Raw genomic sequence first — 57,671 nt, 5'->3', positions numbered from 1 at the left:
AGTTCTTCAACGAGCAGACTAGATTCAGCTCTTTCCATCGCCTCCATATAGACTGTTAAACACTCGTCACAGGAGTATAAATGATTTTCATATTCTATTTTTAGATTATCAGGCATTTCATCCGCCAAATAAGCAATCCACCCTGCTTCAGAAACATGGTTCATGAAAAATCCTCCTCTTTCCAATGTTTTCTCATCCAATTCCTTGCCCGATATAGCTTTACCTCAACAGATTTGACTTGAATCTGCTGTTCCTCTGCAATTTGCTGGAATGTTTTTTCTTGTATGTAATAGCCATACACAACGTCCCGATACCCCTCCGGAAGGTCATTCAGCTTCCGTAATACTTGCTTTCGTTTTTCATTTCGAAAAAACACTGCCTCAACATCATCAGATAGGCCTAAATGAGCTTCCGAAGGCTGTACTTCATGTGATTCTTCCTTTTGCCTTTCTCGTTTTCTCTTCAAATCTATTGCATGATTGACGGCAATACGCGTAATCCATGTTTTAAAACCTTGATTTTTATATTGAGGAAGAGAAGTATAGATTTTGATAAAGACTTCCTGGGTGACATCTTCTGCATCCTTTTGATTGCGTAAAACGGAATAGACGGTTCTAAAAATCGTCTCCTTATACGTTTCTATCAATATCCGGAAAGCATGATCATTTCCACCTCTCACCTTCTCCACTAACTCATCTGTCACTTCTCTCCCCCCTTTCATTTAAGCATTCATGTAATAGACGACACAAAAAGGAGTTACCCCTACAGATAACTCCAAAAAAAATATAAAATTAATTTCTCACTTATAAGTTCCAGTATTTCCTCGTAAAACTCTTTTGATAACCATATGAAAACCGCATCACTTAGAAAGTGATACGGTCAATTATTAACGTTTATTGATTTCTTCAACCAAAATTTTATTAACAAGTTGTGGATTAGCTTGGCCTTTTGTCGCTTTCATAATTTGTCCGACAAGGAAGCCGATTGCTTTTTGTTTACCAGCTTTAAAATCTTCAATTGATTGCGGGTTATTATTCAAAGCTTCTTCAACCGCTGATCGTAATGCACCTTCGTCAGAAATTTGGACAAGTCCTTTTTCCTTAACGATCGTTTCTGCGTTACCACCGTTTTCGATCAACTCTTTGAATACCTTTTTCGCGATTTTAGAAGAAATTGTACCATCTTCAATCAGTTTGATCATTCCTGCCAATGATTCAGCAGTCAACGCCATATCATGCAGTTCTTTCCCTTCTGCGTTTAAGAAAGCAGAAACCTCACCCATGACCCAGTTCGATGCAAGTTTCGCATCCGCACCTGAAGCAACTGTTGCTTCAAAGAAATCAGCCATTTCTTTTGTTACCGTTAAAACAGCAGCATCATACTCTGGTAAACCAAATTCTTCAACGTAACGTTTTTTTCGTGCATCTGGAAGTTCTGGAATCTCCGCAGTAATGCGTGCTTTCCATTCTTCGTCGATATGGATAGTCAATAAATCTGGTTCCGGGAAATAGCGGTAATCATCAGAGCCTTCTTTAATACGCATTAGAACTGTTCTACCTGTAGCTTCATCGAAACGTCGTGTTTCCTGTTCGATTACGCCGCCTTCATTCAATACTTCTGCTTGTCGGATTTCTTCATGCTCCAACCCTTTACGAACGAAGTTGAATGAGTTCAAGTTTTTCAATTCAGTTTTCGTACCGAATTCTTTTTGCCCAACTGGTTTCAAGGAAATGTTAGCATCACAGCGAAGTGAGCCTTCTTCCATTTTACAATCGGAAACACCCGTGTATTGAATAATGGATTTCAATTTTTCCAGATAAGCATACGCTTCTTCAGGAGACGTGATATCCGGCTCGGATACGATCTCAACAAGCGGAGTACCTTGGCGGTTGTAATCACAAAGTGAATAGTTCCCTTTATGTGTCAGCTTACCAGCATCTTCTTCCATATGAATACGTGTAATGCCGATTTTCTTTTTCTTGCCACCGACTTCGATTTCAATCCAGCCATGTTCACCGATTGGCTGATCGAATTGAGAAATTTGGTAAGCTTTCGGATTGTCTGGATAAAAATAGTTTTTCCGGTCAAATTTCGTGATTTCTGCCACTTCACAATTTAGCGCGATAGCAGCTTTCATTGCAAAATCAACAGCCTTTTTATTGACGACAGGCAATACACCTGGATAGCCAAGATCGATTACAGTCGTATTGCTATTTGGAGAGGCACCGAATTGGTTCGGGCTCGATGAGAAAATTTTTGAATCTGTTTTTAATTCTACGTGTACTTCTAGACCAATTACCGTTTCAAAGTCCATTTTTTTCACCCCTTACAGCTTAGGAAATTGTTTATGAAAATCTGTTGCTTGCTCAAATGCGTGAGCAGCGCGGTAAATCGTGCTTTCATCAAAATGCTTCCCGATCATTTGCAGACCAAGCGGTAGACCATTAGCAGCGAAACCACAAGGTACGGAAATACCTGGTACGCCAGCAAGGTTGACAGGAATCGTTAAAATATCATTCGCATACATCGTTAATGGATCGGCAACTTTTTCACCGATTTTGAAAGCTGGTGTAGGTGTTGTCGGTCCAACGATTACATCATATTTTTCAAATACATCTTCAAAGTCTTTTTTGATCAATGTACGCACTTTTTGAGCCTTTTTATAATAAGCATCATAATAACCAGAGCTTAAGGAGAAAGTTCCAAGCATGATACGGCGTTTTACTTCGTCACCGAATCCTTCCGATCGAGTTTGCTTGTACATTTCAATTAAGGTTTCTGCATTATCTGTACGGTGACCGAAGCGAACGCCATCAAAACGGGAAAGGTTTGCCGATGCTTCTGATGAAGAAAGCAGATAGTAAGCAGCTAGAGCATATTTGGAATGCGGCAGGGAAACTTCTTCCCATACAGCTCCAAGTCCTTCTAATACTTTTAAAGCTTCAAGTACAGAATTACGTGCTTCTTCCCCAACACCTTCACCAAGGTATTCTTTAGGAACTGCAATTTTCAACCCTTTAACATCGCCTGTTAATGAATTCACAAAATTCGGTACGTCTAAGTTAGCAGATGTGGAATCCATTGGATCGACGCCTGAAATCGCTTCAAGAAGGTATGCATTATCTTCAACCGTTCTTGTCACCGGACCGATTTGATCTAATGAAGAAGCAAAGGCTACAAGTCCGAAACGGGAAACCCGTCCATATGTAGGCTTTAAGCCGACAACTCCGCAGTATGCAGCTGGTTGGCGAATCGATCCACCTGTGTCAGAACCTAATGAGAATAAGACTTCACCAGAAGCGACAGATGCAGCTGAACCACCTGAAGAGCCACCTGGTACATAATCCGTATTCCATGGATTGCGTGTTGCCTGATATGCTGAGTTCTCATTTGAAGAACCCATCGCAAATTCATCCATGTTCAATTTTCCAATTGTCACCGTTTCTGCCTGCTGTAACTTTTGAACAACGGTTGCATCATAGATTGGATCAAAGTTCTCCAAAATTTTGCTCGCACAAGTTGTCCGTAAATTTTTAGTAACAATATTATCCTTCACACCGATTGGCATGCCAAATAGGGCGCCTTGGCTCTCGCCTTTTACTAATTGGTCATCCAATTGTTTTGCTTGGTTGCGGGCGTTTTCTTCATCTAATGTCAAAAATGTCTTCACCTTGTCTTCTACTTGTCCGATTCGCTTATACGATTCGTTAACAAGATCAGTAACGCTGATCTCTTTATTATGTAAACGTTGATGAAGCTCGGAAACTTTTTGTTCGAACAACGACATCATTGTCCCTCCTTATTCCATAATGGCTGGTACACGGATATATCCTTCTTTGCTATCCGGTGCATTCTTAACTACTTCTTCTACTGGTAATCCTGGTTTTGCAACATCTTCGCGCATTACATTTTTCATATCCAAAACGTGAGAAGTCGGGTTTACCTGATCCGTATCAAGTTCATTCAACTGCTCCGCAAATGAAATCATTTGTTCAAGCTGATTCTGAAACTGTTCTGCTTCTTCTTCCGTAATTGCCAAACGAGCCAAATGGGCAACGTGTTTTACTTGTTCCATAGAAATTCGTGACATTCTCTTCACCTCCGAAAAAATATCCAAATCGACTAAAATAGTCGCTTTTCTCCATAAAATCATCGTTTAAATCATATCAAACTATTGCACAGTAAAGCAACAAGAGATACCATGTCGAAATTCAAATATTTCTTAAAGAAAAAGAAGTATTTTCCGGGAAATATGAGAAAGTTGCCGAAATTTCCGGGGAAATTCCAAGAAGGCGGTCAAATTAGTCAAATGTTCTCTATTCTTGAAAAAACCCTTCCTAAATAGGAAGGGATTACATTTCCATTAATATGCTTCTGAAGTCGTTTTTCCTTGCATATGAAGGATAAGATAATCGGGTCCTCCTGCTTTTGAGTCTGTACCTGACATATTAAAGCCTCCGAACGGCTGATAGCCTACAATCGCGCCCGTACATCCACGGTTGAAGTATAGATTTCCCACATGAAAATCATCACGTGCTTTTTCCATATGTTCACGATTATTTGTAATTACTGCTCCCGTCAGGCCATAATCCGTATTATTTGCAATCTCAATCGCTTCATCAAAGTCTTTTGCTTTCGAAAAAGCAACAACTGGGCCGAAAACCTCTTCTTGCATGAGCCGGGCATACGGATCAAGATCGGCAATGATCGTTGGTTCAATGAAATAACCGGTTGTATCATCACCCTTTCCACCAGCGGCTAAACGACCTTCTTGTTTCCCAATTTCAATGTATTCCATGATTTTTTTATAAGCTTGACCATCGATGACCGGCCCCATGAAGTTTGCACCATCTTCTGGATCACCAACGGACAATTCCTTTGTCAGTTCTAAAGCACGCTCTAGCACCTGATCATATACTTCAGCAACAATGACCGCCCGGGAACAGGCAGAACACTTTTGCCCGGAAAAACCGAATGCCGAATTCACGATCGATTGAGCAGCCAATTCAAGGTCCGCTTCCTTATCAACTACAATCGTATCTTTACCACCCATTTCCGCAATCACCCGCTTCAGCCAAATTTGACCTTCATTCACTTTTGCGGCACGTTCATAAATTCTCGTACCTACTTCACGAGATCCTGTAAATGAAACAAAACGGGTGCGGGGATGATCGATAAGATAATCGCCTACTTCTGAACCGCTCCCCGGGACAAAGTTCAATACCCCCTTAGGCAGACCTGCTTCCTCCATCACCTCCACAAATTTAGCCGCGATAACCGGAGTAGTCGATGCCGGTTTTAACAGAACCGTATTTCCCGTTACGATGGCCGCAACAGTCGTTCCTGCCATAATAGCAAAAGGAAAATTCCACGGGGAAATAATAATTCCCACTCCAAGTGGAATATAATCATAGCGATTATTTTCATTCGGTCTGCTCTGTACAGGAATTCCGTCTTTTAATTTGAGCATCTGCCTTGCATAAAACTCTAAGAAATCGATAGCCTCAGCCGTATCACCATCTGCCTCATTCCACGGCTTGCCAGCTTCTTTCGTCAGCAAGGCCGAAAATTCATGTTTCCTCCGTCGGACAATAGCTGCCGCTTTGAACAGTATATCTGCCCTTACTTCAGGCTTTACCTTACGCCATGTCTGAAAGGTCGCATCCGCTGCCTGAACTGCCTTCTCAGCCAACTCACGATTGGCTTTCGATACATAGCCTATCACTTCTTCTTTTTTAGCTGGATTAATAGAAATAATTTTATTTTCTGTAGAGATTTTTTCTCCACCAATGACTAAATCATAATTCTGACCTAAGTATGTTTTCACCCTGCCTAACCCCTGTTTATACGCCTCGCTATTTGCCACTTGAGAAAAATCCGTAAACGGTTCATGTTTATACAATTGCACCAAAACAATCCCTCCCTGTTTTAAATAACTTTTCAACACTATCAATCTTATTCTAACCAAAACTGTTAAACTCTTCAAATTATGTATAAATAAGATAATATCATTCAAGAATAATAGCCAGGCATAAAGCCATTTTGTTAAGGTTACTCATGGCTAGATTTGTTCCAAATAAAAAAGATGAAGCTTGTTAAGCTTCATCTTTTTTTTATTCGTATATATGCACGGTTGGTTCGTCTTGATTTGCCTCGCGAACAATAAGTGCTTCGGGTCCATTTACAGAAGTGATCGATACTTGTACTGCAATATATTTAGGGAAACGTTCCATTACAAGACCAGCCACATATTGTGTAAAGCCAATCGCTTCTGAGTTTCCATAAAATTGGATAGGGATATCGATGTTCAAGCTTTGTAATTGGTCATCCATATAAAATGCCCTGCCAATAACTCCATTAAAGTTAGGGAAATATTCTTCAACATCCTCTTTAAAATTTGTGAATGTGTTGACGTCATCCCTATATTTTTTTTCTGCACTTGCCGAAGGGAATAGGAAGTATTCTTCGTTTAAGTTTGTCCATTTTCCAATATTGTTAGAGTTTTTCCCTATATTCGTATAGGAAATAAAATTCCCAGGCACTACAGAGGATTTTTCATTTTGCTCAAACAAGGCAATGGTAATCGGAACATTTTTCAGCTTGTCCATATTACGCAATCTTTTTAAGACTTCCTCAGCAATTTTCTCCCCTTCTTGTTTTAGTTCTTTACTATCAATTTTCTTTTCATAGGTTGCCCCGTATGCTTCTTTTTGATAGTAATGGACTGAATTTAGGGCAAGGCCTATTACAACTCCACCAAGGCTAACTGTGCTATCCTTTGATTTCACCAAATAGTTATGTTCTAAAATATGAGCCAGGTAAATTGGATTTTCCGCATTCCGCTTATCAATGTCACCTGTACCTGAATCAACTGGATTTAAACCTACGTTATCACTTTCTTTCTTGTTCTTTTCTTTCAACTGGCTTTTTGTATATTTTCTGTTCAACCAGGATGATATCTTGGAACTGTCGAGCATTTGCCCCTCTTGAAATAGGTATTCTTCCGGGTCAAATTGAGTTTGTGCCAACCGCATCAGTCCATTTTCAAACTCTTCGATATCATATCGAGTATTTAAATTCGAAACGACCAAACCGCGGGCTTTTGATGGCTCAAACGGAAGAATCGTTTGATAATATTCTTCCGAAATTTTATACTTCGGAATAATTGCTGTATCCTTTTCGTTTTTGGAGTCTTGAACTACCTCTTGCTTATCCTCAAAACTAGGTGCACATCCAGCAAGAAGTAGTATAAGAATCATCCCCAAAATAGAGTGTTTCCTCATAGCTACACCTCTTATTTTTTTAGTTCCTCAATCAGTCTCTCTTCATCCCATACGAGAACGCCTAGGCTTTCTGCCTTTTCTAGTTTGGAACCAGCATCTTCGCCGGCCACGACCAAATCCGTTTTCTTGCTGACACTTCCAGCAACGTTAGCTCCTAGCGCCTCTAATTTTTCTTTCGCTTCATTACGTGTTAGCTGATGCAGTTTCCCTGTCAAAACGACTGTTTTTCCAGCGAAAATGGAATCGATTTCTTCTATAGAAACAGCTCTTGCCCCTTTATAGATAAGGTTCACACCGGCTGCTTCCAACTCATTCAACAGTGCATGCACTTCCTCCAATTCAAAATATGCCACGATGGAATCAGCCATTTTTTCTCCAATTTCATTAATTGCTGTAAGTTCTTCACGGCTCGCCTTGCTTAATGCTTCCATAGTGCCGAATTCCCTCGCAAGGGTCTTCGCTGCTTTCGAACCAACATGGCGGATACCAAGGCCGAATAGTAATTTTTCTAGCGAATTGCTTTTCGAAGCTTCGATTGCCTGAAGGAGTTTATTGACGGATTTATCTCCCATCCGTTCCAATGCTATCACTTGATCGTATGTAAGCTTATAAATATCAGCTACATCCTGTATGAGCGCTTCCTTAAATAACTGGCTAATGACTTTTTCACCTAAACTGTCGATATTCATTGCTGTCCGTGATACAAAGTGAATCAAGCCCTCTCGGATTTGTGCCGGACATTTCGGGTTGATGCATCGCAGGGCGACCTCCCCGTCCAGTCGGACAAGCTCGCTATCACATTCTGGGCACTCAGTCGGCATCTGGAACTCGACTTCTTCCCCCGTACGACGTTCTGCTAGTACATTGACGACCTCTGGAATGATATCGCCTGCTTTTTTCACGACCACTTGATCTCCAATACGGATGTCCTTTTCACGGATTAAATCTTCGTTATGCAGCGAAGCTCGTTGCACAGTCGTTCCGGCTACCCGAACAGGGTCCAAAACAGCCGTTGGTGTCAACACTCCCGTACGGCCAACATTCAGCTCGATACCTCTTAGTGTTGTGATGACTTCTTCGGCTGGAAATTTGTAGGCAATCGCCCATCGCGGACTTTTTGCCGTAAAGCCTAGTTCATCCTGCTGTTCAAGTGAATCCACTTTTACGACAATTCCATCGATATCGTAGGCCAAGTTTGGACGTTGTTCAGTCCATTCTTCAATATAGGCAAGAACTTCCTCTATATTCGTACAGGTTTTTCGTTCCTTATTTGTTTTAAACCCTAGTTCATCCAATAAATCTAGACCCTCGCTGTGAGAACGAACCCCTGTTTCACCTAAATCAGCAATCGCATAAAGGTATACATCCAAGTTCCGTTTCGCAGCAAGTTTTGGGTCAAGTTGTCTCAAAGAGCCAGCAGCTGCATTACGAGGATTTGCAAAAGGTTCTTCCCCGCGTTCTTCCTTCGCCTTATTTAGAGATTCGAATGATTTTTTTGGCATGAATGCCTCACCACGCACTTCTATGGCGATAGGCTCCCGTACCTTCAAAGGAATTGACTTGATTGTTTTCAGGTTTTCGGTAATATCTTCACCAATTGTTCCGTCTCCTCGGGTTGCTCCTCTTACGAAATATCCATTTTCATATTGAAGTGTGACGGCAAGTCCATCTATTTTCAATTCACATACATAGGAAAAATTGTCACCTACAGCCTGTCGGACCTTTCTGTCGAAATCGCGTAAGTCACTTTCATTGAAAGCATTACCTAGGCTAAGCATCGGTGTCGTATGCTCCACTTTTTCGAACATATCCAGGATGGCCCCACCGACCCGCTGTGTTGGAGAATCGGCTGTTTTCAGCTCGGGAAATTTCTCTTCATACTCAATTAATTCACGTAAAAGCCGATCATATTCAGCATCAGGTACGGATGGCTGGTCCTTCACATAATATTCATAGCTATATTGGTTCAATAAAGTTTGCAGCTCAAGAACAATCTTCTCTGCAGCTTGTATGTCCATACGTTCAATCCTTTCTAAAGAAGACTCCACCGCACTTCATCTTAGAAGAGCGGTGTCTAAGTCAGATATCCCTATTCTTCACCAGTAGACGCATATTCATAGCTTATGCTTTTTCTATTGGTGCAAATTTCGCCAATAGGCGTTTAATGCCGATTGGACTTGGGAATGCAATATCCAGTTCCTTTCCTTCGCCTTCTCCTTTTACACTCACCACGGTTCCAATCCCCCACTTTTTATGGGAAGCCTTGTCACCAACGGCCCAACCAATCTCTTCACCGCCTGTTGCAGATGGGGCAGAAACAGCTCGCCCAAAGGTAGGCATTTTTCTTGTGGAAGCCGTCGCAGTGTTCCCTGTTCTCGCCGGAGAACTGAATGGAGTCTGCTTGGATCTAGGAGCAGGTTTCGGTTTAAGATCTTCAAGAAGTTCCTCGGGTATTTCTCCGATGAACCGTGAGACTGGATTCATGCTCGTCCGTCCATACAGTGTCCGCATTTGGGCATTACTGATGAACAACTCATTTTCAGCCCTTGTAATCCCCACATAAGCAAGACGGCGTTCTTCTTCCATCTCCTCCTCATCCATGAGCGAGCGGCTATGAGGGAAAACTCCTTCTTCAAGGCCCAGTAAAAAGACTACCGGATATTCTAATCCCTTCGCCGAATGTAGTGTCATTAACGTTACCGTATTTGTTGCTTCTTCGGAGTTCTCATCTAATTGGTCAATATCAGCAACCAACGCCAGGTCAGTTAAAAAGCCAATCAATGATTTGTCCTCGCTGTTACTTTCGAATGCTTTCGTTACAGATAAAAACTCATCTATATTTTCAAGACGGCTTTGTGATTCAATTGTTTTTTCTGCTTGCAGCATCTCACGGTAACCGGTTTTTTTAATGACTTCTTCCACCAGTTCCGTCACAGATAAGTACTCCTGCTGATTTGTATAGTTAGTAATTAACGTGTGGAATTCCCTTGCTGCTTTGGTAGCCTTCCCGCTTATCCCAATCATTTCCACGGACTCAAGTGCTTTATAAATGGAAAGATCATATTGATCTGCATAATCTGCTACTTTGTCCATTGAAGTTGCACCAATACCTCGTTTCGGTACATTTATTACACGGCGAAGACTGATGTCATCATCAGGATTTGCAATAAGACGCAGATAGGCAAGTAAATCCTTAATCTCTTTACGATCATAGAACTTAGTGCCGCCGACGATTGCATAGTTAATATTGGATTTAAGCAGAACTTCCTCCATTACCCGTGATTGTGCATTTGTTCTGTAAAGGATTGCTATATCGGAATATTTTCTACTACCGTCCTTAGCTAATTCATTTATCTTTCCTGCTACAAATTGCGCTTCCCCTTGTTCATTGTCTGCACGGTAATAGAAAATCTTATTACCATCTACATTCTCAGTCCAAAGATTTTTCGGCTTCCGGTTTCGATTATTATCGATGACCTTATTCGCCGCTTCAAGAATCTTTTTCGTTGAACGATAATTCTGTTCAAGGAAAATCATATTGGCATTAGGATAATCTTTTTCAAATGAAAGGATATTCGCAATATCCGCACCGCGCCAGCGATAGATCGACTGATCTGAATCCCCTACAACACAGAGATTACGGAATCGTGAAGCTAGCAGTTTAACAAGCATATATTGAGCCCGGTTTGTATCTTGATACTCATCAACATGAATGTATTGAAACTTCCGCTGATAATATTCTAGCACTTCCGGTATAAGTTGGAACAATTGAATCGTCATCATGATCAAATCATCAAAATCGAGGGCTGAATTTTTCCGCAAACGTTTTTGGTATTCTGTATATACATCTGCCGTTACTTTAGTAAAATAATCTGACGCAGTTTTGAGGTATTCTTCTGGTCCGACCAATTCATTTTTTGCTGAACTGATACTACCTAAAATGGCCCGGTAATCATATTTCTTTGTATCCATATTACGGTCTTTCATAATTTGCTTTATGACTGATTGCTGATCCGTCGTATCTAAAATTGAGAAATTCCTATTAAATCCAATCCGATCAATATCTCTTCGCAAAATACGGACACACATAGAGTGGAACGTTGAAATCCAGATATCTTCGGACGCACCGCCCAGAATGCTACGGATTCTTTCTTTCATTTCACGTGCGGCTTTATTAGTAAATGTGATTGCAAGGATATTCCAAGGTGCTATCTCCTTTTCAACCATCAAGTAAGCAATACGGTGAGTCAGCACACGCGTCTTTCCACTTCCTGCCCCAGCCATAATTAGAAGTGGACCATCTGTTGCTTTTACTGCTTTTTGTTGCTGTTCATTCAAACCTATTAGTAATTTTTCCGCTAAATATTGCATTATCACACCACCTATACGAACATTCGTTTCTGTTTTAGTATACTACATTTTTTCCCTATTTACATTTTGGCCAAATTATCATTTAACTGCCTCAACTGTTGCAAGCGCCGTTTTCAAATCTTCATAGATCACATTACCAACAACGATTACGTCCGCAAACTCCGCCATCTCTTTGGCCTGCTCTACTGATTTAATCCCACCGCCGTAGAATAGTACAGTATTCTCCAAACTCTCTCTAGCCGCTTCCACCATCTGGACATCGCCATAAGCACCGCTGTATTCAAGATAAAAAACCGGCAGTTTGAACATCTTTTCTGCCATCATTGCATATGCACCCACATCATCCATATCTAGATCCGTATTGGCTTTCGTCAATTGAGCCGCCTTACACTCAGGATTTAAGATGCAATATCCTTCTACGAAAATTTCATCCCAATTCAAAAGGTATCCGAATTCTTTGACTGCTTGCTGATGCAGTTTCATCATCCAATCTGGATTGGTGCTATTTAGGACACTCGGAATAAAATATAAATCGAATCCCGGCGTCACTGTTTCAACCGATGAAATCTCCATCACACATGGGACTGTATATCGCCTAACTCGCGCCATCAAATGAAGTACATTCTCAAGCGTAATTCCATCGGTGCCTCCAACCATAATTGCATCTGTACCAGATTCACAGACTTTTTCTAACGCCTCATCGCTTATTTCTTTATTTGGATCGAGTTTGAAAACATGTTTCCACTCGCGAAAATCGTACATTATAATCCTCCATTCACACTTCCCATTTCACCATTATAGCATTAAGATTTTTCATTAAAAAAGAGAAGTATCGATAAAATGTTTACCAACTGGAAACCTCTGAATCTAAAATCCAATATAACACGGTTTCGACTGGACGGTAGCTGCTATAGAAAACGCTTGCTCAAAATAAAAAGCCGGGAAACGAATTCCTCGGCTTTTTCTATTTCATACAATATAAAAAAATCGAATTCATTAAGATTCCGTTGTTTCTTCAACGTTTTCCTTTATACGGTTAAGAGCCATGGTGTAGGCATCATTTCCGTAGTTTAAGCAGCGTTTAACCCTAGAAATCGTGGCCGTGCTAGCCCCTGTTTCGTTTTCGATTTTATGATAGGTTTTACCTTCTTCAAGCATACGGGCTACTTCAAGGCGCTGTGCTAATGATGAAATTTCATTGACTGTACATAAGTCATCAAAAAATCGATAGCATTCGTCTAAATCGCGCAAGGAAAGTATCGACTTAAACAGCTGATCCGTTTCTTTCCCTCTTAACTTATCAATTTGCATGTTTCTCCCCCTCAATTTTCATGGGTATCAAAATGAGACGTCTTCTACTAAACCAGGTTGATTCGGAATAATATTGACCCAAGTTTTCCCCGGTATCAACCCTACTTCTTTATCGTTTTTCACTGGTATAATTCGACCATCTTTATTAACCCATTCTACATCATTGACCTTCCCCTTTTGAAGTAAATAACCTTTTCCGCCACTTTTTAAATCAATTTTAAGGCGTCCTTTATCATCAACCACTTGATGAGTGGTCTCAATGATGAATATATTATCCAGTAAAATCGGTTTGCTTGATTTATGCTCAACTGTTTGCTCACCATTAGAATAACGTTTATATTTCTCTTCTGTTCCTTCATATTCATACTTTACATTGAACTCTGCCGATCCGTAGGATATCTCAATTTTCAAAGCCGATTCTCCTTGCAGACCAACCGCCTCTTCCTCTGTCAGGAAAGTAAATGGCTCTGGTGCACCTGTCAGCTCATATCCTTTTTCCTTCGCACCCTTTTCAATATTATCAAAAGAAGTGTAGGAATTATGCGGTGCGTTTCGATCTGTTGAGCGCTGAAACAAAGTACCATCATAATATAGGCCGTTCAAGTTATCAATATATCCTTTGTCTAGCATGGTTTTTGCCTCTGGGCTATTCCCATGACACACATAGATGCAGTCCAAACCTTTGGCCATTTCGATATAATAGTCCCTTGCACTCCGAACCGGTCCGATTTGGTTCGGCATTTCACTTTGGAAAACAGCTAAAAATCTGGTTATGTCGCCTTCCGCCAGCAATTCATAGACTATGTCCGCATCTGAGAGACCAGATTGTGGACGCGCTTTTGGATGATTATTAATCATCACCGCTACAGCCCTTTGCTCGGTATCTTCATTCGTGGCTACACCAGTAAGTGGAAACATGTTGGAAGGCTCGTTTTTAACATCTGTATTTTTAATGACAGCTGCATCTTTCGGCTTACTGTCATCTGGTACAGGTTCTTCTTTAGTCGAACAGCCTGCTAGCAGAAAAATAGCAATAATGATGAAAAGAACTCTCTTAAATTTCATCTTTCCACTCCCCTGATTTTTTAACCATTTCTTCTCTTATATTTTAACGCATTATAGTAGGAAAGAGTATAGTTTTATTCATTACATCATATACTCCTCGCTGGGTTACCCTTATATAGGGAAGATGAGTTGTTGAAAAGAATGAAAGGGTATACACCGGATCAGCAAAGCGATAACCCCTTTCACGTAGCAGCTTTTTCAACTCATTCTCTTCTTTAATTAGTTCAGGAACCTCCTTATTGGACATGACTCCTTTTAATTTTAAAGGCAGTTCATGTATCACCTGGCCTTGTTCAGTCAAAACGATACCACCGCCAATTTCCTTCAACCGGTTAAATGCTAAATGCATATCCTGTTTTCGTTTACCAATTAAGATTATGTCACCCGTATTTGTATAAGAACCTGCAAAACCACACAATTTATTGGCAAAGCCTTTTAATATCGTATTAATGCGCCATTTACCTTCACGGTCAATGAGCATGAAAAAGCATTCATCATCTTTAAAGGTCAGTTCTTCATGGCCAACGTCATTGGAAAGATAATATGGCTTCGTGATTACGTTATTGACCAGTTCAATTCCAAACGGCATAGAAAATTCAAAATCTTCCTTTAAACTAAGATCCCAATCAAGTTCAAGCGGTTTAAAATCAAAATCGCTCCAGTTGATTTCCTGAGAATCGGGAATTACTTCACCATCCCGTTTCACCCATTTCCCTTTTGCCATTACAGAAACTGGTGCCGGTTCCTTTATATCTGTCAGAAAATTAATGTTGGCAACCCTTCCAGTAGCAATATTACCATGAAGATATTCAATATTATAATAGCGGGCGATATTAATAGTTGCCATATTATAAGCATCAATGACCGGAACACCTTGCTCTATTGCTATTTTGATTAAGCTGTCTATAAAACCACCTTCATAAAAAGACGGAGGTGATCCATCTGTTGTATAAAAGAATTTGTCATAATGATCGATGCCCATATCATGTATTTCTTGTATCAACTTAGGAAGATCCGGTCGGATAGAAGAATGCCTTAGTGAAACATAATAACCCTGTAGCAGACGAGACATGACCTCATCGCCTGTCATTGCCTCATGATCACAATCAGCACCAAACAACGTCATCTTCGCCAACGTTTTCTCCGACGCACCCGGAAAGTGTCCTTCAATTTTCTTCCTCATCCGCTTTGCTTCCTGAATCCAGTGCAACATCATGTCATCCCCGTCGAGGAGCTTCGGCCATCCCGTTAGTTCGCCGCCCTGTAGTACGGCATCGTGCTCCAGCCAAGATTTAACTGCACCATGTGAAAATACCATATCCTCGTCTACTAATTCCGTTTGTCCATCAAAACGACTCCACCAATACATTGTAACAGGAATATTACGAAGTTCTTTCAAAAGAGAAAACGCTTTCTTTTTTTCTAACTGCAATAGAAATGGCAAGTTATCATTGATTAATGTCGTTGTCCCAAAATGAGATGCATAACGTGAAAAAGAAAGGGGATTATATAATTGAGAAGGATGTGAATGCGGCTCAATATATCCCGGGACCAGGTACTGATTTGTACAGTCAACCATTTCGCAGCGGTCTATATTTTCAGGAAGCTTTTCGCCAACATAGATTATGCGATCATCATAGATCCAGATATTCGCTTTCACCCATTTTCGTAAAGCCTGATTTAAATAAGTCGTATTTTTAAGCAGAATGTGTGGTGCCCTATTGCCATCCAGCACATCTATATGTTCACGTAGATGTTTATTTTTCCATCTATAGCGCTGTTCAAGCATAAACATTCCCCCATAATTTTTTTGAAACAAATGCAATAAAAAAACCATTTTAAACCCAATTTTATTTCATACTAACATACTTACCAGAATAGCACAGTAATGTTAACTGAAAAATTGTTAATTTTTTGTGAAGGGATGGACTTATTATGAAGTTTAAACAAAATATTAGTATAATAAATGCACTTATGCGGATTACCTGTGGTTTTACCTTTCTATCATGGGCAACAGCAAAAATGGTTAAAAAACCTTGGAAAAACCAATCTTACTTATTTGTCGTCATGATAGCAGCTATGAAAATTGGTGAAGGCATTCTACGCTATTGTCCAATCGTGGACGCTATGGAGAATGGACAAACATTAATGAAAAAAGAACAAAAAACGGAAAATGATTTTAATTCACCTGATTCTTATTAAATCTTTTTCTAAAGAAGAAGCTGACTCTCTTAGAGTCAGCTCAGACTGTAGACAAACTCGATGAAAATCGAGTTTGTCTACAGTTTTTTTGAGGGGTTGTAAAAATTCGACGTTGATTTCCACTCCAGGCACTCGCTTTCCGCGGGCGGTCAGGGAGCCTCCTCGGCGCCTTTGCGCCTGTGGGGTCTCCCTTGGACACGCATTTCCCGCAGGAGTCTCGCACCTTCCGTTCCAATCAACTTTGTTTTAACAATTAGATATAACCACTTTTGCCTACAGTCCTTTTTGTTTTAATATAGAAGTATTAAAACTTGAGGTGATGACGATGCTTTCGAAACATAATTCTATTCAGCGAGATCAACTTGAAATGATTACTTTGGATCAACTGGTGCCAGCGAACCATTTGGTTCGTAAAATTGAGGGAGCCATTGACTTCACTTTCATTTATGACTTGGTGAAAGATATGTATTCAGAGATAGGGCGCCCAAGTATTGATCCAGTTATTTTAGTTAAATTGACATTCATTCAATATACCTTCGGTATTCGTTCGATGCGTAAAACGATTGAAGAAGTTGAAACGAATATGGCTTACCGTTGGTTTTTAGGTTACGGTTTCCATGATAAAGTACCTCACTTCTCAACGTTCGGGAAAAATTATGAGCGTCGCTTTAAAGATACAGACCTGTTTGAACGGATTTTTTATCGTATCTTAATGACAGCTTCAGAAAGAAAGTTAATAAGTGCAGAGCACGTATTCGTTGATTCAACACATGTGAAAGCCAGTGCGAATAAGCGAAAATTCGAAAAGAAAATCGTTCGTAAGGAAACACGAGCATATCAAGGACGCCTTCAAGAAGAAATAAATCAAGATCGTGAAAACAATGGAAAGAAGCCTTTTCCACCGGATAAATTTGATAAAGAAGAAACCAAAGAAATTAAAGAAAGTACAACTGACCCTGAGAGTGGCTACTATGTAAAAGATGAACGAACAAAACAGTTTGCCTATTCATTTCATGCGGCTGCGGACCGCAACGGTTTTGTGCTGGGGACGATTGTAACACCGGGAAATACGCATGATAGTCATATCTTAGAGCCTCTTGTTGAACAAGTGATTGAGAAAGTTGGAAAACCTGAAGCTGTTGCCGCAGATGCAGCTTACAAAACACCAGCCATTACAAGCTACCTTTTTGGGAAAGAAATCACACCAGCTTTACCCTATACACGTCCACGAACAAAAGAAGGGTTCTTTCGCAAGCATGACTATGTTTACGATGAACATTTTGATTGTTATCTCTGCCCATCGGGCGAGATTTTAAAGTACTCAACAACAAATAAAGAGGGCTATCGCGAGTACAAATCACCCAAACACACTTGTGCGACATGCTCATTTTTATCACAGTGTACAGTAAGCAAAGACCATCAAAAAGTGGTGACACGCCATATCTGGCAAAATTATATGGAAGAAGCAGATCATCTGCGTCATCACAAGGATGTAAAACCTATATATGCGAAACGTAAAGAAACAATAGAGCGTGTATTCGCAGATGCAAAAGAAAAGCATGGTATGCGTTGGACTACTTTAAGGGGACTTAAAAAATTGTCGATGCAGGCGATGCTTACTTTCGCTGCCATGAATTTAAAGAAGATAGCCAATTGGACATGGAAAGGTCCAAGCATGGCTTAATAAAGTGGGCTCGTAGAGGCCCAATCTCTTAATCTTGAGCAAAATTCAAAGGGAATTTCAAAAGGGGTCCGGAATTAAAACATTCCGAACCCCTTTTGTCTACAAACTGAGCTGACTCTCTTAGAGTCAGCTTCTTTCAAATTATCATGATAAATTGTATTGAATGGCACGATAACCGATATCTGTACGCCAAAACAATCCGTCTTTTTCAACATGACTCAATTCTTTATATACTTTAGCTTGAGCAGAGGCTAAATCTTTTCCTTTTGCAGCAACCAGAAGCACACGGCCACCGTTTGAAACAAAAGATCCCTCGCTATTTTTAGCAGTTCCAGCATGATAAATATGAGCATCTGGATTAATCTTGTCCAACCCTTTAATGATTGAATTCTTTTTGTAATCTCCAGGATACCCCTCTGCTGCCACTACTACACCAAGTACTGCATCTTCATGCCATTCAAGTTGTAAATCCTTACCTAAAAGGACCGCTTCAAGCGTATCAACGAAATCCGTTTTTAGCCTCGGTAAAACAACTTGCGTTTCCGGATCTCCAAAACGAGCATTGAACTCAATGACTTTTGTACCTTTTTCCGTAGCAATTAATCCGGCATATAAAATACCGGTGAAACGACGATCTTCTGAAATCATCGCATTTACTGTCGGCTGCAAGATTGTTTCGACAGCTGTCTGAACCATTTCATCGGAAATTTGCGGCACAGGTGAATAGGCTCCCATTCCGCCTGTGTTCGGACCTTGATCTCCGTCGAAAACGCGCTTATGGTCTTGGGCGATAACCATCGGATACACTTTTTCACCATTCACGAATGCCATCAACGAAAATTCCTCACCATCGAGAAATTCCTCAATAACAACTTTGGCAGAAGCTTCTCCAAACTTAGACCCGACAAGCATATCGTGGATGGCGTCTAACGCTTCTTCCATCGTCATTGCGACTACGACACCTTTGCCTGCAGCCAAGCCATCTGCCTTAATAACGATGGGCGCTCCTATTTTTTCAATATAAGCCTTTGCAGAATCAAAATCAGTAAACGTTTCATATTCTGCTGTCGGAATGCTGTAGTTCTTCATTAAATCCTTAGCGAAAGATTTACTTCCTTCAATGACCGCAGCCCTGCTATTTGGGCCGAACACCTGTAGGCCCGCTTTAGCAAAGTCGTCAGCTAGTCCATTCAATAATGGCGTTTCTGGGCCAATTACCGTCAATGAAACTGCATTTTCTTTTGCAAAAGCAACCAAATCCTCATGATTTGTTTCTTCAATGGGCACCAGATTTGCTACATCGGTCATGCCCGGATTTCCTGGTGCTGCAAAAACTTTCTCCACCCGTTTACTTTCAAACAGTTTGCGGGCAATAGCATGCTCCCTGCCACCCCGGCCAATCACTAGTACATTCATTATCGCACCTCATCTTTGATTAATGTTTAAAGTGACGAATCCCTGTGAATACCATTGCAATTCCATATTCATCAGCTTTCTTGATTGAATCTTGGTCTTTTACAGAGCCACCCGGTTGAATGATTGCCGTAACTCCTGCTTTCGCTGCCGCTTCAACAGTATCATCCATTGGGAAGAAAGCATCCGATGCCAAAGCACTGCCTGTTGCTCTTTCACCGGCTTGTTCTAGCGCAATTTTTGCAGCTCCGACACGGTTCATTTGACCAGCGCCAACACCTAATGTCATTTGATCGTTACATACCACTATTGCATTTGATTTCACATGCTTCACGATTTTCCAGCCAAGTTCTAGGGCTTTCCACTCTTCAAGGGTAGGTTCGCGTTTTGTTGCTACTTTTACTTCTGCATCCTTCAAACTATGTGCATCACGATCTTGTATAAGTAATCCGCCTTCAATTGAAGTCAATTTACGCTCAGGTTTTTTAGCTGAGTTGAAATCAATCGTTAATAAGCGAAGGTTTTTCTTGCTAGTTAATACTTCCACTGCCTCTTCCGTAAACCCAGGAGCAATGATGATTTCAAGGAAAATTTCATGAAGCTTTTCTGCAGTTGCTTTATCTACTTCACGGTTCAGGGCAATGATTCCACCAAAGATGGAAGTAGAATCCGCCTCATATGCTTTTTCGTACGCTTCTAATATGGTCGTTCCGACACCGACGCCGCAAGGATTCATATGTTTGACAGCTACTGCTGCGGGCTCATTGAATTCTTTAACAATTTGAAGTGCAGCATCTGCATCATTAATGTTGTTGAAAGAAAGCTCTTTTCCGTGTAATTGCTTCGCTTCAGCAATTGAGAAAACAGAACCAAGCGGTTTTTTATAAAAAGCTGCCTTTTGATGCGGATTTTCCCCATAACGAAGCGACTGTTTCAATTCATAAGTAACAGTCAATGATTCTGGATTCTCTTCTTCAGCAAGCTCTGTCATGTATTCAGAAATAACAGCATCATATGCTGCTGTATGGCGGAAGACTTTTGCAGCCAGACGGCGATTCGTTGTTTTTGAAACTCCTCCGTCTTTCAGTTCAGCCAATACGGTTGGATAATCATTGGAATCAACGATAACCGTCACATACTCGTGGTTTTTTGCAGAAGAACGAAGCATTGTCGGTCCACCGATATCAATGTTTTCAATTGCATCTTCTACAGTAACATCCGGTTTAGAAATTGTAGCTTGGAATGGGTATAGGTTTACACAGACAAGTTGAATAGGCTCAATATTATGTTCTGCAAGCTGTGCCGCGTGATCTGCATCACCATGTTTTGCTAAAACTGCTCCATGGACATTCGGATGAAGCGTTTTAACGCGTCCATCTAAAATTTCCGGGAAACCAGTGACGTCACTGATTCCAATCACGTCTACACCATTATCCTGCAACGTTTTTTTCGTACCGCCGGTTGAAATAATTTCAAACCCTGCTTCTATTAATCCCTTAGCAAATTCTACAATACCTGTTTTATCCGATACACTAATTAAAGCACGTTTCTTCATGGTATGTTGGTCCCTCCATAATGTATGTTATTTCTTTTGGAATAGCTGTTGTAAAACTGATGGATACATGCCATGTTCCGTTTCCTGAATCCTTATTTGGAGAATGTCTTTCGTATCTCCTGCAAGAATCGGTACTGTCTTTTGGGCAATGATTGGGCCCGTGTCCATACCATCATCGACATAATGAATCGTGACCCCGGTTTCTTCCACTCTTGCGTCAAAAGCCTGCCCAATTGCATCCTTGCCTGGAAAATTAGGCAAAAGTGAAGGATGAATGTTAACAATTCTGTGTGAATACGCCTGTAATAATGTCGGCCCAATTAAACGCATATAACCAGCTAGAATAATAAATTCAACCTCAAGTTGACGAAGTATCTCTAAAATTTCCGTTTCAAACTCGACCTTACTTGAGTACTTTTTCGCTGAAAAAGAGAAGGTTCTAATATTCTCAAGCCTAGCTCTTTCAAGCACATAAGCATCTTCACGATCGCAAACAACAAGGCAGATTTCCGCGTTCAGAACTCCATCTTTTATTGCGTCAGCAATTGATTGGAAATTACTTCCGTTACCTGATGCAAAGACTGCGAGTCGCTTCATTGTTTAAACGACACTCCATTTCCATCCACAATTGTTCCAATAACTGAAGCCTGTTCACCGCATGACTGTAGATGAGCAACCACAGCGGCCGCATCCTCTTTTTTCACTACAGCAGTCATGCCAATCCCCATATTGAAAATATTGAACATTTCCTCTTGAACAAGGTTCCCTTTTTCTTCAAGGAACGAGAATACAGGTGGAATTGTCCAGCTTCCAAGCCCGATTTCAACACCGCAACCTTCAGGAAGAATACGTGGAATATTCTCGATGAATCCTCCACCCGTAATATGGGCAAGTCCCTTAACTTCAAACTTTTCAAGTGTGGACAAAATAGACTGGACATAGATTTTTGTCGGTTTCAATAATTCATCGCCTAACTTGCAGTCAAACTCCGGTACGAATTCATGTAGATCCATTCCTGAATCTTCAAGGAGGATTTTACGAACTAGAGAATATCCGTTACTGTGAATACCACTTGAAGCAAGCCCAATAACAACATCACCCGCCGAAATTGTCTCACCCGTAATTAAGCGTGATTTTTCAACAGCTCCAACAGTAAATCCAGCCACATCATACTCTTCCGTTTCGTACATACCTGGCATTTCCGCCGTTTCACCACCGATTAAAGCGCAGCCTGCCTGCTCGCAGCCGTCTGCAATACCTTTGACTATCATTTCAATTCGTTCAGGATCCGCTTTACCGCAGGCAATATAATCTAAAAAGTACAAAGGCGCAGCGCCTTGAACGACAACATCGTTAACACACATAGCTACACAATCTACCCCAATGGTATCATGTTTATCCATCATGAACGCGAGTAGAAGTTTTGTCCCGACTCCATCCGTTCCTGAAATTAGCACAGGCTCTTTAAGGTTCAGGGAAGACAAATCAAACATTCCTCCGAAACCGCCCAGTCCATTCATTACCTCCGGACGAAATGTGCGCTTTACATGTTTTTTCATTCGATTTACTGCTTCATAACCAGCTTCAATATCAACACCAGCCTGCTTATATGCATTAGCCATTTGAAATCCTCCTCCGAAAATCACTCTTTATTTCCGACATTATTAACATTTTGCTTTTTCTCGTTCGTAATCATAAATTTCTGTCGGATAATTTCCGGTGAAGCAAGCTAGACATGAACCGCGCGTTTCTCCAGGAAACGGACGACCAATTGCTTCGACCATACCTTCGACACTTAAAAAAGTTAATGAATCAGCACCAATGATTTCACGTATTTCCTCCACCGATTTAGAGCTCGCGATTAATTCTTCCTTTTTCGATGTATCAATACCATAGAAACATGGGTTTTTAATTGGTGGTGAGCTGATTACAACGTGAACTTCTTTTGCTCCTGCATCTTTTAGCATGCGAACAATCCTTCTGCTCGTTGTTCCACGTACGATTGAATCATCAACCATAATGACCCGTTTACCCTCTACGACCCCTCTTACCGGTGAAAGTTTCATCTTCACACCTTGTTCGCGTAGACTTTGTGACGGCTGAATAAAAGTCCGGCCAACATAACGGTTTTTAATTAAGCCCATTTCATAAGGAATACCTGCAGCTTCAGCATAGCCAATTGCCGCAGAAATGCTTGAATCAGGAACTCCTGTGACGACATCTGCTTCAATCTTAGCTTCAAGTGCCATTTGCTTACCAAGATTTTTCCGAGCGGTATGAACATTAATTCCATCAATGTTGCTATCTGGACGGGAAAAATACACATATTCCATCGTGCACATTGCATGTTGACTTGAAAGTGAAAAGTATTCGGATGTGATGCCCTCATCATTAATGACCACAAGTTCACCCGGTTCAATATCACGGACGAATTCCGCTCCTACTATATCAAGGGCGCATGTTTCAGATGCAGCGAAATACGCATCGCCTATTTTCCCTAGGGAAAGTGGGCGGAAACCATGCGGATCTCTTGCCAAGATCATTTGGTTTTCTGTCATGACGACGAATGCATAAGCACCCTTCAACATACTTAAACTGCTTTTCACTGAATCTCTCACATCGGAATAACCAGAACGTTTAATCAAATGTGCTAGAACTTCCGTATCCGATGTCGTTTGAAAGATTGAGCCCTGTCCTTCTAGCTGTGCTTTTAACTGACGAGCATTGACGATATTCCCATTATGAGCGAGAGCCAGCCCCCCTGTATGTGAATTAAACAAGAAAGGCTGAACATTTTGATACCCGCCGCCGCCTGCCGTTGTATAACGGACATGTCCGATCGCGGCTTTTCCTGAACCGGAAAGTTCCTGCATTTTTTCAGCTGTGAATATCTCAGTGACAAGACCTTCACCCTTCGAGATAGACATCTGCTCACCATCCGTAACAACGATGCCTGCTCCCTCTTGACCACGATGTTGCAAGCTATGCAACCCGTAATAAGCAAGCTGTGCTGCATCGGGATGTCCCCAGACTCCAACTACGCCACACTCTTCATTTAGGCTTCTTATTTCAGCAAGCATGGTATAGCTCCCTTCCAAGCTGTTTGTAAATCTACAACGTCTGCTACCAATATCTTGTTATCGCCGCCTGCCGTCACTACTAATTTATTATCTGCTGTTACTGAACCAATACAAACGGCATCTTCAACAAGTGCTTCAAAAGCCTTTTGATTTTCAGGACTTATAGATAGTAAAAAGCGTGATTGCGTTTCACTAAACAGTTCGGATACGAGTTCTCCAGATAAATTCACTTTTGCTCCAAGGTTACTTGCTCCGAATAGAGATTCAGATAAAGCAACAGCCAAACCACCTTCCGCGAGGTCATGAGCTGATGAAACAAGTCCTGATTGAATCGCTGAAAGAATTTGCTGCTGACGCTTTTGTTCAACAGTTAAATCAAGTTCTGGAGCACGCCCAAATATTTTTCCTTCAAGCATTTTTTGTAACTCACTGCCCCCAAATTCCACTTTCGCTTCGCCGACCACATAAATCATATCTGATTCATTTTTGAACGTTTGCGTTGTGATATGTTGAAGATCGTTCACTAGGCCAACCATCCCAACTACTGGTGTTGGATAGATCGCTTCCCCATTCGTTTCATTGTAAAGAGAGACATTTCCTCCAATTACAGGCGTACTTAAACTTCGACAAGCTTCACTCATCCCGTCTGCCGCTTTTTCCAATTGCCAAAAGATTTCAGGTTTTTCTGGATTTCCAAAATTCAAGCAATCTGTAATTGCTAGAGGTTCTGCACCCGAACAAATAATGTTACGAGCCGCTTCAGCAACTGCGATTTTACCGCCTGTTTCAGGATCCAAGTAAATATAGCGGGAGTTACAATCTGTCGTCATCGCAAGGGCCTTATTTGTGCCTCGAACACGTACAACTGCTGCATCTGATCCAGGTGAAACGACTGTATTCGTACGCACCATGTAATCATATTGGTCGTATACCCATTCTTTACTCGAAATTGTCGGTTGCTGCAATAATGCCAAAAGGGTCTCTCTGTAATCTTCAATGTCTGGTACTTCTGCCGTCATACTTTGGAAGTCACGGAAATATTGCGGTTCTGCAGATGGCTTGTGATAAATTGGTGCTTCTTCAGCCAATGCATCAACTGGAACCTCAGCAACGATTTCACCCTGATGAGAAAGTGTTAGGTTTTTATCATCCGTTACTTCACCAACAGCAACCGCTTCTAGGTCATATTTCGTAAACAAGTCAACGATTTCCTGTTCGCGTCCTTTTGTAACAACGATCAGCATCCGCTCTTGTGATTCAGAAAGCATCATTTCATATGCTGTCATTCCAGTTTCACGTTGCGGTACCAAGTCAAGGTTCATTTTTATTCCTGATCCAGCTTTACTCGCCATCTCAGCAGATGAGCTTGTAAGACCTGCTGCTCCCATATCCTGAATACCAACAAGAGCATCATTTTGAATTAATTCAAGGCATGCTTCTAAAAGAAGTTTCTCCATGAATGGATCACCTACTTGTACGGCAGGCCGTTTTTCTTCTGAAGACTCCGACAACTCTTCAGAAGCAAATGTTGCTCCATGAATACCATCACGTCCTGTTTTAGCACCCACATACATCACTGTGTTGCCTACTCCATGCGCTTGGCCTTTTTTAATGTCCTTATGATCGATCAAACCGACACACATTGCATTAACTAGAGGATTTCCTTCATAAGATGGATCAAATTGAATTTCTCCGCCTACAGTTGGAATTCCGATACAATTTCCGTATCCTGCAATCCCAGCAACCACTTCTTTAAATAAATATTTCACACGATCATTCTCAAGCTCACCGAAGCGAAGCGAGTTCAACATCGCAATGGGACGGGCACCCATGGAGAAAACATCACGGATAATACCGCCGACACCAGTAGCAGCACCTTGATAAGGTTCAATTGCCGATGGGTGATTATGACTTTCTATTTTAAAAACAACTGCCTGATTGTCACCGATATCGACAATACCTGCTCCTTCACCAGGACCTTGAAGCACTTTCTCCCCTGTAATCGGGAATTTCCTTAAGATGGGTTTTGAATTTTTGTAGGAACAATGCTCTGACCACATAACCGAAAACAATCCAGTTTCCGTATAATTCGGCAGTCTGCCTAAGATTTTCTCCACCATTGCAAATTCTTCATCGGATAGTCCCATACTTGCATATAAACGATCCAATTTAATTTTTTCCGGACTTGGTTCAAGCTGTAATAACATGTGATTCCCTCCAGTTTTTTACGATGGATTGAAAAATCTTTAAGCCGTCTTTACTGCCAAGCAGCGAATCAACAGCACGTTCGGGATGAGGCATCATTCCGAGGACATTTCCTTGTTCATTTGTAATTCCCGCTATTTGCTCCAAGCTTCCGTTTGGATTTTCACCATCATAAGTGAACAAGATGCGGTTATTTTGTTTTAATTCAGCCAATGTTTCATTATCACAGTAGTAATTTCCTTCACCATGAGCCACTGGTATCGTAATCGTTTCATGTAATGAATAGCCTGTTGTAAACATGGATTGATTATTTTCAACCTTCAATCCTACATTGCGGCAAATGAATTTCAAGCCATCATTACGGCGCATCGCTCCAGGTAAAAGGCCTGCTTCAAGTAAAATCTGAAAACCATTGCAGACGCCAAGAACAGGCTTTCCTGCTTGAGCTGCTTTTACAACTTCCGCCATTACATTGGAGAAACGGGCAATTGCACCTGTGCGTAGATAGTCTCCGTAAGAGAAACCGCCTGGAAGGAGAATCCCGTCATATTCATCTAGATTGTCTGTGGAATGCCAAACATACTCCACTTCTTCCCCGAGTGCATCTTTTATCGCATGGTACATGTCGACATCACAATTGGAACCAGGGAAAACTATGACAGCAAATTTCATTGGGTGACAACCTCCTCAACATCATAACGGTAAGATTCAATTACCGTATTGGCTAATAGTTTTTCACACATTTCCTTCACCAGCTGATCCAAATCACGGTCCGTATCTTCAATTGTGAGTTCAATGTATTTCCCCACGCGTACATCACTTACTTCGTTATAAGTTAAACTGTGAAGTGATTGCTGAACTGCTGCTCCCTGTGGATCTAATACACTTTCGCGTAATGTGATATATACCTTAACCTTATACATGTTGAATACCCTCCAACTTTGCTAGAATTTTTCCATAAGCGTCTGTTAAACTACCTAAATCACGACGGAATACGTCTTTGTCTAATTTTTCGTTCGTTGCTACATCCCATAACCGGCACGTATCGGGTGAAATCTCATCAGCCAGTAGAATGGCTCCATCCGATGTTTTACCGAACTCCAATTTAAAGTCAATCAATTTAATGTCCATTTCTTTAAACAAGGTTGTTAAAACCTTATTAATTTCTTTAGCTTTTTCTTTTAAAATGGCTACGTCTTCCTTGCTTGCAAGTTCTAATTCTTCAATATGGTCTTCTGTTAACAGAGGATCACCGAGTTCATCATCTTTATAATAAAACTCAACGAGCGTTTTCTTCAGTGGTTGTCCTTCTTCAATGCCCGTTCTTTTAGAAAAACTGCCAGCAGCTGTATTTCGAACGACCACTTCCAGAGGAATAATAGAGACCTTTTTAACTAGCTGCTCCCGGTCGGAAAGCTTTTCAATAAAATGAGATGGAATATTTTCTTGGGCGAGCTTTGAAAATAGTAAGCTAGTAATTTGATTATTTAACTTACCTTTTCCAGCAATCTCTGTCTTCTTTTCACCGTTAAACGCTGTTGCCGAATCCTTGTATTCCACCCATACTATTTCACTGTTGTCCGTTGCATAAATCTGTTTCGCTTTACCTTCATACAGCAATTCTCGTTTTTCCATCTGTCCAGACCTCCACATTGTGAATATTATGAATCTTCTTTCTATTAGTTAGGCTTGGCAAACATATCAACCGCTTGGGATGGTATGTTTGCCGCCTTTATTTTTATAAACCTAAACGATCAAAGATTACATCAACATTTTTCAGGTGATGTGTAGGATCGAAACAATCATCAAGTTCTTCTTTTGTAAGCAAGCTTGTGATCTTATCATCCTTTTCAATCAGGCTTCTGAATGGAACCTGAAGCTCCCATGCTTCCATCGCTTTCGGTTGAACCGTGTCATATGCTTCTTCACGGACAAGACCTTTATCGATAAGAGATAGCAACACACGTTGTGAGAAAATCAATCCAAGTGTACGGTCCATATTACGTTTCATATTTTCTGGATAAACAGTTAAGTTTTTCACGATGTTGCTAAAGCGATTCAACATATAGTTTAAAGCAATTGTTGCATCCGGTAAGATGATACGCTCAGCAGAAGAATGCGAAATGTCACGTTCGTGCCATAATGCTACATTCTCATATGCTGTCATCATGTAACCACGGATTACGCGTGCCATTCCTGTCATATTTTCAGAACCGATTGGATTCCGTTTATGAGGCATCGCCGAAGATCCTTTTTGTCCTTTAGCAAAGAACTCTTCGACTTCACGTGTTTCACTTTTTTGTAAGCCACGAATTTCCACTGCGAATTTTTCAATGGATGTCGCAATTAGAGCCAACGTGCTCATATAGTGAGCATGGCGATCACGCTGCAATGTCTGTGTTGAAATAGGCGCTGCTTCAAGGCCCAGTTTTTCACAAACGAATTTTTCAACGAACGGGTCGATGTTTGCATATGTTCCGACAGCCCCAGAGATTTTTCCAACCTCTATGTTTTTTCTGGCTTCGTCGAAACGTTCGACATTGCGTTTCATTTCTTGATACCAAAGAGCAAGTTTCAAACCAAAAGTAGTCGGTTCTGCATGAACTCCATGTGTACGTCCCATTTGGACCGTATATTTATGTTCTTTTGCTTTGTTTTTCAGAATCTCAACAAAGTTATTTAAATCCTTCGAAAGGATATCATTCGCTTGTTTAATCACATATGAAAGGGCTGTATCAACTACATCCGTAGAAGTTAATCCGTAATGCACCCATTTCCGTTCATCACCTAATGTTTCAGATACGGCACGCGTAAAGGCAACCACATCATGACGTGTATCTTTTTCAATTTCATTGATCCGATCCACATTAAACGTTGCATTTTCACGAAGAAGTTGTACATCTTCTTTTGGAATTACACCAAGTTCAGACCATGCTTCACAAGCTAAGATTTCTACTTCCAACCACGCGTTAAAGCGGTTAGTTTCTGTCCAAATATTTCCCATCTCAGGGCGGGTATAACGTTCAATCATTTTACTTCCTCCGTTTCAACCTGTTGATTCCATATTTTACTTCGATTACTTTCTAAAAGAGCTTCCTCAATCGTTGGACGTAAAATATTCACATGCCCCATTTTTCGTTTCAGCTTGGCTTCTTTCTTTCCATAAAGATGAACCTTCCAATCTGAAAGCTTTGGAATTTCAACCAGTAAAGGTTCCATATGTTCACCTAGAATATTTACCATTACTACTGGTTTCAATAATGCCGTATTTCCGAGCGGCCAATTGCATACAGCACGTATATGCTGCTCGAACTGAGACGTCTCACACGCTTCCATTGTGTAGTGACCAGAGTTATGAGGCCTTGGTGCAAGCTCATTAATGATGATCTCATCCTGATCGGTTAAAAACATCTCGACAGCCAATGTCCCTATCAAACCAAGTTTCTCAGCAAGCTGTAAGGCCTCTTGAATCGCCTTCTTCTCAGCCTGCTTACTGATACGAGCGGGTACAATACTTTTATGAAGAATATTTTCAACATGAATATTTTCCGCAATCGGAAAATGACTTACCTCGCCATTTGTTTTACGCGTCACGATAATTGAGATTTCTTTTACGAAAGGGATCCAGGCTTCTAGCACACACACACCTGTTTGGAGCAGGGTTTCTGCCTTTCTAATATCGGCTTCTTCCTTAATGACCAACTGCCCTTTTCCATCATAACCGCCGCGCGTCGTTTTTAACACACTAGGGTACCCTATTTTTTCTATATGAAGATAAATTTCTGAAATATCCTGTATTTCTACATATGGGGCAACAGATGCTCCTGCATTCGATATAGCTTTTTTTTCAGTCAAGCGATCCTGTGTAAGCTTTAATAATTCTGACCCTTGTGGAAGATACGCATGTTGCTTTAACCAATCTAGAGCGTCTGAACTGATATTTTCAAATTCATAGGTTATAACGTCACTGACATCCGCTAATCTTTTCAATGCATCGATATCATCATAAGCACCAGTGATTTCAATATCTGCCACTTGCGCACATGGGCCATCTGTAGTTGGTTCAAGAACTGCTATTCTAAAGCCCGATGCTTTAGCCGACAAGGCCATCATTCTGCCTAATTGCCCACCGCCAATAATTCCAATGGTCTGTCCCGGTAAAATGATTGTATTATTTAAGTTGTTCACTGCTCTGTAACACCTTTTCTCTGGTTTCGTCTCGTAAAGCCTCTAATCTATCAGCAATTTTAGAATCGAAAGCAGCTAATATCTGAGCTGCAAACAAACCAGCATTGACTGCTCCAGCTTTCCCAATTGCCACCGTCGCAACCGGTACGCCACCAGGCATCTGAACAATCGATAATAACGAATCCATACCATTTAACGCCTTCGATTGAATAGGCACGCCAATCACAGGGACAATCGTTTTCGCTGCCGTCATACCTGGAAGATGAGCTGCCCCACCTGCACCAGCAATAATCACTTTAAGGTCTCGCTCTTTTGCACTCTCTGCATATTCAAATAACAAATCCGGCGTACGGTGGGCGGAAACGACTCTTTTTTCATAGGGAATCTCGAGCTGTTCCAATGATTCACATGCATATTTCATCGTTTCCCAATCTGAGACACTTCCCATAATAACCCCAACTTGCGGCTTCATATCTTTCCCTCCAACACTCATATTAAAACGTCCTGAGTATGCAGATGGACGCTTATAATTATCTATATCAAATTAAAAAACCGGGCAGACTGCTTCCTCATAGAGAAAGCAATCTGCCCGGAAGAAAGCCTTTAAAAAAACACAAAAAGACTTGGCTAGTTTCCGAATTAGTCAGATGCTTTTCTCATAGTCCAATGATTTACGGTCATTAGGTAGATACTTTTGGGCCATATTCCCAGGATTATATGAGATGTATTAATCTAACTTCATCTTACCTTCACGCCATTTTAATGTCAAGATAAAATCGAATATTTTTACAGGATATCAAAAAATCGTTCGTGTTTTACTCGATTAATTTCGCTTCGAATACGATTTTTCTATTAACTGGCTCATAATGAACCTTTCCATTCTCGATTCTTTCGGTAAAAATAGGTTCTTCTGTTCGTCTTACAGGAAAGTAACCTGCTGCTTTAATTCGATCTAGACATGCATCAATTGTTTCTCCATCTATTACTTCAAACTTTTCCTTACTCTTCTTACTCACAAAACCGTTCCTTTCCCGAATTCTATATTGTTTACCTTCCTTCGCATCAATACTTCGCTTATATTCATTAATAAATTCTTCATAGTATAATGAAAAGAACAGATAAAGGCAAGATTTATTCCCGAAGAAATCCATCGCCATTTTAATAAGTGAATACTTATAAAATTCCAAAAATAATTCCAACCTAGAAAAAGATTTTTTCTGGAAATATGCCATCCTGGTTAATCACATGTCGACTCCCTGATTATCAACCCTATTTTATTCGATACTCTTTCCCATTTTATAAACACAAAAAAAGACCAGCCAGAATGGCTGATCTTTTTGAATAGCTTGGCGGCGTCCTACTCTCACAGGGGGAAACCCCCAACTACCATCGGCGCTGAAGAGCTTAACTGCCGTGTTCGGAATGGGAACGGGTGTGACCTCTTCGCTATCGCCACCAAACAATAAAGGAACGTTGTTCCTTCAAAACTAGATAATAAGAAGGTATTTCATTTTTTAAAGCGTGGTTAAGTCCTCGATCTATTAGTATCAGTCAGCTCCACATGTCGCCACGCTTCCACCTCTGACCTATCAACCTGATCATCTTTCAGGGATCTTACTAGCTTGCGCTATGGGAAATCTCATCTCGAGGGGGGCTTCATGCTTAGATGCTTTCAGCACTTATCCCGTCCGCACGTAGCTACCCAGCTATGCCTTTGGCAAGACAACTGGTACACCAGCGGTGCGTCCATCCCGGTCCTCTCGTACTAAGGACAGCTCCTCTCAAATTTCCTGCGCCCGCGACGGATAGGGACCGAACTGTCTCACGACGTTCTGAACCCAGCTCGCGTACCGCTTTAATGGGCGAACAGCCCAACCCTTGGGACCGACTACAGCCCCAGGATGCGATGAGCCGACATCGAGGTGCCAAACCTCCCCGTCGATGTGGACTCTTGGGGGAGATAAGCCTGTTATCCCCGGGGTAGCTTTTATCCGTTGAGCGATGGCCCTTCCATGCGGAACCACCGGATCACTAAGCCCGACTTTCGTCCCTGCTCGACTTGTAGGTCTCGCAGTCAAGCTCCCTTGTGCCTTTACACTCTACGAATGATTTCCAACCATTCTGAGGGAACCTTTGGGCGCCTCCGTTACTCTTTAGGAGGCGACCGCCCCAGTCAAACTGCCCACCTGACACTGTCTCCCACCCCGATAAGGGGCGCGGGTTAGAATTTCAATACAGCCAGGGTAGTATCCCACCAACGCCTCCACCGAAGCTAGCGCTCCGGCTTCTCAGGCTCCTACCTATCCTGTACAAGCTGTACCAAAATTCAATATCAGGCTGCAGTAAAGCTCCACGGGGTCTTTCCGTCCTGTCGCGGGTAACCTGCATCTTCACAGGTACTATAATTTCACCGAGTCTCTCGTTGAGACAGTGCCCAGATCGTTACACCTTTCGTGCGGGTCGGAACTTACCCGACAAGGAATTTCGCTACCTTAGGACCGTTATAGTTACGGCCGCCGTTTACTGGGGCTTCGGTTCAAAGCTTCGCTTGCGCTAACCTCTCCCCTTAACCTTCCAGCACCGGGCAGGTGTCAGCCCCTATACTTCGCCTTGCGGCTTCGCAGAGACCTGTGTTTTTGCTAAACAGTCGCCTGGGCCTATTCACTGCGGCTTTTCCGGGCTATTCACCCTAAAAAGCACCCCTTCTCCCGAAGTTACGGGGTCATTTTGCCGAGTTCCTTAACGAGAGTTCTCTCGCACACCTTAGGATTCTCTCCTCGCCTACCTGTGTCGGTTTGCGGTACGGGCACCTTACATCTCACTAGAGGCTTTTCTTGGCAGCGTGGAATCAGGAACTTCGGTACTATATTTCCCTCGCCATCACAGCTCCGCCTTAATGGAAACGGGATTTGCCTCGTTTCCGGCCTAACTGCTTGGACGCGCATATCCAACAGCGCGCTTACCCTATCCTTCTGCGTCCCCCCATCGTTCAAACGATGTATAGGTGGTACAGGAATATCAACCTGTTGTCCATCGCCTACGCCTTTCGGCCTCGGCTTAGGTCCCGACTAACCCTGAGCGGACGAGCCTTCCTCAGGAAACCTTAGGCATTCGGTGGAAGGGATTCTCACCCTTCTTTCGCTACTCATACCGGCATTCTCACTTCTAAGCGCTCCACCAGTCCTTCCGGTCTGACTTCAACGCCCTTAGAACGCTCTCCTACCATCGACACCATACGGTGTCAATCCACAGCTTCGGTGATACGTTTAGCCCCGGTACATTTTCGGCGCGGAGTCACTCGACCAGTGAGCTATTACGCACTCTTTAAATGATGGCTGCTTCTGAGCCAACATCCTGGTTGTCTAAGCAACTCCACATCCTTTTCCACTTAACGTATACTTTGGGACCTTAGCTGGTGGTCTGGGCTGTTTCCCTTTCGACTACGGATCTTATCACTCGCAGTCTGACTCCCAAGAATAAGTATTTGGCATTCGGAGTTTGACTGAATTCGGTAACCCGTTGGGGGCCCCTAGTCCAATCAGTGCTCTACCTCCAATACTCTCATCTTGAGGCTAGCCCTAAAGCTATTTCGGAGAGAACCAGCTATCTCCAGGTTCGATTGGAATTTCTCCGCTACCCACACCTCATCCCCGCACTTTTCAACGTGCGTGGGTTCGGGCCTCCATTCAGTGTTACCTGAACTTCACCCTGGACATGGGTAGATCACCTGGTTTCGGGTCTACGACCTCATACTCATTCGCCCTATTCAGACTCGCTTTCGCTGCGGCTCCGTCTTATCAACTTAACCTCGCATGAAATCGTAACTCGCCGGTTCATTCTACAAAAGGCACGCCATTACCCATTAACGGGCTTTGACTACTTGTAGGCACACGGTTTCAGGATCTATTTCACTCCCCTTCCGGGGTGCTTTTCACCTTTCCCTCACGGTACTGGTTCACTATCGGTCACTAGGTAGTATTTAGCCTTGGGAGATGGTCCTCCCTGCTTCCGACGGGATTTCTCGTGTCCCGCCGTACTCAGGATCCACTCAGGAGGGAACGAAGTTTCAACTACAGGGTTTTTACCTTCTTTGACGGACCTTTCCAGATCACTTCATTTACCCCGTTCCTTTGTAACTCCATGTTGAGTGTCCTACAACCCCAAGAGGCAAGCCTCTTGGTTTGGGCTAATTCCGTTTCGCTCGCCGCTACTCAGGAAATCGCATTTGCTTTCTCTTCCTCCGGGTACTTAGATGTTTCAGTTCCCCGGGTCTGCCTTCAGTACCCTATGTATTCAGGTAAAGATACTGTTCCATTACGAACAGTGGGTTTCCCCATTCGGAAATCTCCGGATCAAAGCTTACTTACAGCTCCCCGAAGCATATCGGTGTTAGTCCCGTCCTTCATCGGCTCCTAGTGCCAAGGCATCCACCGTGCGCCCTTTCTAACTTAACCGTTAAAAAAGATCTTACTGATGCTTTGAAAAAATTAATTGCCTTCTATCTATTATCTAGTTTTCAAGGAACAAAGAAGAAAGAATTCCATCACTACGTGATGAGATCTTTCGAATCTGAATGAATTACTCATTCAAAACTGAACAAAACAAAAGCGCTCTCGTATTTATCCTTAGAAAGGAGGTGATCCAGCCGCACCTTCCGATACGGCTACCTTGTTACGACTTCACCCCAATCATCTGTCCCACCTTAGGCGGCTGGCTCCATAAAGGTTACCTCACCGACTTCGGGTGTTACAAACTCTCGTGGTGTGACGGGCGGTGTGTACAAGGCCCGGGAACGTATTCACCGCGGCATGCTGATCCGCGATTACTAGCGATTCCGGCTTCATGTAGGCGAGTTGCAGCCTACAATCCGAACTGAGAATGGCTTTATGGGATTCGCTTACCTTCGCAGGTTTGCAGCCCTTTGTACCATCCATTGTAGCACGTGTGTAGCCCAGGTCATAAGGGGCATGATGATTTGACGTCATCCCCACCTTCCTCCGGTTTGTCACCGGCAGTCACCTTAGAGTGCCCAACTGAATGCTGGCAACTAAGATCAAGGGTTGCGCTCGTTGCGGGACTTAACCCAACATCTCACGACACGAGCTGACGACAACCATGCACCACCTGTCACTCTGTCCCCCGAAGGGGAACGCCCTATCTCTAGGGTTGTCAGAGGATGTCAAGACCTGGTAAGGTTCTTCGCGTTGCTTCGAATTAAACCACATGCTCCACCGCTTGTGCGGGCCCCCGTCAATTCCTTTGAGTTTCAGCCTTGCGGCCGTACTCCCCAGGCGGAGTGCTTAATGCGTTAGCTGCAGCACTAAAGGGCGGAAACCCTCTAACACTTAGCACTCATCGTTTACGGCGTGGACTACCAGGGTATCTAATCCTGTTTGCTCCCCACGCTTTCGCGCCTCAGTGTCAGTTACAGACCAGAAAGTCGCCTTCGCCACTGGTGTTCCTCCAAATCTCTACGCATTTCACCGCTACACTTGGAATTCCACTTTCCTCTTCTGCACTCAAGTTCCCCAGTTTCCAATGACCCTCCACGGTTGAGCCGTGGGCTTTCACATCAGACTTAAGGAACCACCTGCGCGCGCTTTACGCCCAATAATTCCGGACAACGCTTGCCACCTACGTATTACCGCGGCTGCTGGCACGTAGTTAGCCGTGGCTTTCTGGTTAGGTACCGTCAAGGTACCAGCAGTTACTCTGGTACTTGTTCTTCCCTAACAACAGAACTTTACGACCCGAAGGCCTTCTTCGTTCACGCGGCGTTGCTCCGTCAGACTTTCGTCCATTGCGGAAGATTCCCTACTGCTGCCTCCCGTAGGAGTCTGGGCCGTGTCTCAGTCCCAGTGTGGCCGATCACCCTCTCAGGTCGGCTACGCATCGTCGCCTTGGTGAGCCATTACCTCACCAACTAGCTAATGCGCCGCGGGCCCATCTATAAGTGACAGCAAAACCGTCTTTCCATCTTCTCTCATGCGAGAAAAGAACGTATCCGGTATTAGCTCCGGTTTCCCGAAGTTATCCCAGTCTTATAGGCAGGTTGCCCACGTGTTACTCACCCGTCCGCCGCTAATCTCAGGGAGCAAGCTCCCATCGATTCGCTCGACTTGCATGTATTAGGCACGCCGCCAGCGTTCGTCCTGAGCCAGGATCAAACTCTCCGAAGAAATGTTTGACTTGCTCATTTTGCTTTTTGATAGTGTGTGCTCACTTTAAAAAATTAACGTTGGCGCTTTGTTTTGTTCAGTTTTCAAAGAGCAATTTCGCCGTCGTTCTTTCGAACAACTTGTTTATTCATCATAACACGCTATTGATTAGTTGTCAACTTCTGCGAAGTTTTTAACTTATTTTAAATCGCTGTGTTTTTCAGCGACCATTTCATCTTAACATTTTTATAATAAGAAGTCAATAGTTATTATTTCTTTTAGTAATCTACCAAAAGTGGATGAAGTTTTTTGTTTGTCGTACTTGGTGCTTATTTATATTAATCCTTTCCTACCTTAAAGTCAACTGATTTTTAGCTATGAATCTTTTTTTCTTTTTTAATTCATTTATTAGATTATATAAAGGTGTTAACTTAGTATAAATGCTTGTTCTAGTAATAATTCAAACTATGGCTTTTCCTCTAAAGACATTTAAACCTTTCATGATTCTATTCTTAAAAAATCTAAATGTCCTCTCTCTAACTATTAGTCAGTAAAGTGAATTTCTAAAAACAAATCCTTCCGGAGGGCAATGACTAATCTAATTATCAGGGAATGATACATGAAAGATGCACTTGGAAGAAAGATAAAGTCGTGGTCATCTATATTCAATCAAAATCCATAATTAACTCACAAATAGTTATTGAATAGCTTCTATTACAATACCTCAATGTTCAAGCACACGTAAGAACCTAGCAAACCTGTTAAGGTTAATACAGACGCATTGGACATATTAAAGGATTCACCCAAAGAGGTGAAAGAGTCAAAACATTTTTATCAACAGATATCTACAGATAGACAATGAAACCAAAGAAAGTAGCTTTATCCTTTATATACGAATGTTAACAATTATTTTTATTAAAATAGTAAATTCCCCTCTTTACCTACTCTTTCTTAGAGAATGTGGAAAATGTAAAGCTTTTGTCTATTAATAGGCTCCAATCTACCATCGATACTGATGCTCGTACTGGATAAAAGTCTGAAACCAAGTTTTATGAAGCAAAAAAACACATTTATCCATGTCTGAAGAATCATTACTTGTGTTAGATTCAGTTCTAGTAAAAAAGCAGAGTGATGCATATTCAACCACTCATTGAACGAATCTTGAAAAATGAGTAAATATTAAAGAAATATTAGCTGATATCCTACATACCTATTATCTAAATATTAGAAAAATATTTTTTTTACAAATTTACTGTCATGTACTATAATAAATTTATTTTAAAAGATTGAGGACAGACTTTTAATCATTATAAAAATAGTTGGGAGAGGGATTTATAAATGATTAATAAAAACACATCTTTGAGGATGCAAAGTATCGTTTTTATAGGTTTTATGGGGGTAGGTAAAACCACAATCGGACAAAAAGTAGCCAGGAAATTATATAGGGATTTTATTGATATAGATCAAGAAATTGAAAGAGAATTTAACATGCCCACCACAGAAATATTCAAGAAGTTTGGGGAAAAGACTTTCCGCGAAAAAGAAAAAAGTATGATTGATTACTTTAGCCAACAGCAATTGAAAATTATTTCCGTTGGTGGAGGGGCTTTTTTACAAGAGGATATACGGAAAATTTGTCTTTCTAATTGTATTGTGTTCTACCTTGACTTATCTTGGGAATATTGGAAAGAGAGAATAGGCTTGCTTATTGATAGTAGACCAGTGTTACAAAGTCGAAGCCTTGAAGAAATAGAAGAACTTTTTAATACTAGACAGGAAATTTACTCCTATCACCACTCAAAAGTGAATACGAATGATCTTGATGTTGAGGAAGTAGCAGATTATATTGTTGAATCATTGAAAGTGGCTTGGGATATTTACGAACCACTTAAGTAATTCCACGAGTTGATTGCCCAAGCCCTATAAAACCTAAGAAAAGAATAATAGAAAAGATGAAAAGAATACAGCGATAAGGGATACCCCCCTCTTCCTGTAAACTAATCACCTTTTTTTTCTTTTTAGGAGGATTCTCTAATAATCAGTTCGGGGTTTAATATAATACGCTGTTGTTCATGATCAATATTCACCATTTTTTGGTGCAAAAGATTTGCAGCTTCTTTTCCCATACGTTGAGGAAATGAAGAAACAGTCGTTAACGGCGGATGATAGATTTCTGCAACTGGAACATTATCGAATCCTACGATGTCTATATCTTGACCAGGAATCAATCCTTTCATCCTTAACCCTTGCATAACGCCGAAAGCAATTAGGTCGCTAAAGCAAAAAATTGCTGTAGGGGGGTCAGGATTATTAAGGACTTTAAATACAGCCTCTAACCCTCCCTCTCGTGTCGGAGCACTATCTATCATTAACGATTCGTCAACTTCCAAGCCCGCTTTGGTAAGGGCTTCGCGATACCCCTCCATTCTCTCAATCCAAGTAGAAGATTCCCTAATCCCTCCAAGGAATGCAATCCTTTTATGTCCCTTTTCAATCAAATGATTAACAGCTATTCGGGCTCCTTCTGGATAGTTAATACCTACATAATCGCTATTTACTTCAGGTAATTCTCTAACAGCAAGAACAAATGGTGTGTCAATCTCATTTAATCGATTAATCGTTTCTTGTGTACTTTCAGAGACGGGACAAAGAATTAAGCCGCCTACTCTATGTTCCAACATAGTTGAAAGGAGTTGGTCTTGCTTCGTAACTGAATCAAATGTAGTTCCCAACAAGACCGTATATCCGACCTCTTCTAATGCATCATGTACACCTATCAGGAATTCAGAAAAAAAAGTGTTTGAAATATCAGTAATAATTATTCCTACAGTATCGGAACTCTGCGACCTTAGATTTGCTGCAATTCTATCGTAAACGTAACCCAATTCACGCATGGACTTTAAAACCTTTTTTCGTGTTGCTACCGAAATTCGAGGGTTATTACGAACGATAAGGGAAGCAGTGGACGTAGATACGCCAGCATGCTTCGCTACCTGTTGCAATGTGACTCGACCTTTTTTGGGTTGTTTCATCGTTCAATCACCATCTTGAGTGTATTTTTGATGTATTGATTATAATCATCAATTCTTACTATAATAATAATATAGTTGTAGTTATTATTATACCCATAATATAAATTGCTTTATTGTACATAGTTCAGTCACCGCTTATTAGTAATTTTAATGCTATATACACAGAAGTTTTCCCTATTCCTTACTATTGCAAAAAAAACACCATCCTAATTCTTGAAGATGGAGTTTTGAGTAATCAGTCTCTTTTCCTTATTTAAGTATTATCGGATGTTTAGTTAATTTTTTATACCGATAATTCACAAAAACTGCAGCTAGAATCCCTAAAGTTGCGATAAAACAATCAAATAGGAATATATGCGATATATCTCCACTTTTAGCGATTAACCCTGTTGCGATGGGTAAGACAACACTCGCTAAACTAGAGGCAGTTGAAACGATTCCCGTTACAGTTCCTTTTTTCTTCCAGAAAAGCTCAGCCATTATTGCAATGGTTAATTGAAAAATTCCAGCTGTAGAAGCTCCAAGGAAAAAAGAGGTTACGCTTAGTACAAGTGGTGTATGAACGGTAAGAATAACAATGACAGCTATTAAAGTAATCATTGGATAAAGTAAAATGACCGTCACAGGTTTCAGCCATTTTTTCAACAAGACGGATAAAAGCAGAACAGAAATAAGGGATCCAACGCTATAATAGCTTAACAATTTAATCGAATTGGAAGCAGACATTCCAGCGACTTCTTGCCCAAAACTCGGTAACCAGATTTGCGAGACTGTAAACAAGGCAGTAGATGTAAAACCAATAATAATAAGCGCTAGCCCTTCTTTCCAGAATTCAGGTTCACTTATAAACTTACTCAATTGCAATTCGTCTTCTTTACTATTATGACCGTCTTGGATTTTTTGAAATGAAGTAAAAAACAAAAATATCATGTTTAAAAAATAGATAACCGCCGGTAATAAAAAAGCATACCCATAAAACAAATTGTTTTCAGAAAGAAACAAGATGATAAATGGTAAAACTGTTGCGCCAAGTGAAACAAAAGCCTTAACCATTACGCTTGCGGAACTAGCAGATTTCGGAAACATTTCTGTAAGCGCTGGATATGTCCCCGCATCCATGGCAGAGTTAGAAACACCCGCAAGTAACGCAAACACAAAGGCTATCTCATAAGTTGGAGAAAATGGAATCCCCACTAAAAAGAATAACATGACAATAGTTGAGACAATGATTAACGGTTTCCTTCCAAATCTATCTGACAATATTCCTGTTATACCATACGTAAGCAATCTTCCAATACCTATTGCAGCAATAAGATAACTGATGCCAGTTGAATCTGTATCCCACTGTTCTGTTAAAGCGACCATGTTCGAAGCGAGAATTATATTGACCATCCCTAATAGAAAATAGTTAATATACATCCCTGATGCCGCTTTAAAATACTGATATTTCATTAATTACCCCCCCATAGTAAATCACGATGTAATTTTTCTCCCATTAAAGAACACGAAAGTTTGAAAAAATGAAATCTCTAAAAAAACTTAATCTGATCTTTTAATTACTGTATTTTTTTATAAAAATACAGTTTTCAATCCCCATTATGATATCCCATAAAATTAAAAACAATTTTTCAAAAAAAGAGCTAAGAAAAACAGGAAGTACACTCCCTGTTTTTCTTAGCTCCGAGGTCTATTGCATTCATATGCTGTAAGTTCCTTAACACCAAACACTAAAAAACAATTGAGTTCAGCAGGGGTCGCAAAAAACCTCTATTACTATAAGCTGGAGAGCAACCTCCACAGTGGAAGCTTATTAATCTGCAAAAATTTGCTCTTTAATATAATCAACAGGCATTTGTTGACCTGTCCACAATTCAAATGCTAAAGCACCTTGCCAAAGCATCATTCCAAGACCATTAATCGCTGTAGCCCCGGCAGCTTCAGCTTGTTCCATAAGTTTTGATTTACGTGGAATGTACACAACGTCTGTAACAATTAAATCAGAGCGTAGCATTGATTCGTCTTGAATGACACTTAAGCCTTCAAGTGGTTTCATACCAACGCCTGTTCCATTTGCCAAAATATCACTAGTTTCGATTTCAGCTCTTAATTGTTCAAGGTTCTCAAGTGGATACACATTTGCTTTCACATTTAAGTGCTTCATATCTTCATTAATGATTCGTACGTTTTCTTCTGCTTGTGGGAAGAAAGCATCATCACGCGCAAAAATGCTAATTTCAGCAAGTCCTTCTAGTGCAGATTGAATAGCAATAGGTGTAGCAGCGCCACCAGAACCGATAAGAGTCATTTTTTTGCCTTTGATATCTATACCATGTTCTTTAAGGTTGCGAGTATATCCCATTCCATCCGTACTGTGACCGACGAATTTCCCATCAACATTGACAACTGTATTAACCGCTCCTGAAAATTTAGCACTGTCTGCCAATTCATCTAAGTGTGGAAGGATTTTCATTTTATTTGGCATTGATACATTAAAACCTTTTACATTTAATGCTCGCATTCCTTTTACAGCATCCTCCAATGATTCATTTCCAACTTCAAATGCTAAATAAGCACAGTTTAATCCTAATTTATCAAATGCTAAATTGTGCATAGCTGGTGATAAAGAGTGTCCGATAGGTGTTGCTAAAAGTCCTACTAATTCTGTTTTTCCATTAATACGTGCTAAACTTTCCATGATTCAATCCCCCTGATGTATGATTCATAAAATTTTAAATAAATTCCTTCTAGGAAGAAATCCAATGAATTAAATATTTTGATCAATAGTTTCTAAAACACTTCTTAATTGAGATACAGGAATTTGTCCAGGTGCCGATGCTTCTTTTCCAGCACCAAATGTACAAGCTGAACCAAATACCGCACCGGTTAACCGGCTAACCAGGCCTGTCCCCGACATAGACATGGTAATAAACGGACGATCCGCATATTTAGTTTTCATCGTGTGAGTTGCATCTAATAAAACAAGTAGATCGTCTACACTTTGAGGCATGACAGCAATTTTTGGAATATGAGCTCCATACTCCTGCATTTTACGCAGTCGGTAAATGATTTCTTCTTTTGCTGGTGTCTTATGGAAATCGTGGTTACACATAATTACGTATACACCATTTTCCTCAGCAACCTTTACAGTTGCCTTGACATCTGACTCTTCATAAAATAATTCTACATCCACAAGATCAATATTCTTTGTTCGAATCGCTGTATGAAGTAATTCAAAATAATATTGATCCGTAATTTCTTTGTTGCCACCTTCTTTATGACTTCTAAAAGTGAAAAGAAGAAGAGTGCTCGGTAAGGCTTTTCTTAGTTTTGAAATCATTTCCGAAACGGAGTTTAAGCTTTCAACATGTTCATACACATCTACTCGCCACTCAATGATATCTGGCTCCAAAGATTTTACCGTTTCAACTTCTTGAAGTAGCTCTTCTTGAGTTGTCCCCATTAATGGAACAATAATCTTTGGAACGCCTTCTCCGATTTTAACGTTTTTGATGGTAATCGTTTGCATGGATTTTTCCCCTTTTTATCATCAGTGAGGGCTTTCGAACCTCACTGATGTTTGTTAGTAAAACCTGTAAAAGATTATGACCTGACTTATGACTTTTTTAAACAGATGGAACTTTAATCACCTTTTTATAACGATAGGCAACAAAAACAGCCAATAAAATACTAACGATTGCAATTCCAACATCAAACAAGAATACAGCAGTTAGACCTGCACTCTTAGAAATCATACCTGTAATGAATGGTATGATAATAAAAGCTGAACTAGCTGCAATGTTTACATAAGATGTAATGGTTCCTTTATTAGCTGGGAAGAATTCGGTAATAATTGTCATGGCCAATTGGAACACACCTGCAGTTGATAACCCAATAAAGAAAGCACTCAAAACAGTCATGAATGGTTGCTGAATATAAATAAGAGACAATAAAGATATTGCGGCAATTACCGGATAAATAATCATAACTGTTATAGGTTTTATTACTTTATTTAATAAAACTGCTAGTAAAATGACTGAAACAAGGGACCCAATGCTATAGTAACTAAGCAATTGAACAGATTTAGCCTGTGTTAGACCTAATACTTCTTGTCCAAATTTAGGGAGCCAAACTTGTACAAGCATGAATAGAGCAGTTGATGTAAAACCTAGAAGAATAACGGCCAATCCTTCTTGGCCAAACTTTGGTTTTGATAAAAATTGTGGTTCAGCTGTTTCAACTTTATCCTCACTTTGGATATCACTTGGAGTTTTATGATTCGGGAATGATACCCTAAGTAAGAAAAATCCATTAACAAGGTAAACAGCTGCCATCAAGAAGAATGTATATCCGTAAAATAGATCTCTAGCAATAAAAAACGCCATAATAAATGGAAGAATTGTTGCACCAATTGAAACAAAAGCTTTAATTAATACAGTTGCAGAGCCTGCTTTCTTTTGGAAAGCTTCAATAAGTGCAGGATACGTCCCTGCGTCTAAAAATGAGTTAGCGATACCAGCACATATTGCAAAAATAAATGCTAATGTATAGTTAGGAGCCAATGGTATTCCCACTAAGAAAATCAGGTAGATGAAAGACGCCGATACAACAAAAGGCTTCCTTCCTAATTTATCCGACAGTCTTCCAGCAAAAAACAGAGAAACTAACTTACCAATACCTATTGCTGAAACCAGGTAGCTAATTCCTGATGTACTCGTATTTAACTGGTTGGACAAATTCTCCATATTTGACCCAATGATGATGTTGATCATACCTAAAATAAAGTAACTAATATATAAACCTATTGCCATTTTTATATATGGATTTTTCATAAAACACACCCCTATGTTAGTTATTCAAAAGTTGTCAGAAATGCAACTTAGTTATTAAGCTCTTTCTTAAAGCTTCCCCCTTGCGCCAGTATATTTAAGAAAACGAACGATAAATATAAGCTTAAACATTTTTAGTATATCGTTCTACTAAAATTTTTTAATAGTTAGTATATCGTTCTACTATCAAGTCAAAGTTAGTATATCGTTCTACTAAATACTTGAACTCCCTCGCTGGATTAATTGGGCCTAATGCTGTTCAAAATGAAATCAGTAGGTCCAAATTAAATACGTAAACACAACTGTAATCCATACCCTTTACTGGAGTTACTGACTTAACTATATTTAGTATATCGTTCTACTGAAGTTATTATACTGCGCTAATTAAATTGTGTCAAACTTATGAAACAGTCCCCTCTATTCATAAATTTGCATAGGCTAGGCATTTAATCTCTTTGCCTATTTCAAGGAAATTCTGTTTCTTTAAAGAATGCTACTTTAAACTCTCTAAAACTCCTTTCTTTAGAGTTGTATTGACGATTATTCCTCAACACATTCTTAACCGAGTGAGACCTCCTTAAGGATGGTTTGTCTTCTATGTGCTCAGGACTCCGTATGTTTAATGAAGTGTGTATTGTGACTAATTTTAACTCTAAAATATGTTTTTCTCATATATTTTCTTTTATCAATATCCCAGTTACAGAGGCGACAGAGCAGTGTGTTTCCACTCTACAGTGATAGATAAAAACCATTTACCCTTTTTCACCTTTGAAATTTTGGCACCTGCTATTTTAGGCTCTACTGGCTTTAAGGTCTAATATTGAATTCACAAATTTTTTGTTGTAATAAAATCAGAATTTACCGAACCCCAGCATATATATAATCCATGAAAAAATCGGGACTATTACCAACCATCGATTACTTAACCATTAAATTTCTTAAAGATTTTTATTCGATACTCTTTCCCATTTTATAAACACAAAAAAAGACCAGCCAAGGATGGCTGATCTTTTCAAAATGGCTTGGCGGCGTCCTACTCTCACAGGGGGAAACCCCCAACTACCATCGGCGCTGAAGAGCTTAACTGCCGTGTTCGGAATGGGAACGGGTGTGACCTCTTCGCTATCGCCACCAAACAATAAAGGAACGTTGTTCCTTCAAAACTAGATAATAAGAAGGTATTTCATTTTTTAAAGCGTGGTTAAGTCCTCGATCTATTAGTATCAGTCAGCTCCACATGTCGCCACGCTTCCACCTCTGACCTATCAACCTGATCATCTTTCAGGGATCTTACTAGCTTGCGCTATGGGAAATCTCATCTCGAGGGGGGCTTCATGCTTAGATGCTTTCAGCACTTATCCCGTCCGCACGTAGCTACCCAGCTATGCCTTTGGCAAGACAACTGGTACACCAGCGGTGCGTCCATCCCGGTCCTCTCGTACTAAGGACAGCTCCTCTCAAATTTCCTGCGCCCGCGACGGATAGGGACCGAACTGTCTCACGACGTTCTGAACCCAGCTCGCGTACCGCTTTAATGGGCGAACAGCCCAACCCTTGGGACCGACTACAGCCCCAGGATGCGATGAGCCGACATCGAGGTGCCAAACCTCCCCGTCGATGTGGACTCTTGGGGGAGATAAGCCTGTTATCCCCGGGGTAGCTTTTATCCGTTGAGCGATGGCCCTTCCATGCGGAACCACCGGATCACTAAGCCCGACTTTCGTCCCTGCTCGACTTGTAGGTCTCGCAGTCAAGCTCCCTTGTGCCTTTACACTCTACGAATGATTTCCAACCATTCTGAGGGAACCTTTGGGCGCCTCCGTTACTCTTTAGGAGGCGACCGCCCCAGTCAAACTGCCCACCTGACACTGTCTCCCACCCCGATAAGGGGCGCGGGTTAGAATTTCAATACAGCCAGGGTAGTATCCCACCAACGCCTCCACCGAAGCTAGCGCTCCGGCTTCTCAGGCTCCTACCTATCCTGTACAAGCTGTACCAAAATTCAATATCAGGCTGCAGTAAAGCTCCACGGGGTCTTTCCGTCCTGTCGCGGGTAACCTGCATCTTCACAGGTACTATAATTTCACCGAGTCTCTCGTTGAGACAGTGCCCAGATCGTTACACCTTTCGTGCGGGTCGGAACTTACCCGACAAGGAATTTCGCTACCTTAGGACCGTTATAGTTACGGCCGCCGTTTACTGGGGCTTCGGTTCAAAGCTTCGCTTGCGCTAACCTCTCCCCTTAACCTTCCAGCACCGGGCAGGTGTCAGCCCCTATACTTCGCCTTGCGGCTTCGCAGAGACCTGTGTTTTTGCTAAACAGTCGCCTGGGCCTATTCACTGCGGCTTTTCCGGGCTATTCACCCTAAAAAGCACCCCTTCTCCCGAAGTTACGGGGTCATTTTGCCGAGTTCCTTAACGAGAGTTCTCTCGCACACCTTAGGATTCTCTCCTCGCCTACCTGTGTCGGTTTGCGGTACGGGCACCTTACATCTCACTAGAGGCTTTTCTTGGCAGCGTGGAATCAGGAACTTCGGTACTATATTTCCCTCGCCATCACAGCTCCGCCTTAATGGAAACGGGATTTGCCTCGTTTCCGGCCTAACTGCTTGGACGCGCATATCCAACAGCGCGCTTACCCTATCCTTCTGCGTCCCCCCATCGTTCAAACGATGTATAGGTGGTACAGGAATATCAACCTGTTGTCCATCGCCTACGCCTTTCGGCCTCGGCTTAGGTCCCGACTAACCCTGAGCGGACGAGCCTTCCTCAGGAAACCTTAGGCATTCGGTGGAAGGGATTCTCACCCTTCTTTCGCTACTCATACCGGCATTCTCACTTCTAAGCGCTCCACCAGTCCTTCCGGTCTGACTTCAACGCCCTTAGAACGCTCTCCTACCATCGACACCATACGGTGTCAATCCACAGCTTCGGTGATACGTTTAGCCCCGGTACATTTTCGGCGCGGAGTCACTCGACCAGTGAGCTATTACGCACTCTTTAAATGATGGCTGCTTCTGAGCCAACATCCTGGTTGTCTAAGCAACTCCACATCCTTTTCCACTTAACGTATACTTTGGGACCTTAGCTGGTGGTCTGGGCTGTTTCCCTTTCGACTACGGATCTTATCACTCGCAGTCTGACTCCCAAGAATAAGTATTTGGCATTCGGAGTTTGACTGAATTCGGTAACCCGTTGGGGGCCCCTAGTCCAATCAGTGCTCTACCTCCAATACTCTCATCTTGAGGCTAGCCCTAAAGCTATTTCGGAGAGAACCAGCTATCTCCAGGTTCGATTGGAATTTCTCCGCTACCCACACCTCATCCCCGCACTTTTCAACGTGCGTGGGTTCGGGCCTCCATTCAGTGTTACCTGAACTTCACCCTGGACATGGGTAGATCACCTGGTTTCGGGTCTACGACCTCATACTCATTCGCCCTATTCAGACTCGCTTTCGCTGCGGCTCCGTCTTATCAACTTAACCTCGCATGAAATCGTAACTCGCCGGTTCATTCTACAAAAGGCACGCCATTACCCATTAACGGGCTTTGACTACTTGTAGGCACACGGTTTCAGGATCTATTTCACTCCCCTTCCGGGGTGCTTTTCACCTTTCCCTCACGGTACTGGTTCACTATCGGTCACTAGGTAGTATTTAGCCTTGGGAGATGGTCCTCCCTGCTTCCGACGGGATTTCTCGTGTCCCGCCGTACTCAGGATCCACTCAGGAGGGAACGAAGTTTCAACTACAGGGTTTTTACCTTCTTTGACGGACCTTTCCAGATCACTTCATTTACCCCGTTCCTTTGTAACTCCATGTTGAGTGTCCTACAACCCCAAGAGGCAAGCCTCTTGGTTTGGGCTAATTCCGTTTCGCTCGCCGCTACTCAGGAAATCGCATTTGCTTTCTCTTCCTCCGGGTACTTAGATGTTTCAGTTCCCCGGGTCTGCCTTCAGTACCCTATGTATTCAGGTAAAGATACTGTTCCATTACGAACAGTGGGTTTCCCCATTCGGAAATCTCCGGATCAAAGCTTACTTACAGCTCCCCGAAGCATATCGGTGTTAGTCCCGTCCTTCATCGGCTCCTAGTGCCAAGGCATCCACCGTGCGCCCTTTCTAACTTAACCGTTAAAAAAGATCTTACTGATGCTTTGAAAAAATTAATTGCCTTCTATCTATTATCTAGTTTTCAAGGAACAAAGAAGAAAGAATTCCATCACTACGTGATGAGATCTTTCGAATCTGAATGAATTACTCATTCAAAACTGAACAAAACAAAAGCGCTCTCGTATTTATCCTTAGAAAGGAGGTGATCCAGCCGCACCTTCCGATACGGCTACCTTGTTACGACTTCACCCCAATCATCTGTCCCACCTTAGGCGGCTGGCTCCATAAAGGTTACCTCACCGACTTCGGGTGTTACAAACTCTCGTGGTGTGACGGGCGGTGTGTACAAGGCCCGGGAACGTATTCACCGCGGCATGCTGATCCGCGATTACTAGCGATTCCGGCTTCATGTAGGCGAGTTGCAGCCTACAATCCGAACTGAGAATGGCTTTATGGGATTCGCTTACCTTCGCAGGTTTGCAGCCCTTTGTACCATCCATTGTAGCACGTGTGTAGCCCAGGTCATAAGGGGCATGATGATTTGACGTCATCCCCACCTTCCTCCGGTTTGTCACCGGCAGTCACCTTAGAGTGCCCAACTGAATGCTGGCAACTAAGATCAAGGGTTGCGCTCGTTGCGGGACTTAACCCAACATCTCACGACACGAGCTGACGACAACCATGCACCACCTGTCACTCTGTCCCCCGAAGGGGAACGCCCTATCTCTAGGGTTGTCAGAGGATGTCAAGACCTGGTAAGGTTCTTCGCGTTGCTTCGAATTAAACCACATGCTCCACCGCTTGTGCGGGCCCCCGTCAATTCCTTTGAGTTTCAGCCTTGCGGCCGTACTCCCCAGGCGGAGTGCTTAATGCGTTAGCTGCAGCACTAAAGGGCGGAAACCCTCTAACACTTAGCACTCATCGTTTACGGCGTGGACTACCAGGGTATCTAATCCTGTTTGCTCCCCACGCTTTCGCGCCTCAGTGTCAGTTACAGACCAGAAAGTCGCCTTCGCCACTGGTGTTCCTCCAAATCTCTACGCATTTCACCGCTACACTTGGAATTCCACTTTCCTCTTCTGCACTCAAGTTCCCCAGTTTCCAATGACCCTCCACGGTTGAGCCGTGGGCTTTCACATCAGACTTAAGGAACCACCTGCGCGCGCTTTACGCCCAATAATTCCGGACAACGCTTGCCACCTACGTATTACCGCGGCTGCTGGCACGTAGTTAGCCGTGGCTTTCTGGTTAGGTACCGTCAAGGTACCAGCAGTTACTCTGGTACTTGTTCTTCCCTAACAACAGAACTTTACGACCCGAAGGCCTTCTTCGTTCACGCGGCGTTGCTCCGTCAGACTTTCGTCCATTGCGGAAGATTCCCTACTGCTGCCTCCCGTAGGAGTCTGGGCCGTGTCTCAGTCCCAGTGTGGCCGATCACCCTCTCAGGTCGGCTACGCATCGTCGCCTTGGTGAGCCATTACCTCACCAACTAGCTAATGCGCCGCGGGCCCATCTATAAGTGACAGCAAAACCGTCTTTCCATCTTCTCTCATGCGAGAAAAGAACGTATCCGGTATTAGCTCCGGTTTCCCGAAGTTATCCCAGTCTTATAGGCAGGTTGCCCACGTGTTACTCACCCGTCCGCCGCTAATCTCAGGGAGCAAGCTCCCATCGATTCGCTCGACTTGCATGTATTAGGCACGCCGCCAGCGTTCGTCCTGAGCCAGGATCAAACTCTCCGAAGAAATGTTTGACTTGCTCATTTTGCTTTTTGATAGTGTGTGCTCACTTAAAAAAATTAACGTTGGCGCTTTGTTTTGTTCAGTTTTCAAAGAGCAATATGTTCGCCGCTCTGTTAGCGACTTTATTATCATAACACCTTTCAAACAACATGTCAACAACAAGTTTCATCTTTTTTCTTTCTTGTCGTCGTTGTCTCAAGCGGTGTATTTAATATACTAGCACCTGCATACAGACAAGTCAATTTAATTTTGGATATTTCTTCATTTTATTTCATTGACTCTCATCTTCTTCTATATATAATGAAAATCCATATCATTCTTTATAGGTAAATAGGTTAAACTATCGGGTTTTTATCTCCTATCTTTCATCTTAACCTTAAAGACTTATCCTGTTAATCTGGATAAATTGAAACAGGGGGCAACTTATTACTGTTGCCCCCTGTTCCATAACCCTTATTTATTGAAAGAAATAATGTTAGCTTCTTCTTTATCTACTTTTCCACTCTTTTCAATCTTCACGCTTTCTCCTTCAGAAAGGTTGGTAAAGACGATTGGCGTGATTATAGAAGTGGCATTATTTTTGACATACTCAATATCCACTTTAAGTAATGGCTGTCCGCTTGTCACCTTATCTCCTTGAGCGACAAGTGCTTCGAAGCCTTTACCTTCTAATTTAACTGTATCTATTCCCACATGTATTAAGATTTCACGTCCCGCATCAGAAACAATGCCTATTGCATGTTTAGTCGGGAACAGATTAACGATCGTTCCATCTACAGGTGAAACAACTAACCCATCCTCCGGTACGATTGCAAAGCCGTCACCCATCATTTTTTCAGCAAAAACCGCGTCAGGCACCTCGGTAATCGGTTTGATTTCTCCTTTAATAGGTGAAATAAAACCCTCAGAACCAGTATCTGTCCGTAATGGTTTTGGAACAATGTCCTCAATTTGATCCTCTACACCCTTTTCAGGAGACACTTCAACTTTACGAGGTCTTTTTCCATCAATTATATCTTTCATTTGTCCTTTAATTGTTTCAGAACGAGGACCGAAGATGGCCTGGATGTTATTCCCTACTTCTAGTACCCCTGCCGCACCAAGTTTCTTCAATCTATTTTTATCAACGTTATCAATGTTATTTACTGACACACGCAGGCGGGTGATACATGCATCTAAGTGAGCGATGTTTTCTTTTCCGCCCATTGCATCTAAGATATCTCCAGGAAGACTTCCAGCTGTACTTGTAGACCCTTCTTCTTCATCCTCTTCTTCCACTTCACGACCAGGAGTTTTAAGATTAAACTTCCGAATCGCAAATCGGAATCCAAAGTAATAGATAAGCGCAAAGACTAATCCAACCGGAATAACAATCCAAGCATTCGTTTGAGGATTAATCAAACCGAACAGTACGTAGTCGATTAAACCACCTGAGAACGTCATCCCGATTTTCACATCTAGTAAATGCATAGTCATGAAAGAAAGACCAGCAAACACACAATGAATACCGAAAAGTATCGGTGCTACAAATAAGAATGCAAATTCAAGTGGTTCTGTAATCCCAGTCAAGAACGATGTAAGTGCAGCCGAAGCCATCAAGCCACCGACTATTTTCCTTCGTTCTGGTCGAGCTTCATGATAAATAGCTAAAGCAGCTGCTGGCAACCCGAACATCATAAATGGATACTTACCAGTCATGAAGGTACCAGCTGTTAAATTCTGTACTCCATCTTTAATTTGAGCCATGAAGATGGCTTGGTCCCCTCTGACTGGATTCCCACCTGCTTGAGGGATATAGCTGCCAAATTCAAACCAGAATGGGGAATAGAAAATATGATGCAATCCAAACGGAATTAACGCCCGTTCTACCACTCCGAACACGAATGCTCCAAGAGTTAGGTTAGCACCCAACATATTTTCCGAAAATGCATTTAACCCTGATTGTATCGTCGGCCAAACCAAAATCATCAACAACCCAAGTACAACTGCGCTTGCAGCTGTTACAATGGGTACAAAACGTTTACCGGCAAAGAATCCTAAATAAGAAGGAAGTTCAATTTCATAAAATTTATTATACATTATTGCAGCCATGACACCGACAATAATACCGCCGAAGACGCCCGTTCCCAAAGTTGGAATTCCAAGAACATTGCTATACACAGCACCATTGTTCTCAATGTCAGCAGCATCAATTCCAAGTACCGTTCCCATTGTTACATTCATAATCAAGAACCCGATGATCGCTGCCAGCCCGGCAACACCATCTCCACCAGCTAACCCAATTGCGACCCCCACAGCAAACAATAGCGGAAGATTTCCAAAAATAATATTTCCGGCATTCTCCATAACCGATGCGACCATTTCTACTCCACCACTTGCAAGAAACGGAGCGATATCCAACAAAGTTTCGTTTTGCAATGCATTACCAAACGCGAGCAAAATTCCGGCCGCTGGTAAAATTGCCACAGGAAGCATCAAAGCTTTTCCGATTTTTTGCAAAACACCAAACAACTTCTTAAACATAGGTTTTCCTCCTCTATACTGTTTTTAGGCTAATAAAAACGTTTACATTATAATGACTGAATTCATCCTCTTATGTGTCTGATTTTGGAATACAAAAAAGGCATAAGCAAAGATAGGATTGAAATGAAAATTCAGGTATATAATACCCTCTTTCAGAACAATCATTCTCCTCACTTATGCCTGATCGAATCAGTAACACGTAAGTTAATGTATTTTTATTTAATTTTCTTTTGCAATCGTTGAATATGCATCGTTAGATAGACAGCTTCCGCATCAAAAACCGGTTTGCCTAATTTCTGTTGCATAATTTTTATTAGCTTCCATGAAATATTGTAACACAATGGATATTCTTCTTTCAATAGCAATGCGATTTTTTCAGGTTCGTCTACCTCTTCCCCTGCCATTACACGGTCTATCATGAACCTTAAATGACGAACCAGACGCGTATAATCAACGCTATCCTTATTAATTTGTACTTCCAACTGTTCTTCAACGACTTGGATAAGATGATAAATTAGTTGCGAGTGCTGATTGACTTCCGAGAGGTCTTTATTCGCTATTGCACTATGAATATGAAGCGTAATAAAACCAATTTCACCTTGTGGCAGTCCTATACCTGTCTTATCTTCGATTAGGTCAATGACATCAACTGCAATATCATGTTCAAAAGGATAGAGGGTTATCGTTTCTTTTAAGAATGGGTTTTTAATAGTCATTCCTTGTGAAACACGCTGAAGGGCGAACAGTAAATGATCGGTTAATCCGACATGTATATGTTCATTAAGTTTCCCTGACACTCGATTGTTAATAAGATGAATGGATTCTATTATTGCTGCTTGCAGATTTTGATCAATCTTTGGCAAAAGCTTTTTGTAACTTTCCTGTTCTTTCACATTTTTTAAAACAAACGTTTTCTCTGCAAGATCTGGACTTAATTCTTCGCCTTTCTTTCGGTTGAATCCTATGCCCTTTCCAATTGAAACGACTTCACCATACGACGAATGAGTGGCAATTACCACGTTATTGTTCAAAACCTTTTCAACGATAAAACCATTCATTATTCTCCCTCATTTTTTCGAAAAATCATCCATATGTCCTATACCGGATAAAATACTTGGTACTTTTACTATACACGAATTGACCTTTCCCTTACAACATGAAAGAAGGGCCCCATAAACGGGACCCTTCTCACTTGCTCTTATTATTACTTCAAGAAAATAAAGTATAGAAGGAAGACGACTCCAAGACCCCACATAATTGGATGAACTTCTTTCGCTCTCCCTTTCATTGACATCGTGATGGGATAAAAGATAAAACCACAAGCAATCCCTGTTGCAATCGAATATGTCATCGGCATCATGATAACTGTGAAGAAGGCTGGTACTGCCACTTCAAACTTATGCCAGTCAATGTTTTTAAGTGAGGATGCCATTAATACACCCACTATAACCAACGCTGGCGCAGTTACCGCTGATGTCACAACGGAAAGAAGCGGGAAGAAGAAAAGGGATAGGACAAATAGCAAACCTGTAACCACAGCTGCAAAACCGCTTCGGGCACCAGCAGCAACACCCGATGTTGACTCTACATAAGATGTTGTAGTTGATGTTCCTAGAATTGCACCTGAAACGATGGATAGAGAATCAGCAAGCAACCCTTTACCTACTCTCGGAAGAATATTATCCTTCATCAAACCTGCTTGCTGAGCAACAGCCACTAACGTACCTGCTGTATCAAAGAACGCTACAAATAAGAAGGTTAAAATAACGATTAACATTTGACCAGTGAATAGCTCACCTGGATTTCCGAATGCATCAAATGCAACTCCAAATGTTGGTGCAATGCTTGGAACTGCCCCGATTATTTTATCTGGAACCGGCACTTGTCCAAATATCATTCCTGCGATAGCCGTAATGACCATCCCTATGAACACGCCGCTTTTTACGCCTTTTGTCATTAATATAACAGTTACGACAATCCCGAACACAGCTAATAAAGTATTTCCTGATGTTAGGTCACCTAGACCGACAAGCACGCTATCATCATTCGTAATAATTCCTGCATTTTGGAACCCTACAAAGGTAATGAACAAGCCAATACCCGCTCCAACGGCATATTTCAATTCAACTGGAATTGCATTAATAATTTTCTCTCGTATTCCTGATAGAGACAGTAGAACGAAGATTATCCCTGAGATCAAAACTCCTGTTAGAGCTGTCTGCCATGGTATTCCAAAACCAAGTACAACGGTAAAAGCAAAGAATGCATTCAAGCCCATACCTGGAGCAAGAGATATTGGATACCTGGCTATGAGCCCCATCAGTATTGAACCTATCGCAGCGGCTAAGGCTGTCGCGGCAAAAACTGCTCCGTAATCCATTCTTAATTCATCTGGGTAGTCCTCGATGCTTTGTAAAGTTAACATCACAGGGTTTACAACCAGGATATACGCCATAGAAAGGAACGTTGTTAAACCACCCAGTATTTCCCGACGATAATTAGTTCCCAGTTCATTAAACCGAAAGTAATTCTTCATTATGAGTCTCCCCTATCATAGAATCGTAAGCCAAAAGGAAAATGCCCCATTCGCTTCCGAATCGGGCTTGACTACTAATATGTAAAGAAGTGGCAGTTATCCTAACTCACCAATTCATTCACATCGTAGTCAAGCTGTTAACGGCAGCCTGGTAGAAACTTTTGGGCCATATCCCCAATATTATACGACAATTATGTTTTTTTATTATTATAGGTATAGTGTACCAGTCACAAAAATAATCGTCAATATCTTAAACGAATATTTTATATGTAATTTTAGACAATGTTCGCTTTTGGTCCTAATTATAATGATTATACACCCATAAACATACGTAAAATGTAAGCATTCAACCTATCCTTCCCCTTTTTCACTAGTCTAGGAAACCTATTTTAATAAACGAATCATGCTAAAACTGGATAAATAGAGCAACTTAACTTAAATAAAAAAATCAGTGAAGGTTAAACCCTTCACTGATCAGATGTTTTTATTCTATTCCCACTCGATAAAACATAAAAATTGATGTATATTGAAATGTCATTATAACAATGTTTACAGTAGTTTAAGAAAACTTTTAACCCATAAAATCAATTCTGATTGGTATCATGTTGGTATCACAAACTTTAAATAGACTTTATTTTGGGCTTTTTATTTCTTCTTTTTCTTTATCAATATCTTTTGGCGTATCAGTAAAACATACAGAGATGTTTCTCCCTCTGATGATTTCGTTAGCATACGGAAGTAGTTTTTGTGTTTTTTCATAGTTTTCTAAGCTACGCTTTTCGCCTCTTTTATCATTATCACGAAAACGATAAAAATAGATTTTTTCACGCTCATTATCAGAAGTAGTTGGATATGAATAAGAACATACCCTTCTATCTAGATTACGATCACTAGCCTTTGTTGGTATTGCACTATTTAGTGCATTAAAAAAATCAACAGGTCTAAATTCTCCGTTTTCTGAATAATTGATTTCTAAAAAATCTCGAAGTTGCTTATACAAATCTTCATCAAGCCTTTTTGGTAATTCAAATGCTTCAAAATTTTCACTTACCCTATGAATCAAAGGTAAATGTAAATATTCATTAGTCCTTTTTTTAAATAACCCCAACAAATATTCTTTCTGGGATGTTTGGTCATCATACGCCTTATTTTTCAAATTCACATAGTCAAATTTAAAAAGTGCACATATCATCAAGTCTTTATTGTACTTAATATCATTTATCACTTGATAATCAAGGCTTTCTCTTTTCATAGATTTAGATAGTGCGAAAAGATTATTTAATAAGATATAGGCACCCAAAATAACATCCCCTATATAAGTTCAGTTTTTCTTGCATTAATAATGCTTTTAAATTCGATACACTCTTTCCAGGTTTTATTACCTTGCAATATCATTAGGATAATTTTCCTCTACGATACTTATCCACTCCGCTACTCTATTTAACATATCCTGAACTTGTGTTTTTGTTAATCCTTCTTCTTCAGCTCTAATCCAAATATCCTCTATAATATACGGAAGGTTTTGTGGATATGAAACACTATCATTTCTCAAAATGTAACTTAAAATCGGTTCTCCATTTTTTCCCCCTTGCCCATTATGAGCTAAATGAGAAATTTTCCATCCATCTTTATTACGAATAACCTTATATCGGTCATAATGTCCCCATCTTCTTGTATAGATTTTCAAAGTAAACTCTTCATCTAAAGTAATATCCTCTGGGTCATTATTAGCATTAGAATCCTCTAGATATTTCAGTAAATCTTCCACAGGATGAATATGATAATAAAACTCTGGATTTTCTGGTTCCATCCCACTATTTTCAATCATATTTTTGTGATGTTTAGGTCTAGGCTCTAATTGCATATGTAGTTCATGAGATAAGTCTCCCATTTCACTAATAAGTTTCTCCATACGGTCTGATGGTATTTCTGATGTTTTTCCAGCAAAATATCCCATAGCCTCATTATATAAATTTTGTATTTTTTCTTTCACTTTTTCTTGTTCTGAATTCAAATAGACCCTCATTTTATCTACCTCCTACCATGCATCAATATATGTACGCAACTGTACATTTTGATTTACAGGATGATTATAAATATTATAATTACTATCGCCGTAATCTAAGTCAAAAGAAAAAATTATATTTTCATTTTTACGGAGTGATAAATCTACAGGTTCTTCAACTCTTAAAACATTTTGATCTGCATCTTTGAAATTAAAAACAACGGAGTCTACGTTAATTTTATCATTTGTTGGATTAATAATTCTCAAAGCAACAGCTAATTTTCCTTCTCGGTTTCTACAACTTTCAATTTTCCAATTAAGCTTTTCAGTCTGAATTTTTTCATCGTATGCAAAATCGCTTACATTTTTAGCAGTCTGACTA

Annotated in this window: 40 protein-coding genes, 6 rRNA genes and 2 riboswitches (2 of these 48 cut by a window edge); of the genes, 3 read left to right on the top strand and 43 right to left on the bottom strand. The window is 41.2% G+C overall.

Annotated elements, in window-relative coordinates:
• The 13 genes from RE409_RS02115 to RE409_RS02055 all read right to left on the bottom strand — a co-directional run.
• A protein-coding gene (locus RE409_RS02115) for a hypothetical protein (RefSeq protein WP_201183232.1) crosses the window boundary here: on the bottom strand, window positions 1–164 show its beginning. 304 nt of this gene lie to the left of the window's left edge; 164 of the gene's 468 nt are visible here — the first part of the coding sequence; the start codon lies at window positions 162–164; the stop codon falls past the left edge of the window.
• Window positions 161–703: a sigma-70 family RNA polymerase sigma factor gene (locus tag RE409_RS02110; RefSeq protein WP_309558432.1), complete on the bottom strand. Its 543-nt coding sequence runs from the start codon at window positions 701–703 to the stop codon at window positions 161–163. Before RE409_RS02110 ends, RE409_RS02115 begins: the two co-directional genes overlap by 4 nt.
• Window positions 704–886: 183 nt before the next feature.
• Entirely contained in the window at window positions 887–2,314 is a 1,428-nt protein-coding gene (gene gatB, locus RE409_RS02105) for an Asp-tRNA(Asn)/Glu-tRNA(Gln) amidotransferase subunit GatB (RefSeq protein ID WP_309558431.1), read from the bottom strand.
• Window positions 2,315–2,326: 12 nt separating this feature from the next.
• A complete protein-coding gene (gene gatA / locus RE409_RS02100; RefSeq protein ID WP_309558429.1) occupies window positions 2,327–3,787 on the bottom strand; it encodes an Asp-tRNA(Asn)/Glu-tRNA(Gln) amidotransferase subunit GatA in 1,461 nt (486 codons plus the stop codon).
• Between the two features lie 12 nt (window positions 3,788–3,799).
• Window positions 3,800–4,090, bottom strand: a complete 291-nt coding sequence (gene gatC, locus RE409_RS02095; RefSeq protein ID WP_053344220.1) for an Asp-tRNA(Asn)/Glu-tRNA(Gln) amidotransferase subunit GatC — start codon at window positions 4,088–4,090, stop codon at window positions 3,800–3,802.
• A 273-nt stretch (window positions 4,091–4,363) separates the two neighbouring features.
• Window positions 4,364–5,911, bottom strand: coding sequence for an L-glutamate gamma-semialdehyde dehydrogenase (gene pruA / locus RE409_RS02090; protein ID WP_309558427.1), 1,548 nt, complete (start codon window positions 5,909–5,911; stop codon window positions 4,364–4,366).
• A gap of 202 nt (window positions 5,912–6,113) precedes the next feature.
• Window positions 6,114–7,283: a CamS family sex pheromone protein gene (locus RE409_RS02085; protein ID WP_201183236.1), complete on the bottom strand. Its 1,170-nt coding sequence runs from the start codon at window positions 7,281–7,283 to the stop codon at window positions 6,114–6,116.
• Window positions 7,284–7,294: 11 nt separating this feature from the next.
• Complete coding sequence (gene ligA / locus RE409_RS02080) at window positions 7,295–9,301, bottom strand: NAD-dependent DNA ligase LigA (RefSeq protein WP_201222345.1); 2,007 nt, start codon at window positions 9,299–9,301, stop codon at window positions 7,295–7,297.
• A 103-nt stretch (window positions 9,302–9,404) separates the two neighbouring features.
• A complete protein-coding gene (pcrA, locus tag RE409_RS02075) occupies window positions 9,405–11,654 on the bottom strand; it encodes a DNA helicase PcrA (RefSeq protein ID WP_056522781.1) in 2,250 nt (749 codons plus the stop codon).
• Window positions 11,655–11,732: 78 nt separating this feature from the next.
• Window positions 11,733–12,416 carry a heptaprenylglyceryl phosphate synthase gene (locus RE409_RS02070; protein ID WP_309558426.1) on the bottom strand — a complete coding sequence of 228 codons (684 nt, stop codon included), beginning with the start codon at window positions 12,414–12,416 and terminating at the stop codon, window positions 11,733–11,735.
• Between the two features lie 234 nt (window positions 12,417–12,650).
• Window positions 12,651–12,965: a YerC/YecD family TrpR-related protein gene (locus tag RE409_RS02065; protein WP_053344215.1), complete on the bottom strand. Its 315-nt coding sequence runs from the start codon at window positions 12,963–12,965 to the stop codon at window positions 12,651–12,653.
• Between the two features lie 27 nt (window positions 12,966–12,992).
• Window positions 12,993–14,030 (bottom strand): DUF3048 domain-containing protein, encoded by a 1,038-nt coding sequence (locus RE409_RS02060; RefSeq protein WP_309558425.1) that lies wholly within the window; start codon window positions 14,028–14,030, stop codon window positions 12,993–12,995.
• 43 nt (window positions 14,031–14,073) lie between these two features.
• The gene (locus tag RE409_RS02055; RefSeq protein WP_056522784.1) at window positions 14,074–15,819 is read right to left on the bottom strand and encodes an adenine deaminase C-terminal domain-containing protein; all 1,746 of its coding nucleotides are present in this window, start codon (window positions 15,817–15,819) and stop codon (window positions 14,074–14,076) included.
• A 146-nt stretch (window positions 15,820–15,965) separates the two neighbouring features.
• Between RE409_RS02055 and RE409_RS02050 the strand changes: the two genes are divergently transcribed.
• Entirely contained in the window at window positions 15,966–16,232 is a 267-nt protein-coding gene (locus tag RE409_RS02050) for a YgaP-like transmembrane domain (protein WP_309558424.1), read from the top strand.
• Window positions 16,233–16,557: 325 nt separating this feature from the next.
• A complete protein-coding gene (locus RE409_RS02045; protein ID WP_309558423.1) occupies window positions 16,558–17,916 on the top strand; it encodes an IS1182 family transposase in 1,359 nt (452 codons plus the stop codon).
• Window positions 17,917–18,060: 144 nt separating this feature from the next.
• Here RE409_RS02045 and purD read toward each other — a convergent pair whose 3' ends face one another.
• The 16 genes from purD to RE409_RS01965 form a co-directional block, all read right to left on the bottom strand.
• The gene (gene purD, locus RE409_RS02040) at window positions 18,061–19,332 is read right to left on the bottom strand and encodes a phosphoribosylamine--glycine ligase (RefSeq protein WP_309558422.1); all 1,272 of its coding nucleotides are present in this window, start codon (window positions 19,330–19,332) and stop codon (window positions 18,061–18,063) included.
• A gap of 19 nt (window positions 19,333–19,351) precedes the next feature.
• Complete coding sequence (gene purH / locus RE409_RS02035) at window positions 19,352–20,884, bottom strand: bifunctional phosphoribosylaminoimidazolecarboxamide formyltransferase/IMP cyclohydrolase (protein ID WP_201183240.1); 1,533 nt, start codon at window positions 20,882–20,884, stop codon at window positions 19,352–19,354.
• Window positions 20,885–20,911: 27 nt separating this feature from the next.
• A complete protein-coding gene (gene purN, locus RE409_RS02030; RefSeq protein ID WP_053344209.1) occupies window positions 20,912–21,481 on the bottom strand; it encodes a phosphoribosylglycinamide formyltransferase in 570 nt (189 codons plus the stop codon).
• Window positions 21,478–22,506: a phosphoribosylformylglycinamidine cyclo-ligase gene (gene purM / locus RE409_RS02025; protein ID WP_201183241.1), complete on the bottom strand. Its 1,029-nt coding sequence runs from the start codon at window positions 22,504–22,506 to the stop codon at window positions 21,478–21,480. The genes purN and purM overlap by 4 nt, the downstream gene beginning before the upstream one ends.
• 42 nt (window positions 22,507–22,548) lie before the next feature.
• On the bottom strand, window positions 22,549–23,964 hold the full coding sequence (gene purF, locus RE409_RS02020; RefSeq protein ID WP_053344207.1) for an amidophosphoribosyltransferase: 1,416 nt from the start codon (window positions 23,962–23,964) through the stop codon (window positions 22,549–22,551).
• Complete coding sequence (gene purL / locus RE409_RS02015) at window positions 23,949–26,171, bottom strand: phosphoribosylformylglycinamidine synthase subunit PurL (protein WP_309558419.1); 2,223 nt, start codon at window positions 26,169–26,171, stop codon at window positions 23,949–23,951. Before purL ends, purF begins: the two co-directional genes overlap by 16 nt.
• The gene (purQ, locus tag RE409_RS02010) at window positions 26,155–26,841 is read right to left on the bottom strand and encodes a phosphoribosylformylglycinamidine synthase subunit PurQ (RefSeq protein ID WP_053344205.1); all 687 of its coding nucleotides are present in this window, start codon (window positions 26,839–26,841) and stop codon (window positions 26,155–26,157) included. Before purQ ends, purL begins: the two co-directional genes overlap by 17 nt.
• Entirely contained in the window at window positions 26,838–27,092 is a 255-nt protein-coding gene (gene purS, locus RE409_RS02005) for a phosphoribosylformylglycinamidine synthase subunit PurS (RefSeq protein WP_053344204.1), read from the bottom strand. Before purS ends, purQ begins: the two co-directional genes overlap by 4 nt.
• Window positions 27,085–27,804, bottom strand: coding sequence for a phosphoribosylaminoimidazolesuccinocarboxamide synthase (purC, locus tag RE409_RS02000; RefSeq protein WP_309558418.1), 720 nt, complete (start codon window positions 27,802–27,804; stop codon window positions 27,085–27,087). Before purC ends, purS begins: the two co-directional genes overlap by 8 nt.
• A 103-nt stretch (window positions 27,805–27,907) precedes the next feature.
• On the bottom strand, window positions 27,908–29,200 hold the full coding sequence (gene purB / locus RE409_RS01995) for an adenylosuccinate lyase (RefSeq protein WP_309558417.1): 1,293 nt from the start codon (window positions 29,198–29,200) through the stop codon (window positions 27,908–27,910).
• On the bottom strand, window positions 29,197–30,357 hold the full coding sequence (gene purK, locus RE409_RS01990) for a 5-(carboxyamino)imidazole ribonucleotide synthase (RefSeq protein ID WP_053344201.1): 1,161 nt from the start codon (window positions 30,355–30,357) through the stop codon (window positions 29,197–29,199). Before purK ends, purB begins: the two co-directional genes overlap by 4 nt.
• A complete protein-coding gene (gene purE, locus RE409_RS01985; protein WP_053344200.1) occupies window positions 30,341–30,829 on the bottom strand; it encodes a 5-(carboxyamino)imidazole ribonucleotide mutase in 489 nt (162 codons plus the stop codon). Before purE ends, purK begins: the two co-directional genes overlap by 17 nt.
• Before the next feature lie 167 nt (window positions 30,830–30,996).
• A riboswitch (purine riboswitch) is annotated at window positions 30,997–31,098 on the bottom strand.
• A 74-nt stretch (window positions 31,099–31,172) separates the two neighbouring features.
• Complete coding sequence (locus RE409_RS30580; protein WP_397444151.1) at window positions 31,173–31,544, bottom strand: NETI motif-containing protein; 372 nt, start codon at window positions 31,542–31,544, stop codon at window positions 31,173–31,175.
• Between the two features lie 157 nt (window positions 31,545–31,701).
• A 5S ribosomal RNA gene (rrf, locus tag RE409_RS01975) occupies window positions 31,702–31,817 on the bottom strand.
• A 61-nt stretch (window positions 31,818–31,878) separates the two neighbouring features.
• Window positions 31,879–34,811, bottom strand: a 23S ribosomal RNA gene (locus RE409_RS01970).
• 175 nt (window positions 34,812–34,986) lie between these two features.
• Window positions 34,987–36,536, bottom strand: a 16S ribosomal RNA gene (locus RE409_RS01965).
• Together the 16S, 23S and 5S rRNA genes form the textbook arrangement of a ribosomal RNA operon.
• Before the next feature lie 1,317 nt (window positions 36,537–37,853).
• Between RE409_RS01965 and RE409_RS01960 the strand changes: the two genes are divergently transcribed.
• On the top strand, window positions 37,854–38,411 hold the full coding sequence (locus RE409_RS01960; RefSeq protein WP_201183247.1) for a shikimate kinase: 558 nt from the start codon (window positions 37,854–37,856) through the stop codon (window positions 38,409–38,411).
• 122 nt (window positions 38,412–38,533) lie between these two features.
• Here the strand turns inward: RE409_RS01960 and RE409_RS01955 are convergent, their stop codons facing one another.
• From RE409_RS01955 to RE409_RS01890, 14 genes are all read right to left on the bottom strand, one after another.
• Window positions 38,534–39,547 carry a LacI family DNA-binding transcriptional regulator gene (locus RE409_RS01955; protein ID WP_309558415.1) on the bottom strand — a complete coding sequence of 338 codons (1,014 nt, stop codon included), beginning with the start codon at window positions 39,545–39,547 and terminating at the stop codon, window positions 38,534–38,536.
• Window positions 39,548–39,796: 249 nt separating this feature from the next.
• Window positions 39,797–40,999 (bottom strand): MFS transporter, encoded by a 1,203-nt coding sequence (locus tag RE409_RS01950; protein ID WP_201222353.1) that lies wholly within the window; start codon window positions 40,997–40,999, stop codon window positions 39,797–39,799.
• Between the two features lie 358 nt (window positions 41,000–41,357).
• Complete coding sequence (locus RE409_RS01945) at window positions 41,358–42,242, bottom strand: quinate/shikimate dehydrogenase (RefSeq protein ID WP_098178045.1); 885 nt, start codon at window positions 42,240–42,242, stop codon at window positions 41,358–41,360.
• A gap of 69 nt (window positions 42,243–42,311) precedes the next feature.
• Window positions 42,312–43,073, bottom strand: coding sequence for a type I 3-dehydroquinate dehydratase (gene aroD / locus RE409_RS01940; RefSeq protein WP_116821329.1), 762 nt, complete (start codon window positions 43,071–43,073; stop codon window positions 42,312–42,314).
• Window positions 43,074–43,170: 97 nt separating this feature from the next.
• The gene (locus tag RE409_RS01935; protein WP_201222354.1) at window positions 43,171–44,376 is read right to left on the bottom strand and encodes an MFS transporter; all 1,206 of its coding nucleotides are present in this window, start codon (window positions 44,374–44,376) and stop codon (window positions 43,171–43,173) included.
• A 1,017-nt stretch (window positions 44,377–45,393) separates the two neighbouring features.
• Window positions 45,394–45,509, bottom strand: a 5S ribosomal RNA gene (gene rrf, locus RE409_RS01930).
• 61 nt (window positions 45,510–45,570) lie between these two features.
• Window positions 45,571–48,503 (bottom strand): 23S ribosomal RNA (locus RE409_RS01925).
• 175 nt (window positions 48,504–48,678) lie between these two features.
• Window positions 48,679–50,228, bottom strand: a 16S ribosomal RNA gene (locus RE409_RS01920).
• A 450-nt stretch (window positions 50,229–50,678) separates the two neighbouring features.
• On the bottom strand, window positions 50,679–52,748 hold the full coding sequence (gene ptsG / locus RE409_RS01915) for a glucose-specific PTS transporter subunit IIBC (protein WP_201222355.1): 2,070 nt from the start codon (window positions 52,746–52,748) through the stop codon (window positions 50,679–50,681).
• 215 nt (window positions 52,749–52,963) lie between these two features.
• Window positions 52,964–53,806 carry a glucose PTS transporter transcription antiterminator GlcT gene (gene glcT / locus RE409_RS01910; RefSeq protein ID WP_201188409.1) on the bottom strand — a complete coding sequence of 281 codons (843 nt, stop codon included), beginning with the start codon at window positions 53,804–53,806 and terminating at the stop codon, window positions 52,964–52,966.
• Between the two features lie 146 nt (window positions 53,807–53,952).
• Window positions 53,953–55,284 (bottom strand): NCS2 family permease, encoded by a 1,332-nt coding sequence (locus tag RE409_RS01905; RefSeq protein ID WP_053348900.1) that lies wholly within the window; start codon window positions 55,282–55,284, stop codon window positions 53,953–53,955.
• Between the two features lie 106 nt (window positions 55,285–55,390).
• A riboswitch (purine riboswitch) is annotated at window positions 55,391–55,492 on the bottom strand.
• Between the two features lie 423 nt (window positions 55,493–55,915).
• Window positions 55,916–56,584, bottom strand: a complete 669-nt coding sequence (locus RE409_RS01900) for a DUF6037 family protein (RefSeq protein WP_242485342.1) — start codon at window positions 56,582–56,584, stop codon at window positions 55,916–55,918.
• 78 nt (window positions 56,585–56,662) lie between these two features.
• Window positions 56,663–57,298 carry a hypothetical protein gene (locus RE409_RS01895; protein WP_201250143.1) on the bottom strand — a complete coding sequence of 212 codons (636 nt, stop codon included), beginning with the start codon at window positions 57,296–57,298 and terminating at the stop codon, window positions 56,663–56,665.
• Window positions 57,299–57,322: 24 nt separating this feature from the next.
• A protein-coding gene (locus tag RE409_RS01890; RefSeq protein ID WP_201254176.1) for a toll/interleukin-1 receptor domain-containing protein crosses the window boundary here: on the bottom strand, window positions 57,323–57,671 show its 3' end. The gene runs 467 nt beyond the window's last position; the window shows 349 of its 816 coding nt (coding positions 468–816); its start codon lies off the right edge, out of view — the gene reads right to left on this strand; its stop codon occupies window positions 57,323–57,325.

The organism is Peribacillus sp. R9-11, assembly GCF_031345095.1.
Lineage (GTDB): Bacteria > Bacillota > Bacilli > Bacillales > DSM-1321 > Peribacillus > Peribacillus butanolivorans.
Note: the sequence above shows the minus strand (reverse complement) of the source record. Positions and strands in the feature narration are given on the sequence as shown.

Bases quoted from the DNA above. Each gene is read 5' to 3' on its own strand.
- gatB (WP_309558431.1), bottom strand. From the start codon at position 2,314: ATGGACTTTGAAACGGTAATTGGTCTAGAAGTACACGTAGAATTAAAA.
- gatA (WP_309558429.1), bottom strand. From the start codon at position 3,787: ATGTCGTTGTTCGAACAAAAAGTTTCCGAGCTTCATCAACGTTTACAT.
- gatC (WP_053344220.1), bottom strand. From the start codon at position 4,090: ATGTCACGAATTTCTATGGAACAAGTAAAACACGTTGCCCATTTGGCT.
- RE409_RS02085 (WP_201183236.1), bottom strand. From the start codon at position 7,283: ATGAGGAAACACTCTATTTTGGGGATGATTCTTATACTACTTCTTGCT.
- ligA (WP_201222345.1), bottom strand. From the start codon at position 9,301: ATGGACATACAAGCTGCAGAGAAGATTGTTCTTGAGCTGCAAACTTTA.
- pcrA (WP_056522781.1), bottom strand. From the start codon at position 11,654: ATGCAATATTTAGCGGAAAAATTACTAATAGGTTTGAATGAACAGCAA.
- RE409_RS02070 (WP_309558426.1), bottom strand. From the start codon at position 12,416: ATGTACGATTTTCGCGAGTGGAAACATGTTTTCAAACTCGATCCAAAT.
- RE409_RS02065 (WP_053344215.1), bottom strand. From the start codon at position 12,965: ATGCAAATTGATAAGTTAAGAGGGAAAGAAACGGATCAGCTGTTTAAG.
- RE409_RS02060 (WP_309558425.1), bottom strand. From the start codon at position 14,030: ATGAAATTTAAGAGAGTTCTTTTCATCATTATTGCTATTTTTCTGCTA.
- RE409_RS02055 (WP_056522784.1), bottom strand. From the start codon at position 15,819: ATGCTTGAACAGCGCTATAGATGGAAAAATAAACATCTACGTGAACAT.
- RE409_RS02050 (WP_309558424.1), top strand. From the start codon at position 15,966: ATGAAGTTTAAACAAAATATTAGTATAATAAATGCACTTATGCGGATT.
- RE409_RS02045 (WP_309558423.1), top strand. From the start codon at position 16,558: ATGCTTTCGAAACATAATTCTATTCAGCGAGATCAACTTGAAATGATT.
- purD (WP_309558422.1), bottom strand. From the start codon at position 19,332: ATGAATGTACTAGTGATTGGCCGGGGTGGCAGGGAGCATGCTATTGCC.
- purH (WP_201183240.1), bottom strand. From the start codon at position 20,884: ATGAAGAAACGTGCTTTAATTAGTGTATCGGATAAAACAGGTATTGTA.
- purN (WP_053344209.1), bottom strand. From the start codon at position 21,481: ATGAAGCGACTCGCAGTCTTTGCATCAGGTAACGGAAGTAATTTCCAA.
- purM (WP_201183241.1), bottom strand. From the start codon at position 22,506: ATGGCTAATGCATATAAGCAGGCTGGTGTTGATATTGAAGCTGGTTAT.
- purF (WP_053344207.1), bottom strand. From the start codon at position 23,964: ATGCTTGCTGAAATAAGAAGCCTAAATGAAGAGTGTGGCGTAGTTGGA.
- purL (WP_309558419.1), bottom strand. From the start codon at position 26,171: ATGTTATTACAGCTTGAACCAAGTCCGGAAAAAATTAAATTGGATCGT.
- purQ (WP_053344205.1), bottom strand. From the start codon at position 26,841: ATGAAATTTGCTGTCATAGTTTTCCCTGGTTCCAATTGTGATGTCGAC.
- purS (WP_053344204.1), bottom strand. From the start codon at position 27,092: ATGTATAAGGTTAAGGTATATATCACATTACGCGAAAGTGTATTAGAT.
- purC (WP_309558418.1), bottom strand. From the start codon at position 27,804: ATGGAAAAACGAGAATTGCTGTATGAAGGTAAAGCGAAACAGATTTAT.
- purB (WP_309558417.1), bottom strand. From the start codon at position 29,200: ATGATTGAACGTTATACCCGCCCTGAGATGGGAAATATTTGGACAGAA.
- purE (WP_053344200.1), bottom strand. From the start codon at position 30,829: ATGAAGCCGCAAGTTGGGGTTATTATGGGAAGTGTCTCAGATTGGGAA.
- RE409_RS01960 (WP_201183247.1), top strand. From the start codon at position 37,854: ATGATTAATAAAAACACATCTTTGAGGATGCAAAGTATCGTTTTTATA.
- RE409_RS01955 (WP_309558415.1), bottom strand. From the start codon at position 39,547: ATGAAACAACCCAAAAAAGGTCGAGTCACATTGCAACAGGTAGCGAAG.
- RE409_RS01950 (WP_201222353.1), bottom strand. From the start codon at position 40,999: ATGAAATATCAGTATTTTAAAGCGGCATCAGGGATGTATATTAACTAT.
- RE409_RS01945 (WP_098178045.1), bottom strand. From the start codon at position 42,242: ATGGAAAGTTTAGCACGTATTAATGGAAAAACAGAATTAGTAGGACTT.
- aroD (WP_116821329.1), bottom strand. From the start codon at position 43,073: ATGCAAACGATTACCATCAAAAACGTTAAAATCGGAGAAGGCGTTCCA.
- RE409_RS01935 (WP_201222354.1), bottom strand. From the start codon at position 44,376: ATGAAAAATCCATATATAAAAATGGCAATAGGTTTATATATTAGTTAC.
- ptsG (WP_201222355.1), bottom strand. From the start codon at position 52,748: ATGTTTAAGAAGTTGTTTGGTGTTTTGCAAAAAATCGGAAAAGCTTTG.
- glcT (WP_201188409.1), bottom strand. From the start codon at position 53,806: ATGAATGGTTTTATCGTTGAAAAGGTTTTGAACAATAACGTGGTAATT.
- RE409_RS01905 (WP_053348900.1), bottom strand. From the start codon at position 55,284: ATGAAGAATTACTTTCGGTTTAATGAACTGGGAACTAATTATCGTCGG.